This window comes from Streptomyces sp. NPDC085944, from assembly GCF_040686295.1.
GTDB lineage: Bacteria > Actinomycetota > Actinomycetes > Streptomycetales > Streptomycetaceae > Streptomyces > Streptomyces salinarius.
The window spans coordinates 1-56,756 of the sequence record NZ_JBFBJX010000025.1 but is presented as its reverse complement, the minus strand read 5'-3'; the positions used below and the strand labels follow the sequence as shown (position 1 = coordinate 56,756).

Sequence of the window (56,756 nt, the reverse complement as noted above, 5' to 3'; positions counted from 1 at the left end):
ACATCACCGACATGGCGATCGTCACCACGGTCGTCGCCTACGCCCTCTTCCGGGGCCTGGTGAAGGTCCTGCCGCGCACCCGGCGCTCGGTCACCGTCGCCTCCTTCGTCGCCGCGCTCGTCTCCGTCCCGGCCGCCGCCCTCGCCTTCACGGTCCTGTACTGGATCGGCGGCACCACGGACGTCTCCATCGGCAAGGTCGCCACCGCGATGATCGGCGTCCACGTGCTGATCGGCATCGGCGAGGCCGTGATCACCGCGCTGACCGTCGGCGCCGTCATCGCCGTACGCCCGGACCTGGTGTACGGGGCGCGCGGGCTGCAGCAGCGGCTCAAGCTGCGGGTGAACGGCGAACTGGTCGACGCCCCCGGCGCCCCGGGCCCGGCGCCCGCCCCCGTCGCCGCCCGCTCGCACCGCAAGATGTGGATCACCGGCCTCGTCGCCTCCCTGGTCCTGGCCGGCTTCGTCAGCTTCTACGCCTCCGCCGACCCGGACGGCCTGGAGAAGGTCGCCGCCGACAAGGGCATCGACGAGAAGGCCGAGGAGCACGCGGCCGCCGACTCCCCGCTCGCCGACTACGGCGTCCAGGACATTGCCGACGCCCGGATCTCCGGCGGCCTCGCCGGCGTGATCGGCGTCGGTGTCACCGTCGTCGCGGGCAGCGCCGTGTTCTGGTCGGTGCGCAGGCGCCGCAGCGACGACGCCTCCCCGGCCGGCACCGAGACGACCGTCTGACATGGGCGCCGGCCACGCTCATCGGCTCTACCGGCACGGCCATTCCCCCGTGCACGGGCTGCCGTCGCACACCAAGCTCGCCGCCGCCTTCGCCTTCGTGGTCGTCGTGGTGTCGACGCCGCGCGAGGCGATGTGGGCCTTCGGCGTCTACGCGCTGCTGCTCGCGGCCGTGGCGTACGCGGCGCGCGTGCCGTCCGGCTTCCTGTTCAAACGGCTGCTGATCGAGGTGCCGTTCGTCGCGTTCGCGGTGCTCATGCCGTTCGTGGCGGAGGGCGAGCGGGTCGACGTGCTCGGCCTGTCCCTGAGCGTCAGCGGCCTGTGGGGCGCCTGGAACGTCCTGGCCAAGGGCACCCTGGGCGTCGCCGCCTCGGTGATCCTCGCCGCCACGACCGAGCTGCGGGACCTCCTCCTCGGGCTGCAGCGGCTGAAGCTGCCCCCGCTGCTGGTGCAGATCGCGTCGTTCATGATCCGCTACGGCGACGTCATCACGGACGAGATGCGGCGGATGCGGATCGCCCGGGAATCCCGGGGCTTCGAGGCCAAGGGCGTACGGCACTGGGGCGTGCTCGCCAAGTCCGCGGGGGCGCTGTTCATCCGCTCCTACGAGCGCGGCGAACGCGTCCACCTGGCCATGGTCAGCCGCGGGTACGCCGGTTCGATGCCGGTCATCGACGAGGTGACCGCGGACCGGGCGCAGTGGTCGTACGCGCTGGCCCTCCCGTGTGCGGCGCTCGTCGTGTGTCTGCTGGGATGGGTGCTGTGACCGACCCAGTGACAGATTCCGTGACCGGCCCCGAAGCAGACGCCGTGACCGGCGCGCCCGCCTCCCTCGACGTCTCCGGCCTCGCCTTCGCCTACCCCGACGGCCATCAGGCCCTGTTCGGCGTGGACTTCTCCGTCGCGCGCGGCGAGCGGGTCGCGCTGCTCGGGCCCAACGGCGCGGGCAAGACCACCCTCGTCCTGCACCTCAACGGCATCCTGACCGGCGGCACGGGCACGGTCGCGGTGGCCGGGCTGCCGGTCGACAAGCGGAACATGGCTCAGATCCGGCGCCGGGTCGGGATCGTCTTCCAGGACCCGGACGACCAGCTCTTCATGCCGACCGTGCGCGAGGACGTGGCGTTCGGACCGGCGGCGGCCGGGGTGCAGGGCGCGGCGCTGGAGGCCTGCGTCGACCGGGCGCTCACGCTGGTCGGCATGGCGGAGTTCAAGGACCGGCCCCCGCACCACCTCTCCTTCGGCCAGCGGCGCCGGGTGGCGGTGGCGACCGTGCTCGCCATGGAGCCGGAGATCCTGGTCCTGGACGAACCCTCCTCCAACCTCGACCCGGCCTCCCGCCGCGAACTCGCCGACATCCTGCGCTCCCTGGACGTCACGGTCCTGATGGTCACCCACGACCTGCCCTACGCCCTGGAGCTGTGTCCCCGCGCCCTGATCCTCAGCGACGGGGTGATCGCCGCCGACGGTCCGACGGCACAGCTGCTGTCGGACGACGCGCTGATGCGCGCCCACCGCCTGGAGCTGCCCTTCGGTTTCGACCCGCGGTCGGTGGCGACCGGCGGGTGAGGAATGGTGGACGGTCCGGGGCGGTTGCATCCACCGTCACCAGCGGCCGGAAGGGACGTAGCGAAGTGGACACGGACGTGGACGTGCACGGCACGGTGGCCGAGGGCTTCGAGCCGGTGAGGGACGCGTTCGTACGGAACTTCGCCGCGCTCGGCGAGCGCGGCGCGGCCGTCGCCGTCTACCGGGACGGGCGCAAGGTCGTCGACCTGTGGGGCGGCACCAGGGACGTCGACGGCACGGCCGGCACCGAGCCGTGGCGCCGGGGCACCGCCCAGGTGGTCCGTTCGGCGACCAAGGGCGTCGCCGCCGCCGTACCGCTGCTGCTGCACCGGCGCGGGGAGCTGGACCTGGACGCGCCGGTGGGCGAGTACTGGCCGGAGTTCAAGGCGCACGGCAAGGAGCGGGTGCTGGTCCGGCACGTGCTGAACCACCGGGCCGGGCTGCCGGTCCTGGACCGTCCGCTCACCCCCGAGGAGGCCCTGGACCCGCTTCGGGGCCCCGCGGCCGTCGCCGCCCAGGCGCCCGTGTGGGAGCCGGGCACCGATCACGGTTACCACGCGCTGACCTACGGCTGGCTCCTCGACGAGCTGGTCCGCCGGGTGACGGGCGGGCGGGGCGCCGGGCAGTGGATCGCGGACGAGATCGCCCGGCCTCTCGGCCTGGACCTGTGGGTGGGGCTGCCCGAGGCGGAGGAGGCGGCGGGCCGGGCCGGACGGGTCGGGCGCCTCGACGAGCCCGGGCCGTCGGGGAACGGCCCGCGGCTGCGTCCCAAGCGCGCGGTCACCGAGGCCTACGGGAACCCGGACTCCCTCACCCGGCGCGCCTTCGCCGCGATCACCCCGTTCCCCGACCAGAACGACCCCGTGTACCGCGCCGCCTCGCTCCCGGCCGCCAACGGCATCGCCACGGCCGACGGTCTGGCCCGCTTCTACGCGGCGCTGATCGGCGAGGTCGACGGCGTGACGCGGAGCGTGCGGCTGTTCGACCGGGCGACGATGGAGCTGGCCCGGGCCGAGGAGTCCGCCGGGCCGGACCGGATCCTGGTCGTGGGCACCCGGTTCGGCCTCGGCTACATGCTGCACGGCAGCGCGTCCCCGTTCCTGTCGCCCGGCTCCTTCGGCCACCCGGGCCGCGGCGGCTCCCTCGGCTTCGCCGACCCGGAGGCCGGCATCGCGCTGGGCTACGTCACCAACGGCTTCCGCAAGACGGTGACGGCGGACCCGCGGGCGCAGGCGCTGGTACGGGCGGTACGCGCGTCGCTCGGCGGGAGCGGCTCAGACGTGGATCGGGTGTGAGGTCCGCCCCGACGCCGCGTCGATCTCGTCGTGCGCCTTGGTGAGCAGCTGCATCGCCAGCTCGTTCAACGCGCGTGCCCCCGCGACCTCTTCGCCGACCCGTGGCTGCTGGGAGTCGACCCGGTGGCGGCTGGCGTGGCCGTGCGCGCGGACCTCGGTACCGTCGGGGAGCCGCACCATCGCGACCGCCCGCGTGTGCTGGTCGTCCTCCATGAACTCCATGTCGACGTGCCATCCCACTGTGGTGTGCATCATGACGATCACCTCCGGAACATCTCCTTCCAGGGTGCGCCTCCCCACGGCGGTCCGCACCACTCCGGCCGCCCCGGCCGTTCCGGCTATCCGGTGCGCAGCATCAGCCCGATCCCGACGACGAGGAGGCCCGCCGCCGCGATCCGGGGCGCGCCGAACCGCTCCTTGAAGAAGACGGCCCCGATCGCGGCGCCGACCAGGATGGACGACTCGCGCAGCGCGGCGATGGGGGCGAGTTCGGCGCGGGTCTGCGCCCACAGGACCAGGGCGTAGGCGGTGACGGACAGGGCCGCGCCGAGCAGTCCGAGGCGGGCGTGCGGCCCAAGCAGCGCCCGGGCCCCGGCGCGGTGGCGGTACAGGAAGTACGCCGGCAGGACCGTCCCCTGCACCGCCATCAGCCAGGCGATGTACCCGAGGGAGGTCCCGGAGGCGCGTACGCCGAGGCCGTCGACGACCGTGTACGCCGCGATGGTCACGCCGGTCGCCAGGGCGGCGCCGATGGCCGCCCAGTCGGGCCGGCGTCCGCGCAGCCCCCACAGGGCGACGCCGGTCAGCCCCGCGCAGGAGACCAGGATGCCCGCGGCGGCCCAGCCGTCCGGCACCTCGTGGGCGAAGACGGCGGCGAGGACGGTGACCAGCAGCGGCGCGCTGCCGCGGGCGATCGGGTAGGCCTGGCCGAAGTCGCCCAGCCGGAAGGACCGCATCAGCAGGGCGTAGTAGGCGATGTGGACGGCGGCGGAGACCAGCAGGTACGGCCACGCGCCGGCCGCCGGGAAGGCCGTGAACGGCAGCAGCGCGAGCCCGATGAGCATCCCGCCGCCGGAGATCAGCGCGAAGCCGGTGAGCTTGTCGGTGATCCGGTGGGCGATGGCGTTCCAGCCGGCGTGGGTGACCGCCGCGAGCAGCACGGCGGCGGTGACCAGTGGGGTCACGCCGAGCGCTCGCGCACGTCCACGAGGGTGGCGCCGGCGGTGGCGACGAGCTCCTTGGGCTCCATCGGGAAGACGGCGTACGGGGTCCCGGCGGCGGCCCAGACGGTCTCGTGGTCGAGCAGGGACCGGTCGGCCAGCACCCGGGTCCTGGTCCGGTGCCCGAAGGGCGGCACCCCGCCGATCGCGTAGCCGGTGGTCTCCCGTACGACGTCGGCCTTGGCCCGCGTGACCTTCTCGGCGCCGAGTTCCTCGCGGACCCGGTCCAGGTCGACGCGGGAGGCGCCGTCCATGAGGACCAGGACGGGGGCCCCGTCCGCGGCGAAGATGAGCGACTTGCAGATCTGGCTCAGCTCGCACCCGATCGCGGCGGCGGCCTCGGTGGCGGTGCGGGTGGCCTCCGGGAAGCGCCTCGCCCGCTCGGCCAGGTCGCCGAGGCCGAGTTCGCGCAGGGCGGCGGCGAAGCGGGGATGGGCGGCGGAGCCGGAGGCGTCGTCGGTCGTCGTCATGGTGGGCACCGTAGCGGTACCCGCGGCCCACGGGCGACCCGGTTACGGAGCCGGTCGCGGGGCCCTTGAACAGGGGAAGCCGGTGAGGGCGGCCCCGTCCCCACGGAAGCCCTCACCGGCTGGTCTGTCGCCGTACCCCTTTCAGCGGCGGCGGGTCAGGCGCGCACCAGCTCCCGGTCCTCGTCGGGGTCGGAGCCCCGCTCGCCGGCCGTGCGCAGGCCTTCGCCCTCGACGTCCACGTTGGGCAGTGCGCGGTCCAGCCACTTCGGCAGCCACCAGGCCTTCTTGCCGAGCAGCGCGAGGACCGCCGGGACGATGGCCATCCGGACGACGAACGCGTCGAAGAACACGGCGATCGCGAGGCCGAAGCCGATCATCTTGACCATCGACTCGCTGGAGCCGATGAAGCCCGCGAAGACCGCCATCATGATCACCGCGGCGGCGGTGACGACCCGTGCGCCGTGCTTGAAGCCGGTGACGACCGCCTGGTGGGGCTTCTCGCCGTGGACGAACGCCTCCCGCATGCGGGTGACCAGGAAGACCTCGTAGTCCATGGCCAGGCCGAAGACCACGCCGACCATGAAGATCGGCATCATCGACATGACCGGGCCGGTCTCCTCGACGCCCATCAGGCCGGACAGCCAGCCCCACTGGAAGACCGCGACGACCGCGCCGAGCGCCGCCATGACGGAGAGCAGGAAGCCGAGGGCCGCCTTCAGCGGGACCAGGACCGAGCGGAAGACCACGATCAGCAGGAGGAAGGCCAGGCCGACGACCAGGACCAGGTACGGCACCAGCGCGTCGTTGAGCTTCTCGCTGACGTCGATGTTCATCGCCGTCGCGCCGGTGACCAGGGTCTCGGCACCGGTCTTCGCCTCGACGTCGCCGCCCGCGTCACGGATGGCGTGCACCAGGTCCTCGGTCTGCACGGAGGACGGCTTGGAGTCCGGGATCACGGTGATCGTCGCGGTGTCGCCGCCCTTGTTGGGCGCGGGCGGGGTCACCGCCACGACGCCGTCGAGGCCCTTGATCTCGCCCGCCACGTCGTCGAAGGCGTCCTTGGGCGTGTCGCTGCCCTTCGCGTCCACGACGACCATCAGCGGGCCGTTGAAGCCGGGGCCGAAGCCCTCGGAGAGCAGGTCGTAGGCGCGGCGCTGGGTCGTGGACGTCGGCTGGGAGCCGTCGTCGGGCAGGCCCAGCTCCAGGGAGGCCGCGGGGACCGCCGCGGCACCGAGGCCGATGACGCCCAGGAGCAGGACGGCGAGGGGCCGGCGGACGACGAAGCTCGCCCAGCGGGTGCCCAGGTTGGCCTTCGGCGGGCCGGCCGGCGCGTCCTGCTTCGGCTCGCCCTTGCGGGAGCGGCCGAGCAGCCTGCCCTTCGCGCCCGCCGGCTTGACCCGGCGGCCGGCGTAGCCGAGCAGCGCGGGGATCATCGTGAGCGCGATCAGGACCGCGATGGCGACGGTGCCGGCCGCCGCGACGCCCATCTTGGTGAGCATCGGGATGTTGACGACCGCGAGGCCCACCAGGGCGATGACGACCGTGAGGCCCGCGAAGACGACCGCGGAGCCCGCCGTGCCGACCGCCCGTCCGGCGGCCTCCTCGCGCTCGCGCCCCTCGGCGAGTTCGGCGCGGTAGCGGGAGACGATGAACAGGGCGTAGTCGATGCCGACCGCGAGGCCGATCATCATGGCCAGGATCGAGGTGGTCGAGCCCAGTTCGAGCGCGCCGGCGAGCGCGGTGATCGAGGAGACGCCGATGCCGACGCCGATCAGGGCGGTGAGCAGCGGCAGCCCGGCCGCGACCAGGGAGCCGAAGGTGATGACCAGGACGACGGCGGCGACCGCGATGCCGATGACCTCGGTGGCGCCGGTCTCCGGGACGGCCTGGAGCGCGTCACCGCCGACCTCGACGGTCAGCCCGGCGTCGCGCGCCTGCTGGGCGGCGTCCTCCAGGGCGTCCTTGGTGGACTCCTCCAGCTCCATGCCGGAGACGTCGTACTTCACCGAGGCGTAGGCGATGGTGCCGTCCTTGCTGACGGCGTTGCCCGTGTAGGGGTCGGCGACCGAGGCGACCTCGGAGCCGTCCGCGAGCTCGTCGACGGTCTTCTGCACGGTCGCCTTGTTGTCGGCGTCCGTCATCTTCTCGCCGGACGGCGCCTTGAAGACGACGCGTGCGGTCGCTCCGTCGGCACTCGCCCCGGGGAAGCGCTGTTCCAGCAGGTCGAAGGCCTTCTGGGCCTCCGTTCCGGGGATGGAGAAGGAGGAGTTGCCGGCGGGCGGGGCGCTGGCCGCGCCGACGCCGGCGAGCGTCAGCAGGGCCACCCAGATCAGGGCGACGAAGTGCCGTCGGCGGAAGGCGAGCCGGCCGAGTTTGTAGAGGAACGTGGCCACGGGGGCGTACTCCCGGTCAGGTCGTGGGTCTTCAGGGCAGGGGGGATCAGCCCGACGACGTGAGCGGTTACGTCAGGTGGGGCTCAGGAGTTGCGTGGGGATGTCAGTGGGTGGAGACGCCGAGGGCGGGGAGGATCACGGCGTCGATGTAGGAGGTGAGGAACTCCCGGGTCGGCGGCTGGTCGTCCAGCAGCGTGCGGGTGGCGAATCCGCCGACCATCATGTGCACGAGGAAGTCCAGCGCCGGACAGTCCGCTCTGATCTCTCCGCGGTCGACGGCGCGTTGCAGCACACGCTGGAACTCGACCATCTCCGGTTCGATGAGCTGTTCCCGGAAGGCCTGGCGAAGGTCCGGGTTCTGGTGCAGCGCCATGGCGACGCCCCGCATCAGCGCGGAGTTCTGTTCCATGGTGCAGTCGTCCTCGCGCGCCATGAGGGCGTGCAGGTCGCCGCGGAGCGAGCCGGTGTCGACGTCGCCGATCTCGCCCGGCTTGTTGTGTCGCATGGCCTTGACGACCAGCTCCGGCTTGCCGCCCCACTGGCGGTAGAGCGTCGCCTTGCTGGACCGGGTGCGGGCGGCCACGGCGTCCATGGTGAGGGCGTCGTACCCGACTTCCCGGAGCAGGTCGAGCACGGCCTCGTACAGCTCGGCCTCGCGCTCGGGAGTGATCCGACTGCGGCGCGCGGTGGCGACCTCGGTCATCTCGCTCACTCCTCTCCGTCACACTCGGCGTCCGTCAGAACGGCACCGTTTCGTACAGGACGAATGTACCCCAGCCACCTAGCGAAACGAAACGGTTTCGTTCGTGTTCTGGGTCACGGTTGTCGGCACCGCATAAGCGCACCGCACAAGTTGCCGGTACCCGTCACCCGGAAAAGCATGGGGTGGGTGAGTTATCTGCGCCTTCCGCACCTCAGTGGCGACCAGCTGTGTTTCGTGGCCGAGGACGACCTCTGGCTCGCGTCCCTCGACGGTCCGGGCCGGGCCTGGCGGCTCACCGTCGACCGCACCAAGGTCGGTCACCCCCGCTTCTCCCCCGACGGCCGGCACATCGCCTGCACCAGTTGGCGCACCCTCGTGCCCGAGGTCCACCTCGTGCCGGTGGACGGCGGCCCCGGACGGCAGCTCACCCACTGGGGCGGCCTCGACACCCGGGTCTGCGGCTGGTCGCCGCCCGATCCCGACGGCACCACCGCCGTCCTCGCCGTCGCCTCCCACGGCGAGCCCTTCTCGCACCTCACCTGGGCCTACAAGGTCACCCCCGACGGCGACCCCGGCCGCAAGCTGCCCTGGGGGCCCGTCTCCGACATCCAGGCCGCCGACCTCGACGGCGAACGCAGGACGCTGCTGCTGACCGGCACCCCGCCGCACGAGCCGGCCGCCTGGAAGCGCTACCGGGGCGGCGCCACGGGCCGGCTGTGGCTGCACGGCGAGCGGCTGCTGCCCGACCTCGGCGGGCACCTCGCCGCCCCCATGTTCGTCGGCGGCCGGATCGCCTTCCTCTCCGACCACGAGGGCGTCGGCAACCTGTACTCCTGCGCGCCGGACGGCACCGGCCTGCGCCGCCACACCGACCACGACGCGTTCTACGCCCGCAACGCCGCGAGCGACGGCACGCGGGTGGTGTACCAGTGCGCGGGCGACCTGTGGATCGTGGACGACCTCGCGCCCGGCTCGGCGCCGCGCAAGCTCGACGTGCGGCTGAGCGGTCCGCGCGCGGGACGGCGTACGTACCAGGTGCCCGCGGCCCAGCACGTGGGCGGCGTCTCCGTCGACGAGACGGGCCGGGCGAGCGCCGTCGTCGTACGCGGCAGCCTGTACTGGCTCACCCACCGCGACGGCCCGGCCCGCACCATCGCCGACACCCCGGGGGTACGGGTGCGGCTGCCGGAGATGCTCGGGGAGAGCGGCCGGATCGCGTACGTGACGGACGCGGAGGGCGAGGACGCCGTCGAGATCTCCTACCTGCCCCGGGCGACCGGCGGCCGCGCGGCCCGGCGACTGGCCTCCGGACGCCTGGGCCGGGTCCTGGAGCTGGTGTCGGACCCTGCGGGCGAGCGCCTCGCCGTCGCCTCGCACGACGGACGGCTGCTGATCCTCGACGTCACGGAACCGGACCCGGAGGTCGCGCTGACGCTGGACGCGGTGGACGCCGGGTATCCGGGAGATGCCGGGGATCCCGAGCTCCCGGCAGACGCGACGCAAGAGGACGCGGCAGGCAGGGCGCCCGGGACGGACACCGACCCGGCCGACGGCGGCGCGACCGAAGGAGGCGCGGCGGGAGGTGCCCGCACGGCCGGCGACACCCCGGCGGGCTCCCCCGCGGGCAGCGGCGCCGCGGCGGGCGCCACGCGCGACGACCGCGCCCCCGGCCCCGGACCGGCCACCGGGGTGACGGCAGACGGCACGTCGACCCGGCGGACGGCGGAAGGCGAGGCGACGGCCCACGGCGCGCCGGAAGGAGCGGCCTCCACGGCCGATGGCACGGCGTCCGACGGCACCGCGGACGGCGACACGGCGGGAGACGGCCCCGCGGCCGCCGCCCGCCGGGGAGGCGCTCCCACGGGCGACGACGCCGCCGACGACGCCCCCCGGCCGGGCGCCCCGCGCGACCATCCCGCCCCCGGCTCCGGGCCGGCCACCGGGGAGACCGGCACCCCGGGCGGCCCTGGCTTCCCCCCGGCCGCCGCAGGCACCGGCGCGGACGTTCCCGCCGAGGGCGCCGCCGCCGGGGGCACCGTGACGCCGGGCGGGCCCGGCACTCCCGCGACCGCCGGAGGCCGGGTCACCGAGCTGGTCCGTTCCGTCAACGGCCCCGTGCGCGACCTCGCCTTCTCCCCCGACGGGGCCTGGCTCACCTGGTCGCACCCGGGCATCGGACGCACCCTGCGGCAGATCAGGATGGCCCGGATCGACGGCCCGGAGGGCACGCTGGTCGTCGACGTCACCAACGGCCGCTTCGAGGACGAGAACCCGGTGTTCACCCGGGACGGCCGCTACCTCGCCTTCCTGTCCTGGCGCGGCTTCGACCCGGTGTACGACGTGCACACCGGCGACCTGTCCTTCCCGCTGGGCTGCCGCCCCTATCTGGTGCCGCTGTCCTCCGCGACACCCTCCCCCTTCGCCCTCAACCCCGAGGGCCGCCCGGCGGCCGGGGGCCTGGACCCCCTGGAGGACGAGCCCGGCGAGGGCGGCGCGGTGACCGTCGAGGTCGAGGGTCTGGAGAGCCGGGTGACGCCGTTCCCGGTCACCGCCTCCAAGTACTCGGCGCTGGAGCCGGTCGCGGGCGGCGGCCTGGTCTGGCTGCGCTGGCCGATCTCCGGCGCGCTCGGCGAGACCTTCGCCAACCCGGCCGACCCGAGCGAGCGGCCGACGCTGGAGCACTTCAACCTCGCCAAGGCGAAGAAGTCCGAGCTGGTCGACCACCTCGACTGGTTCCGGGTCAGCGGCGACGGCAGCCGCCTGGTCGTGCTCGACGAGGGCGACCTGCGCGCCGTACCGGCGACCGAGGTGGGCGACGGCGACTCGACCACCTGGATCGACCTGCGCCGCATCCTGCACGAGGTCGACCCGGCCGCCGAATGGCGCCAGGCGTACGACGAGGCGGGCCGCCTGATCCGCGCCTACTTCTGGGACCCCGGGATGTGCGGCATCGACTGGGACGCGGTCCTGGACCAGTACCGTCCGCTGCTCGAACGGGTCGCCTCCCCCGACGAGTTCGCCGACCTGCTGCGCGAGGTGCTCGGCGAGCTGGGCACCTCGCACGCGTACGTCGTCGCCGGCCGGCGCAACGAGGGCCCGGCGCACTACCAGCGCTGGCAGGGCCTGCTCGGTGCCAACTTCGTCTGCCGGGACGGCCGGTGGGTGGCGAAGCGCATCCTGCCGGGCGACTCCTCCGACTCCAGGGCCCGCTCGCCGCTGGCCGGCACGGGCATCCGCGACGGGGCCGTCCTGAGCCACGTCGACGGCCGCCCCGTCGACCCGGTCCTCGGCCCGTCCCCGCTGCTGGCGGGCGCGGGCGGTACGACGGTGGAGCTGACCTTCTCGCCCGCCGAGGGCTGCCGGGGCCCCTCCCGCCGGGTCGCCGTCGTGCCGCTCGTCGACGAACGTCCCCTGCGCTACCAGGACTGGGTGGCCAAACGGCGCCAGGTGGTACGGGAGTTGAGCGGTGGGCAGTGCGGCTACCTGCACATCCCCGACATGGGCGGCTCCGGCTGGGCGCAGTTCAACCGCGACCTTCGCATGGAAGTGTCCCGGCCCGCGCTCATCGTCGACGTGCGCGGCAACGCGGGCGGGCACATCAGCGAGCTGGTGATCGAGAAACTGACCCGGACCATCCTGGGCTGGGACCTGACGCGGGACGCCCAGCCGGTGTCGTACACCTCCAACGCGCCGCGCGGTCCGGTCGTCGCGGTCGCCGACGAGGCGACGTCGTCCGACGGCGACATGATCACGGCCGCGTTCAAGCTGCTGCGGCTCGGTCCGGTGGTCGGGCAGCGCACCTGGGGCGGCGTGGTCGGCATGACCGGCCGGCACCGCCTCGGCGACGGCTCGGTGATCACGGTGCCGATGAACGCGGCCTGGTTCGACGCCTACGGCTGGTCCGTGGAGAACTACGGCGTCGCCCCCGACGTCGAGGCGCTGCGCACCCCGCTGGACTGGGCCGAGGGCCGCTACACGGTCCTGGACGAGGCGGTCCGCCTCGCGTTGGAGCTGCTGGAGGCCAACCCGCCCGCGACGCCGCCCGGTTACGACGCCGTACCGGACCGCTCGCGTCCGCCGCTACCGCCGAGGGAGTAGGAGGGGCCGGTGACAGGGGAGAGGGCGCCCACCCGGAACGGCCGGGGGCGCCCTCTCACTTCAGCGGCGGCGCGTCAGGCGTCGAAACTGTCCTGGAGCCGCTCGTCCTCGTCGCGGCGGCGCGAGGACGGGTCCTGGTGTCCCGACTCCCGGCGGCGCTGGGACGACGGGTCCATCTCGTCCTCGTCGCGACGGCGGTCGCGGTTCTGGAACTGGTCCCGAGCCTGCTCGGCACGCTGCTTGCCCTGCTGCTGCATGCGGTCGGCCTTGTCCTGGAACTGGTCCTTCATACCCATGTGGGTTCACTCCTGTGATCGGGCCCGACCGGATCGGCCGGGTGCTCGATCAGATTCACACGGGCCGTGACCGTGCGCATGTCGATCACTTACGGACCGTAGTCGCCCTGGTGGGACGCTGTTCGTCGGCCGCTCCCCCGGCACCGACGAGCCCCACCCGCAGGCCGTCGAGCCGATCCCCGAAGCGCCGCATCTCGCGCTGTCCGACGGTGCCGATGAGGGCCGGCAAGTAGCCGCGCACGCCCTGCATGCCGCGCAGCCACCACTGCCCGTACACGTGCGCGGAGCGGCGCTCGACGCCCTCCACGAGCCGGTCGACCGCCGGGCCCAGCGGGTACGTCTTGTTCGACGGCCAGGGCAGCCGCTGCCGCAACTCCCGCATCACGTCGTCCTGGTCGGCGCCGCGCACCATGTCGGTGTCGGTCCATGAGAGGTAGCCGACGCCCACCTTCACACCCCGGTGCCCGACCTCGCCGCGCAGACTGTGCGCGTACGCCTCGACGCCGGACTTGGAGGCGCAGTAGGCGCTCATCATCGGGGCGGGGGTGAGGGCGGCCAGCGACGCGATCTGGAGCAGGTAGCCGCGGCTCTCCAGCAACGCGGGCAGGAAGGCGCGGGCGGTCACCGCCGAGCCGATCAGGTTGACCTCGATCACCCGCCGCCAGGACTCGGGGTCGGACTCGACGAAGGGACCGCCCGTGGCCACGCCCGCGTTGGCGACGACGATGTCGACCTTCCCGAACCGCTCCTTCACCTCCGCCGCGACCCGTGCCATCGCCTCGTGGTCGGTGACGTCGGCGTGCCAGTGGTCGCTGTCGCTGTGCAACCGGGCGGAGACCTGCTTGAGTTCGTCCGGCTCCAGGCCGACCAGCGCCACCTTCACGCCGCGCGCGGACAGCTTGCGGGCCATCAACTCCCCCACGCCCCGCGCCGCTCCGGTGACGACGGCGACCCGCCCTTCCAGGCTCACCCTGCTCATGCGCTCTCCTCGGCGTGTTCGGCACGCGCACCGCGTGCACTCGGTATGCGTGCGCTCGGTATGTAGGTGGCCGCCAGGGCCCGTATCTTGCCGGTGACCAGGTCCGGCGCCTCCACCGGCGTCATGTGGCCGAGCCCCGGGAGTTCGGTGAGGCCCACGCAGTCCGGCAGCGCGGCGGCCAGCTCACGGGCGTGCACGGGCGGCGTCAGCCGGTCCGCCGTGCCGACCACGACCTCCACCGGCATGCGCAACTCCCTCAGGCCGTGGTCGAGGTCGAGCAGGTCGAGCACCTGTGACCAGCCGTGCCGCACCCGGCTCGGGCAGGCGTGCACGATCCGGGCGCAGGCCTCGACCATGAGAGGGTTCGAACCCGGGCCCATCGTCCCGTACTTGAGGATCCGGCGGGCGAGCGGTGTGACCGGCCCGAGCGGCGCCCGGGAGCCGAGGATGCGCCGGGTCAGCCAGGTACGCACCCGGCCCGCCCGCATCGGCACCACGGTGGCGGACGCCACCAGCCGCGCGCTGCCGGTGCTGCACAGCAGGGCGGCCGCCGCGTGCTCGCGCACCGCGGGCCGCCTCGCCGCCGCCATCAGCGTCATCCCGCCCATGGAGTGCCCGGCGATCACGGCCCGCTCGCCCGGCGCGAGGGTGGCCTCCAGTACGGCTTCGAGGTCGTCGGCGAGCGGCTCGGTGCCGTACGCCGGGTTGGCCGGGCTGCGGCCGTGCCCGCGCTGGTCGTAGGCGATGACCCGGTGGTCGGCGGCCAGTGCCCGGATCTGCGCCGCCCAGAAGGCGGTGGAGCAGCACCAGCCGTGGGCGAGGACGACGGCGGGCGCGTGCTCGGGGCCGTGCACCTCGACGTGTATCCGGGCGCCGTCGGCGGCGGTGACGGTCAGCTCGTGGGCGGGCACGGGCGGGGCGTACGGCCCGTCGGCGACGTGCAGCAGGCGGCTCACGCGCTCACCTCGGCGTCCGCGTCGGCGGCCTCGACCGGTCGTGGGGCCGGGCGCAGCACCTGGTACTCCGCGAGGTCCACGCGCCGCGTCTCGCGCCGGAACTCGGCGGTCGTGCCGGGCCAGACGGTGGTGTTGCGGCCGCCGGCGTCCAGGTACCAGCTGGTGCAGCCGCCGGTGTTCCACACCGTGCGCTTCATGCGCTCCTGCACGCGGTGGTTCCAGTTGCGCACGGCGGCGGGGCGGGGATCGAAGGCGGTGCGGCCGCCGAGGACGTTGAGCTGGCGCAGGTAGTCCGCCATGTAGTTCAGCTGGGACTCGATCATCAGGATCATGGACGAGTTGCCGAGGCCGGTGTTGGGCCCGATGACCGTCATGAAGTTGGGGAAGCCGGCCGCCGTGCCGCCGCGCAGCGCCTCCATGCCGCCCTTCCAGGCCTCGGCCAGCGTCCGCCCGTCCGCGCCCACGACCCGCTCGGCGATCGGCATGTCGGTGACGTGGAACCCGGTGCCGAAGATGATCGCGTCCGCCTCGGCCTCGGAGCCGTCGGCGGCGACGAGCGTCGACCCGCGCACCTCGCTGAGACCGCTCGCGACCACGTCGACGTTGGGCTTGGCGAGCGCCGGGTAGTAGGTGCTCGACAGCAGGATCCGCTTGCAGCCGATGCGGTAGTCGGGGGTGAGTTTGGCGCGCAAGGCCGGGTCCTTGATGGCGGCGCCCATGTTGCGCTTGGCGATCCGCTCGACGAAGCCCAGCTCGTCGGGGTGCTTGGTGAAGGCCTGCACCTGGAGCTCGCGGATGCCCCACAGCAGCCCGCGGCGGAGCTTGGTGGTGGCGGGCACCGCCCGGTGCAGGGCGCGTTCGGCACCGCTGATGGCCCGGTCCACGCGGGGCATCACCCAGGCCGGGGTGCGCTGGAAGAGGGTGAGCCGGCCCACCTTCGGCTGGATGGACGGCACGATCTGGATGGCGGAGGCGCCGGTGCCGATCACGGCGACGCGCTTGCCCGCGAGGTCGTAGTCGTGGTCCCAGCGTGCGGAGTGGAAGACCTTGCCGGGGAAGGTGTCGAGTCCCGGGATGTCGGGGACCTTGGGGTCGGACAGCGGCCCGGTCGCGGAGACGACGACGTCGGCGGTGAGGGTGCCGCGCACGGTCTCGATCTCCCACCGCAGCTGCTCGGTGTCCCACGCCATCCGCTTCACCTCCGAGTCGAAGCGGAGGTGGGGACGGAGCCCGAAGGTGTCGGCGACGTGTTCGAGGTAGGCGCGGATGTGCTCCTGCCCGGAGAAGGTGCGCGGCCACTCGGGGTTGGGCGCGAAGGAGAAGGAGTACAGGTGGGACGGCACGTCGCAGGCGCAGCCGGGATAGCTGTTGTCGCGCCAGGTCCCGCCGACGCTCCCCGCCCGCTCCAGTACGACGAAGTCGGTGATCCCTTCGCGCCGCAGCCGCACGGCGGCCCCCAGCCCGCCGAAGCCGGACCCGATCACCGCCACCCGTACGTGTTCGTGAGCCTGCTCGTGCTCGGCCATTTGGGAGCCTCCACGCTTGCCTGGACCGTCTGGAACCGTTCGGAACCACTTGGAACCGTGCCAGTGAACACTGGCGCAATGGGAGCGTAGAACAGCTCCGTACTCATGGGTAGGGGTCGGACGGAGGAAAGTTACCCGCGGTACGCCATAGGGTCGTGACGTGACCGAGAAGCACGAATACCGCATGGAGGAACTGGCCGGACTGGCCGGCATCACGGTGCGCACCCTGCGCTTCTACCGCGAACGCAAACTGATCCCGCCGCCCCGCCGCGAGGGCCGCATCGCCTGGTACGACGACCACCACCTGGCCCGGCTGCGCACCATCGCCGCGCTGCTGGAACGCGGCCACACCCTCAACGGCATCGCGGAACTGGCCGACGCCTTCGACCACGGCCGCGACGTCGGCGACCTGCTCGGCCTCGGCGAACCCACCGAGGAGACCCCGGTCCGCCTCACCCCCGAGGAACTCGCCGCCCGCTTCGAGGGCGAGGTCACCCCGGAGAACCTGGCCGCCGCGATGGAGCTGGGCTACCTCGGCACCGACGGCGATGAACTGGTCCACATCAGCCACCGCCTGCTGGAGGTCTCCTCCGCCCTGGTCCGCGAGGGCATCCCGCTCGGCGAGGTCCTCCAGGCCGGCGCCCGCGTCCGTGAGCACGCCGACGCCCTCGCCGAACTCTTCGCCGACCTGATACTGCGCCACGCCCCCGAACCGGAACTCCACCGCCTGCGCCCGCTGGCCCGCAGCGTGGTGGAGGCGGAGCTGTCCCTGGCACTGGACCGGCGGATGCGCAAGCAGACGGACTAGAGCGGACGGACGGGACGGGCTCTCAGCGGTCGTAGACCACCGTGACCGGCGCGTGGTCGGACCACCGCTCGGCGTGCGCGGCGGCACGCTCGACGTATCCCTTGACGGCCTTGGCGGCCAGCCCGGGAGTGGAGACGTGGTAGTCGATCCGCCATCCGCTGTCGTTGTCGAAGGCCCGCCCCCGGTACGACCACCACGAGTACGGCCCCTCGACGTCCGGGTGCAGGGCGCGCACGACGTCCACGTAGCCGCCCTCCGCCGGGTCGAGGACGCGGCTCAGCCACTCCCGCTCCTCGGGGAGGAACCCGGAGTTCTTCTTGTTGGCGCGCCAGTTCTTCAGGTCGGCCTCGCGGTGGGCGATGTTCCAGTCGCCGCAGACGACGACCTCGCGCCCCTCGGCGGCGGCCCGCTCGCGCAGTTCCTTCAGGTGGGCGAGGAACTCGCCCATGAAGCGGACCTTCTCGTCCTGGCGCTCGGTGCCGACCTCGCCGGAGGGGAGGTAGAGGGAGGCGACCGTCACACCGGGCAGGTCGGCCTCGACGTAGCGGCCACTGGTGTCGAACTCCGCCGAGCCGAAACCGACGCGAACGGCGTCGGGCTCACGGCGCGTGTAGAGGGAGACGCCGGCCCGGCCCTTGGCGGCGGCGGGGGCGTGCGTCACGTGCCAGCCGTCGGGCGTACGGACGTGCTCGGGCAGCTGCTGGGGTTCGGCCCGCACCTCCTGGAGGCACAGCACGTCGGCGGAGGTGTCGGCGAGCCACTCCACGAAGCCCTTCTTCGCGGCGGCGCGCAGGCCATTGACGTTGACGGAGGTCACGGTGAGCACCAGGGCACGATACCGGCACACTGGACGACGTCCCGCTCCGGACTCCGCATCGATATACGGTAGGCAGCATGAACATACGCAGGGTCCCCTTCGACCACCCCGACGCCGTGAAGCTCAACGACGAGGTCCAGGCCGAGTACGACCTCCGCTACGGCGACGGCGGCGACGCCACGCACCTGGACCCGTCGGACTTCGCGCCGCCGAACGGCCTGTACCTGGTCGCGTACGACGAGAACGACGTCCCGGTCGCCTCCGGCGGCTGGCGCCGCCAGGACGCCAACGACGAGGGCAATCTCGACGGGGACGCCGAGCTCAAGCGGATGTTCGTGACCGAGCAGGTGCGCGGGCGCGGGCTGGCCCGGCGGATCCTGGCCGCCCTGGAGGAGGACGCCCGCGCGGCGGGCCGGACCCGGATGGTATTGGAGACCGGCACCAAGCAGCCGGAGGCCGTGGCCCTGTACACGTCCAGCGGCTACGAACCGTGCGTGAAGTTCGGCTACTACCGCTTCCACGAGGAGAGCCTCTGCTACGCGAAGGCTCTCCAGGCCCCGTAGACGGAAGGGGCCGGCCCCGGCACCGCGGGACGATCCGGGAGCCGGGGCCCCGGGGCCGGAACTGGGGCTGGGAAACGACGAAGGTCCCGGCCGATCGTGATGATCGGCCGGGACCTTCGTCAATGTGCGTGGACCTGAGGGGATTTGAACCCCTGGCCCCCTCGATGCGAACGAGGTGCGCTACCGGACTGCGCCACAGGCCCTTGCAACGAGTGAAACTCTAGCACCCCGCCCGGCCTGCTCAAAAATCGCTTCCGGCTACTCGTTGGCCGCGCGGGGGCGGTCGCCGTCCTCGTACTGGTCGAACAGCGGCGTACGGCCCCGCTCCCTGGCCCGGCGGGCGGACGCGGCACGGCGGGCGTCGCTGCGACCCGGGGTCTCCGGACGCTCGTCGGCACGGGCGGCCGGGCGCTCCTCGGCGGCACGGTCCGCCGAGCGGTCCGGCACGGGTGCCGCCTCCTCCTGGTCGGGCGCGACGGGACTGGAACGCGCCGAGCTCCAGGCGTCCGGGGCCGCGAGGTCCACGTCGGGCGTGGCGCGGGGGGCGACCGGCGCGGTCACGTAGGTGGGCAGGGGGACCGGAACCGGGTCCCAGCTGTCGCCCTGCGGGCGTCCCCGGCGTTCCCGCTGCTGGTCGACCCACTCGGCGTGGTCGGTCTGCTCCACCAGGGCCCGCCGGTCCGCGGCGAGCGCCGACATTCCGGCGCCGGGTTCCACGTCGGGTCCGTCGTCCGGTTCCTCGGTGTCGAGGTCGCCCACGGGTCCGCCGGGGTCGGCGGGGCCGCGCCGGCGCGGACGCGGGTCACGGTCGCGCAGGCGCTGTGCGGCGGCCTCGGCCTGGCGGCGGTCCATCTGGAAGGCGAAGCGGCGGCGCTCCTGGGCGCGCAGATGGACGATGTAGGCGCTGAGCAGCACCGCGGGCACGCCCGGCGCCCACAGGAACGCGAGCCCGCCGACCGCCGCGACGACCGAGCCGAGCGTGAAGGCCAGGAAGAGCATCACGGTCGTACGCCGACGGCGGGCGAGGACCTTGGTGCGCCGGGCCCGTGCCGCGGCCGCCCCCGGTGACAGGGGTGCGCGCCGGGCCTGCGGCACCCGCCCCCGCGCCGGTGCCGTGCCCGACCGCGCCGGGTCGCCGGGTTCCGGGGACTGCCCGGATCTCGGGCCGTGGTCGGGTCCGCCCGTACGGGGGCGTGCCGTTTCGGGCCGCTCCGCCGGCTGCCGGGGCGGGGCCGGCCGGGTGTGCCGTCGGGTTCTGGACACGGCGAAGGCCCGGACGTCCACCGAGTCGGTGGCGGCGTCCGGGGCGTCGGCGTCGGGCTCCGCCTCGTCGGCGGAGCGCGACCGCAGGTCCTTGGCGTACCGGCGCTCCATGCCCGCCCGTCCGGACAGGAGCCGGATGGCGGTGCTGAAGCGTTCGGTCGGACGGGCCTCGTTCAGCTCGTCCTGCCTACGGAGCCACATCGGCACCAAGTAGGCGGCCCAGGCCCCGACGATGACTGCGTAGATGAGGCCGCTGCTGCTCACGCCTCACACGGTAGAGGGGTTTGCGTGAGGCCATCCGCCAATTGAGCCGGTGTGTCGCACGATCTGGCTGATATTTCGAAATTTTCTTGTGACCGATCCGATCAACCGACTGTCAGGACCAGGAAATTATCCGCTTCGGGATGGTCGCAGCCCGATCAAATTCGAACGTTTATTCAATTACCGGCGTTCCCGGTCCTCCCGGGGTTCCCTCCGTTTCCGGTGTTGCCCGCGTTCGGGGCGCTGCGCTGCCGTGACCGGTGCCAGCGCCGCAGCAGACCCTCGGGAACCTCTTCCGCGGTGAGCGCGAAGACGAGATGGTCCCGCCAGGCTCCGTCGATGTGCAGATAACGCGGCCTGAGGCCCTCCTCGCGGAATCCGAGTTTCTCCACGACCCGGCGGCTGGGCGCGTTCTCGGGGCGAATGCAGACCTCGACGCGGTGCAGTCCGACGGTGCGGAAACAGTGGTCCACCGCCATCGCCACGGCCGTCGGCATCACCCCGCGGCCGGCCACCGCCTCGTCCACCCAGTAGCCGACGTGCCCGGAGCACATCGAGCCCCAGGTGATGCCCGCCACCGTCAACTGGCCGACCAGCCGCCCCCGGTACTCGATGACGAAGGGCAGCATCCGGCCCGCGTGGGCCTCGGAGCGCAGGTGCCGCACCATCTGGCGGTAGGTGGGCCGGTGCGCGATCGGGCCACCGGGTCCGGGCGGCGGGATGGTGGCCTCCCACGGGCGCAGCCAGTCCCGGTTGCGCCGGTTGACCTCGCGCCAGGTCCGTTGGTCGCGCAGCCTTATCGGCCTCAGGACGATGTCGCCGTCCGTCAGCTCCGCGGGCCAGGACGGGCCGTTCAGCTCGCACCCCCACCGCTGGCGGGTCTCGGGTGGTCACCGCCGCGCAGTTGGTCCACGGCGTGCTTCAGCAGCGGCTCCAGCACGGCGAGGCCGTCCTTCACTCCGCCGGAGGATCCCGGCAGGTTGACGATCAGCGTGCCGCCCGCCACTCCGGCCAGTCCCCTGGAGAGCGCCGCGGTCGGCACCTTGTCCCGGCCGTACGCCCGGATCGCCTCGGCGATGCCCGGGACCTCGTGGTCGATCACGGCGCGGGTCGCCTCGGGGGTGCGGTCGGTGGGCGAGATGCCGGTGCCGCCGGTGGTGACGATCACGTCGTAGCCCGCTTCGGCGCCCGCGCGCAGGGCGGCCTCCACGGGGGCGCCGTCGGGCACGACCTGGGGGCCGTCGACGGCGAAGCCGAAGCGGCGCAGGCCCTCGGCGATCAGCGGACCGCCCTTGTCCTCGTAGACACCGGCGGCGGCCCGGTTGGAGGCTGTGACGACCAGGGCGGCGTACGGCCCGGGGAGGGCGCCCGGCGCGGCGGCGTCCGGCGTCATGACCGGTTCCAGTCGCCGGACTTGCCGCCCGTCTTCTGTTCCACCCGCACGTCCGTGATGACCGCTCCCTTGTCGACCGCCTTGACCATGTCGACCACGGTGAGCGCTGCGACGGAGACCGCGGTGAGCGCCTCCATCTCGACGCCCGTGCGATCCGTCGTCTTCACCGTGGCGGTGATCTCCACGGCGTCGTCCGCGACCGACAGGTCCAGTTTCACACCGGAGACCGACAACGGGTGGCACAAGGGGATCAGCTCGGGGGTGCGCTTGGCGCCCATGATGCCCGCGATCCGGGCGGTGGCCAGGGCATCGCCCTTCGGCACGCCCTCGCCGCGCAGCAGCTCGACCACGCGGGGCGCCACGAGGACGCGTCCACTGGCTCGGGCGGTGCGGGCGGTCACGTCCTTGCCGGACACGTCGACCATCCGGGCGGCGCCCGCCTCGTCGATGTGGGTCAGCCGGTCCTGCGGGTCCTGTCCGCTGCCGGACGGTCGGTCCTGCGTACTCATGCTCGTGTGGCGCTCCCGGTCCTGGCCCGGCGCGGTGCGGCGCGTGGGCCTGCTGTGCGCGACACGGTACCGCCATCGGGGACCGCTCAGCCGAGCAGGACCACCTCGACCTCGGCGCCGGGCTCGACGGACTCGGTGTCCTCGGGGACGACGATGAGCGCGTTCGCCTGCGCGAGGGCGGCCACCAGGTGGGAGCCGGAGCCGCCGACCGGGGTGACCGATCCGTCGGTGTGGCTGCCCCGCAGGAACTGCCGGCGGCCCTTCGGCGAGGTCAGGGCCTTGTCCGCGGCCAGGGAGGCGGTGACCGTCGGGCGGTGCACGTCGGGCAGGCCCATGAGGGTGCGGATCGCGGGGCGCACGAACAGCTCGAAGGAGACGTACGACGACACCGGGTTGCCGGGCAGCGCGAGCAGCGGGGTGTGGTCGGGGCCGATCGAGCCGAAGCCCTGGGGCTTGCCGGGCTGCATGGCCAGCTTGCGGAAGTCCACGCCGCCGCCCGGCTCGTCCTCGTCGCCGACGTGCGCCAGCGCCTCCTTGACCACGTCGTACGCCCCGACGCTGACGCCGCCGGTGGTGACCATCAGGTCGGCGCGCACCAGTTGGTCCTCGATGGTGGACCGCAGGGTGTCGGCGTCGTCGGTGACGGCGCCCACCCGGTAGGCGATGGCGCCGGCGTCGCGGGCGGCCGCGGTGAGGGCGAAGCTGTTGGAGTCGTAGATCTGACCGGACGCCAGCTGCTCGTCGGGCTGGACGAGTTCGCTGCCGGTGGAGAGCACCACCACGCGCGGGCGCGGACGCACCCGTACCGTGCCCCGGCCGATGGCGGCGAGCAGGCCGATCTGGGGCGGGCCCAGCACGGTGCCGGCCACCAGGGCGCGGTCTCCGGAGCGGACGTCGCTGCCCTTGGCGCGGACGTGCGCGCGCTCCTCGGCCGGCCGGTACACGTGGACGTGTCCCTGTGCGCCCTCGGGGGCCAGGCTGCGGGCGCGCATGCCGGCCACCGGGCCCTCGCCGAGCCCGCCGTCGGTCCACTCCACGGGGACGACGGCCTCGGCGCCGGGCGGAAGCGGAGCGCCGGTCATGATGCGGGCGGCCTGGCCGGGTCCCACCGTGACCGGGTCGGCCTGGCCGGCGGCGACGTCCCCGACGACCTCCAGGACGGCGGGGAACTCCTCGCTGGCGCCCGCGACGTCGGTGACCCGCACCGCGTACCCGTCCATGGAGCTGTTGTCGAACGGCGGCAGGGACAGCGGCACCGTGATGTCGTCGACCAGGACGCAGCCCTGGGCGTCGAGCAGGTTCAGCTCGATGGGGTCCAGGGGGCGGACGGTGGCGAGGACGTCGTCCAGGTGCTCCTGGACCGACCACAGCCGGTCCTGACCGGGGCCCGCGGTGGCGTGGTCGTGGCCGGTGCCACGGTGCGCGCTGCTGCTCAACGTCCTTGCATCTCCTCGGCTACGTAACTGCGGAGCCAGGTCCGGAAGTCCGGGCCCAGGTCTTCACGTTCGCATGCGAGTCGGACAATGGCACGCAGGTAGTCGCCGCGGTCGCCGGTGTCATAGCGGCGGCCCTTGAAGACGACGCCGTGCACGGGGCCGCCCACCTTCTCGTCCGCAGCGAGCTGCTGGAGGGCGTCGGTGATCTGGATCTCGCCGCCGCGGCCGGGCTCGGTCTTGCGGAGTATGTCGAAGATGCGCGGGTCGAGGACGTAGCGGCCGATGATGGCGTAGTTGGAGGGCGCGTCGGCCGCGTCGGGCTTCTCGACCAGCCCGGTGACCTTGACGACGTCGCCCTCGCCGGTCGGGGCGACGGAGGCGCAGCCGTAGAGGTGGATCTGCTCCGGCGCGACCTCCATGAGGGCGATCACACTGCCGCCGTACTGCTCCTGGACGTCGATCATGCGCTGGAGCAGCGGGTCGCGCGGGTCGATCAGGTCGTCGCCGAGCAGGACCGCGAAGGGCTCGTGGCCGACGTGCGGGGCGGCGCACAGAACGGCGTGGCCGAGGCCCTTGGGGTCGCCCTGACGGACGTAGTGGATCATCGCGAGGTCGCTGGATTCCTGGACCTTGGCCAGGCGGCCCGCGTCGCCCTTCTTCTGCAGGGCGGACTCCAGTTCGTAGTTGCGGTCGAAGTGGTCTTCCAGCGGGCGCTTGTTGCGGCCCGTGACCATGAGGACGTCGCCGAGGCCCGCGGCCACGGCCTCTTCGACCACGTACTGGATCGCCGGCTTGTCGACGACCGGCAGCATCTCCTTGGGAGTGGCCTTGGTGGCCGGCAGGAACCGGGTGCCGAGGCCGGCTGCTGGGATGACAGCCTTGCTGATCCTGGGGTGGGACTGAGTCATGCGCGCCACCCTATCCGGTGCCTTTAGGGAGAATCTGTGACTCGGGACCACTGCTGCTCATATGAGCGCATTAGCGCGGTACAGGAGTCATTCATGCCTCACGTCGGCCCTGCGGACGAACCTGACAAGCGGACGTTGCGGCGGCACTTCCTCGCGGCGCGGAGCCGGTTGACGCCGGATGACGTGCGGGAAGCCGCGGACGCGCTGGCCGGGCGGGCGCTCGGACTGCCGGAGGTCGCGGGGGCGCGCGCCGTGGCGGCGTACGTCTCCGTGGGCGCCGAGCCGGGCACCCTCGCGCTCCTGGACGCGCTGCGCGCGCGGGGGGTGCGCGTCCTGCTGCCCGCACTGCTGCCGGACAACGACCTGGACTGGGGCGAGTACACCGGGGAGGACTCCCTCGCGCGCGTGCGGCACGGCGGGCGGATGGAGCTGTTCGAGCCCGCCGGGGAGCGGCTGGGGCCGGACGCGGTGACGGGGGCGGACGTCGTGCTGCTGCCGGGGGTGGCGGTGGACGGACGCGGCCTGCGCCTCGGGCGCGGCGGAGGGTCGTACGACCGGGTGCTGGCCCGCCTGGCGGCCGCGGGCGCCCGGCCCGCGCTGCTGGTGCTGCTCTACGACGGGGAGGTCGTCGCGCGCGTGCCCGCGGAACCGCACGACCGGCCGGTGGACGCGGTGGTGACGCCGTCGGGGGTGCGCAGGTTCCGCTGACGCCGTTCCGGCACGCGAATCCGCCTCCACCGGCGCCGTTCCGGCACGAGAACGGCCTCCACACGCGTGTGGAGGCCGTTCTCGTGCGACAGGCTCGGGGCGCTACGGCTTGAGCACCAGGGTGTCGCTCGTGCTCTCGTCGACCGCCTTCTTCGAGAAGGACCACGGCAGCAGTTCGCCGTCGGCCCACTTGTCGGTCTGGTCGGTGTAGTGCGCGCTGTAGGCGTGTCCGGAGGCGCCGGTGAGGTTGATCCAGCGGGACTTGTCGAGGTCGCCGAGGTTGACCACCATGCGCATGGACGGCACCCAGATCACCCCGTAGCCGCCGGCCGCGTTCCAGCCGGAGGCGTTGACCGCCGCCTCACCACCGCTGAGCTTCCAGGGACCACGGTTGAGCGCGTACTTCAGGAAGCCGGGGCCCTCGGTGCCCAGGGTCTGGTTCTTCAGGAACAGGCGGTGCAGCCGGCCCCAGTTCCAGGTGTCGATGTCCTTGCCGAGCTTGGCGGTCAGCTCCCAGCGGGCGTCGATCATGGCGCGCTTGAACAGGTCGTCGCGGTTGTGGTCGGCGCCCTTGCGGGTGCCGCTCGCGGGCGTCGTCCACCAGTCGCTCTTCGGCTTGTCCATCAGGTTGCGCACGACCTCGAACCAGCGGTCGCCGCCGTCGGGCTGGGCCTGGCCGGGATCACGCTGCCCGCACTCGCGGACCTTGTTGGTCTCGTCCGCGGGACCGGTGGTGTTGACCGGGTCGACCCACAGGCACTGGCCCTCGACCCGCAGCTCCTTGGGCAGCTTGTTGCCGAAGGCGAGCTTGAGGATGTTGCGCCAGACCGCGTTGAAGTAGGCGGCGGCGGCCGAGTCGGCGTCCTGGGTGTAGTCCCAGCCCTCCAGCAGCTTCTGCGCCTCGCGGACGTCCTTGTCGTCGACGTCGATCTTCAGCAGCTGGGGCACGAGCAGCTTGGCCATCTCGCTGCTGTTGTCCAGCTGCATCTGGCGCATGTCGTCGGTGGAGATCTTGCCGCCGTCCTTGATCTTCTGCTCGATCAGGGAGGTGATGCGCTGGCTGCGGGCGCCGTAGCCCCAGTCCGTGGTGAGCGTGTACGGGTACTCGTCCTCGTCGACGACGGCCTGGTTGGCGGTCACGATGTAGCCGCGCTCCGGGTCGTACTCGTAGGGCAGCTCGTCCTGGTCGATGTACTCGCCGGTCCAGCGGTACTTGGAGCTCCAGCCCGGCGCCGGGACCGAGCCGTCGTGGCCCTCGGCGCGCACCGGGATCCGGCCGGGCAGCGTGTAGCCGATGTGCTCGCTGTCGGCGTAGACCAGGTTCTGCGAGGGCACGTCGAACAGCGTGGCGGCCTCGCGGAAGTCGTCCCAGTTCTGCGCCCGGTCGATCGCGAAGACGGCGTCCATGCTGGTGCCCGCCTCCAGCGCGGTCCAGCGCAGGGCCACGCCGTAGCCGTCGCCGCGGTCGGGGGCGGAGCTGTCGACGGTGGCCTTCTTGCCGGTCTTCACCAGTTCGTCGTCGCGGTCGGAGAGCAGCGGGCCGTTGTTGGTCTCGCGGACGACGATCTTCTTGGCGTCGCCGCCGGCGACCTTGATGGTCTCCTCGCGCGTCTCGAAGGGGACCACCTTGCCGTCGTACTGGTAGCCCTCGCCGGTGATCTTCTCCAGGTACAGGTCGGTGACGTCGGCGCCGGAGTTGGTCAGGCCCCAGGCGATCTCCTGGTTGTGGCCGACGACCACGCCGGGCATGCCCGCGAAGGTGTAGCCGGCCACGTCGTACTGGCACTTGGCGGAGACGGTGCGGCAGTGCAGACCCATCTGGTACCAGACGGACGGCAGGGACGGCGACAGGTGCGGGTCGTTGGCCAGCAGCGGCTTGCCGGTGATGGTGTGCTTGCCGGAGACGACCCAGGAGTTGGAGCCGATGCCGTTGCCGTTCACGCCGACGGCGGTGGGGACGTCGTCCAGGACCTCCTGGAGGCCCGCCAGTTGGCCCTGGAGCGCATTGCCGGCACCGGTTCCGGTGCCTGTGCCGCCGGCTCCCGCGCCCGTGCCGGTACCGGTACCGGTCCCGGTGCCCGTGCCGTCGCCGCTGCCCGACGAGCCGCCGTCGCCGCCGTCGAAGGTCTGGGTGAGCTCGTCGTACTGGCCCTCCTGGACGATCGCCTTGTTGCGGTCGTACGGGTAGGCCGGGTAGAGGTCGGCGATCTGCTTGGGGCCCAGGCGGCTGGTCATCAGGGCGCGGTCGACCTCGTCCTGCATGTTGCCGCGCAGGTCCCAGGCCATCGCCTTGAGCCAGGCCACCGAGTCGACCGGGGTCCACTCCTGGGGCTTGTAGTCGTTGGTGAAGCCGAGGGCCGCGTACTCCAGGGAGATGTCCGCGCCCTCCTTGCCCTTCAGGTAGGCGTTGACGCCCTTGGAGTACGCCTGGAGGTACTTCTTGGTGGAGTCCGACAGCTTCTCGTCGTACTCCTTCTTCGCCACCCGGTGCCAGCCCAGGGTGCGCAGGAACTCGTCGTTGTCGATCTGGCTCTTGCCGAACATCTCCGACAGGCGACCGGCGGTCATGTGCCGGCGGACGTCCATCTCGTAGAACCGGTCCTGCGCCTGGACGTAGCCCTGCGCCATGAACAGGTCCTCGTCGGTGGAGGCGTAGATCTGCGGGATGCCGTACCCGTCGCGCTTGACGTCGACCGGACCCGACAGGCCGTCGAGCGTGATCGAGCCCTTGGTCTGCGGGAAGGACGCGCGCACGGTGCTGATCGACCAGTACGCCCCGTAGGCGAGGCCGCCGATGAGGGCCAGGACCAGCACGAGGACGAGCAGGCGGCCCTTGCGCCCCTTCCCCTTCTTCCTGCCGGACGTGCCGGACTGCTGACCCGGGGTGGCGGTGGTGGTGGGGGGCATCGCTGTCCTTGCTGTCCTAACACGAGCGGCAGGGGCGGGCTGTGCTTCGTACGGAGGCTGAGCGCTGAGCGCCGAGCGCTGGAGCAACTGTAGGCGCAGGCCCGGCTCCGCCTTGACGCGGAGTCGGGTACAGGGGCGCACGAGCGTTCGATCTTGCCAAGCCGAGCGTCAAGAAAGCGTCAAGAGTTAGGTAAGGTAACGAAGTAGTTGCCCGCGCAGTACGGCGGATTCGTGTGCCATGGGGGTGCGCCTCGCACACAACGCGGGCGCGTTCGCCCACGCTGTGATCCGTGCTGTGCGCCAAGGAAGGGAACGGCCGCTGACTGTCCACCACCTCAACCAGCTCCTGCTCGTCTGCTCGCTCGTCCTGCTCATCGCCGTGGCGGCGGTCCGGATCTCCTCGCGCAGCGGGCTCCCCAGCCTGCTCGTCTACCTGGCCATCGGCATCGCCATGGGCCAGGACGGCATTGGCGACATCAAGTTCGACGACGCCGAACTGGTCCAGGTCATCGGCTACGGGGCCCTCGTCGTGATCCTGGCCGAGGGCGGCCTCGGCACGAAGTGGAAAGAGGCGAAACCGGCCCTCCCGGCCGCCTCCGCGCTGGCCCTCGCCGGAGTCGCGGTGAGCGTCGGGGTGACCGCGACGGGCGCGCACTACCTGACGGGGCTGGAGTGGCGACAGGCCCTCATCATCGGGGCCGTGGTCTCCTCCACGGACGCCGCCGCCGTCTTCTCCGTGCTGCGCCGGATCCCGCTGCCCAGGCGGATAGTGGGCACGCTGGAGGCCGAGTCCGGCTTCAACGACGCCCCGGTGGTCATCCTCGTGGTCGCCTTCTCCGCGGCGGGACCGATCGAGCACTGGTACGTGCTGATCGGTGAGATCGCCCTGGAGCTGGCCATCGGCGCGGCCATCGGACTCGCGGTGGGCTGGCTGGGGTCCTGGGGGCTGAAGCGCGTGGCGCTGCCCGCCTCCGGCCTCTACCCCATCGCCGTCATGTCGATCGCCATCGCCGCCTACGCGGCCGGCGCCATGGCCCACGGCAGCGGCTTCCTGGCCGTCTACCTCGCCTCCATGGTCATGGGCAACGCGCGACTGCCGCACTGGCCCGCCACCCGGGGGTTCGCCGACGGACTCGGCTGGCTCGCCCAGATCGGCATGTTCGTCCTGCTCGGACTGCTGGTCACCCCGCACGAACTGGGCGACGACATCCTGCCCGCCCTGGTGATCGGCCTGGTGCTCACCATGGTCGCGCGGCCACTGAGCGTCGTGCTGTGCCTGGTGCCCTTCCGGGTGCCGTGGCAGGAGCAGGCCCTGATGTCGTGGGCGGGGCTGCGCGGTGCGGTGCCCATCATCCTGGCGACGATCCCCATGGTGGAGGGCGTCGCGGGCAGTCAGCGGATCTTCAACATCGTCTTCGTGCTGGTCGTCGTCTACACCCTGGTCCAGGGGCCGACGCTGCCGTGGCTGGCCCGCATGCTGCGCCTGGGCACGGACGACGAGGCGGCCGACCTCGGCATCGAGTCGGCGCCCCTGGAGCGGCTGCGCGGGCACCTGCTGTCGGTGACGATCCCCGAGGGTTCGAAGATGCACGGCGTCGAGGTCAACGAGCTGCGGCTGCCCACCGGGTCGGCCGTCACGCTGATCGTCCGCGACGGCACCTCCTTCGTGCCGCTGCCCACCACGGGACTGCGTCGCGGGGACGAACTCCTGGTGGTCGCCACCGACCCCGTCCGGGACGCCGCCGAGGCACGGCTGCGCGCGGTCGGCCACGGCGGCAAGCTGGCCGGCTGGCTGGGCACCGGCGGGGCCGAGGACACCCGCCGCAATCGCAGGTGAGCATGTGAGGGGTGCGCCCTTTCACAGGCCGCACCCCGCCCAGCCCCTGTACGATGAAGGCCGCACCTGATCGAACCACCTCTGCCTGAAGCAGAGCTGGCGCGACCGTATGGCGGTCGGATCGCCCCCTCATCCACGCGGGCTCCGGCATCTACCGCAGTCCGCGCGAGTGGACAGCTCTCGGCGCTCCCGCACGACGACCACCACGAGGCGGCGGGACCGCGCTACCAGGCGGCAGAAAGGCACGGGCCGTGGCATCCACGGTCACCCGCCCGGGATACGGGCAGCTGCTGCGCACCCGCGGCGCCTGGACGTTCCTGCTCCCCGGCTTCGCGGCACGCCAGCCGTTCGCGATGCTGACCCTCTCCCTCGTGCTGCTGGTGCAGCACACCACCGGCTCCTACGGCGTCGCCGGCGCCGTCGCGGCCGTCACCGGCGTCTCCATGGCCCTGTTCGCCCCCTACAGCGGACGGCTCGCCGACCGCTACGGACAGCGCACCGTCCTGCTGCCCGGCGTGCTCGTGCACGCGGCGTCCGGGCTGACCCTGACCTTCCTCGCGCTGGCGGACGCTCCCCTGTGGGCGCTGTTCCTGGCGGCCGTGCCGACCGGCGCCTCGGTGCCGCAGGTCGGGCCGATGGTGCGGGCCCGCTGGGCCGCGAAGCTCAAGGACTCACCCCTGATGAGCACGGCGGCCGCCTTCGAGTCCGTCACCGACGAGCTGACCTTCGTCCTCGGCCCCCTGCTGGCGACCGCCCTGTGCACGTCCGTCGACCCCGCCGCGGGCCTGGTCACGGAGGCCGCGCTCACCCTGGTGGGCGGTCTGCTGTTCGCCGCGCAGAAGAGCACTCAACCCGTTGTCGGTGGCGTCGGCGGCGCCGGCGATTCCGCCGGCGGGCACGCGCGCGTGGAGCACGTTTCCGCGCTGCGGGTCCCCGGCGTGCGGGTCCTGATCGTGGTCTTCCTCGGCATCGGTTCCGTCTTCGGCGGCATGCAGGTTTCGCTGGCCGCGTTCACGGAGTCGATCGGCGAGCCGGGCCTGAACGGCGTCCTGTACGGCGTGTTCGCCGCGGGCAACATGATCTCCGGCCTGGCCTGCGGCGCCATCGCCTGGAAGGTGGCCCCGCAGCAGCGCCTCCTGGTCGGCTACACCGCCCTCGCGCTGACCGCGTCCGGCCTGTGGGCCGCGCACTCGGTGCTCGTGCTGGCCGGTCTCGGCCTGCTGGTCGGCATGTGCATCGCGCCCGCCATCGTCACCGGCTACACCCTGGTCGAGGGGCTGGTCCCGGCGGGCGCCCGCACCGAGGCCTTCACCTGGCTGACCGGCGCGGTCGCGCTGGGCCAGGCGGCGGCCGTGACCGTCGCCGGACAGCTGGAGGACCGCTTCCGGGAGGGTGCCGGGTTCCTGGTGCCGATGGGCGGCACGGTCCTCGCGCTGGCGGTCCTGGTGACGCTGCGCTCGCGGCTGGCGACGCGGCCCCACGGTCGTACGGTCGCACGTGGTGTCGGTCACCGCGCGCCCGCCACAGTGGACTGATCCCGCGGAATACGTCACTATGGATCGTCGTTAGCACTCATCGAGTGAGAGTGCCAGGAGGAAGACAGTGCCGACGTACCAGTACCAGTGCACCGAGTGCGGCGAGGGCCTCGAGGCGGTGCAGAAGTTCACCGACGACGCCCTCACCGAGTGCCCGAACTGCCAGGGACGCCTGAAGAAGGTGTTCTCCGCGGTCGGCATCGTCTTCAAGGGCTCCGGCTTCTACCGCAACGACAGCCGCGGCAGCTCGTCGAGCAGCTCGCCCGCGGCGTCGTCGAAGGCGTCGTCCTCGGCCTCTTCCTCGTCCTCCTCGGACTCGGGCTCGTCGTCCTCGGGCTCCGGCTCGTCCTCGGGCTCCGGCTCGTCGTCGGGCTCGGGCAGCAGCTCCTCCGCGGGCAGCACCGCCGCCTGACACCCCGGCTTCACCGCCGCGCGGGGCCAGTTCTTACGGGACCCTGTCGTCGTCCGACGACGGGGTCCTCGGCGTTGCGCCCGGCGGTTAGGGTGCGGGCATGGCGAACAAGGCGAAGGCCGAGAACGTGCGGACCGCGAACGGGCAGGCCGGGAACGCGCCGGCCGAGAACGTGCGGGCCGAGATCGGCGTGATCGGCGGCTCCGGGTTCTACTCGTTCCTCGACGACGTGACCGAGGTCCGGGTGGACACCCCCTACGGGCCGCCCAGCGACTCCCTCTTCCTCGGCGAGGTCGCCGGCCGGCGGGTCGCCTTCCTCCCCCGGCACGGGCGCGGCCACCATCTGCCGCCCCACCGGATCAACTACCGCGCCAACCTGTGGGCGCTGCGCTCGGTGGGCGCTCGCCAGGTCTTCGGCCCGTGTGCGGTCGGCGGCCTGCGCCCCGAGTACGGGCCGGGCACGCTGCTGGTGCCGGACCAGTTCGTCGACCGTACGCAGTCCCGCCCGTCGACCTACTTCGACGGGCTGCCGACGCCCGACGGGACCGTCCCCAACGTGGTGCACGTGTCGCTGGCCGACCCGTACTGCCCCACCGGACGCGCTGCCGCGCTGAAGGCGGCCCGGGGACGGGACTGGGAACCGGTGGAGGGCGGCACCCTGGTCGTGGTCGAGGGGCCGCGCTTCGGTACCCGCGCGGAATCCCTGTGGCACCGGGCGCAGGGCTGGTCGGTGGTGGGCATGACCGGCCACCCCGAGGCGGCACTCGCCCGTGAGCTGGAGCTCTGCTACACGTCGCTGACCCTGGTGACCGACCTCGACGCCGGTGCGGAGAGCGGCGAGGGCGTCTCGCACGAGGAGGTGCTGCGGGTGTTCGCGGCCAACGTGGACCGGCTGCGGGGCGTCCTGTTCGACGCGGTGGCCGCGCTGCCGGCGACCGGGGAACGGGACTGCCCGTGCGGGGCGGCGCTGGGCGGGATGGACCCGGGGATCGCGCTGCCGTAGGGGTGTGCGGACGGGCTTCGAAGTACTGGAACAACTCGTTCCGGTGAGGGAGTTGTCCACAGCCGACCGGTGGTCCACGGGCGTCGGCGGGACTCGGTGAAAAGCCTCATCGTGGGAGCGCAAGCCGGTCCCTCGTCACTGGTGGTGGTCACCGTGTCCCGTCCCTCCCTGCCCTTTCCCTCCGGGCCCTCGGCCTCCGGGCCTTCCCCCTCCCTGTCGTCAGCCTCCCTGGCCTCGCCACCCCTGCCGTCTTCGCCTCCGCCGCCTCCCTCCGCCGACTCGTACGCCTCGCCGCTCCCGGCCGGGGCCGACGCGCCGCCCACCTGTGAGGTGCCGCACTTCGCCCCGGTGCGGGTGCGCGGCGGGCGCCATCGGCTGCACCGGCTCGTGCGTCACCGGCGACGCGCCCTCGCCGTCGGGCTCGCCGTCACCGCGGCGGCACTGGTGGCGGCGGGTCCGCATCCCGGAACCGACGGGCACGGGACCGACGGGCAGGGGACCGACGGGCAGGGGACGCGGGGGGCACGCGGGCATCCGACGGCCGAGCGGCAGCACACCCGGCTCGTGGCGGCGCCGGTGCGGATCGCCGACGCGGCCACGGTGCGGCTGTTGAGGCCGGGCGACCGCGTCGACGTCGTCGCGACCGGGGACGGCGGGGCCGGCGACGCCTCGGTACTCGCCCGTGGTGTGCGGGTGGCCGAGGTGCCCGAACCCGTGCAGGATCCGGCGGCGGGTGGGGCGCTGGTGGTGGTCTCGGTGCCGCGCGCGACGGCACACCGGCTGGTCGGCGCCGGTACCACGGCACGATTGGCGGTGACCCTGTGCTGAGCCCGTCAAGTACCTCGTTCGAGGGTACGGATTGGACAGGATGGCCCAACGCTGCCGTAGGTTTCGGAACGTTTGGTTCCTGCACCTGTTCAAGCGAGGAGTGCTCCCACCGTGAGCGACAAGAAGGAGCCGAGCGTCTGGCAGGGCTTCAAGGCCTTCCTGATGCGCGGCAACGTCATCGACCTGGCGGTGGCGGTCGTCATCGGCGCCGCTTTCACCAAGATCGTCAACTCGGTGGTGGAGGGGGTCATCAACCCCCTGGTCGGGGCGTTCGGCACACAGAGCCTGGACAGTTACAGCTCCTGTCTGAAGGGTCCGTGCACCGGGACCGGCGACAGCGCGACGGGCGTGCGGATCCTGTGGGGCCACGTGCTGGGCGCGACCCTCACCTTCCTGATCACTGCGGCCGTCGTCTACTTCCTGATGGTGCTGCCCATGTCGAAGTACCTGGCCCGGCAGGAAGCCCGCCGCAAGGCGAAGGAGAGCACCGAGGAGGTCATCGAGGTCTCCGAGCTGGAGGTGCTCAAGGAGATCCGCGACGCGCTGCTCGCCCAGCGCGGCGGTTCGGGGCAGGACCGCTCCTAGCCTGCGGGCTCGCGGTCCGGCCGGCGCCGGGAATTCCGCTCCCTCCGGTGAGGGGGGACTCAGATGTGGTGGGGCGGCTTCTCGTCGAGGAAGCGCTTCAGGTCGGCCGCGCTGTCGCCCTCGGGCCGCTCTCCCCAGCCGCGGTCGGTGTCGTCCGAGGTCTGCTGGTCCAGCGGGTCGTCGAAGACCAGCGCGGGCCTGGGCGCGCGGGGCTCGGGGCCGGGGGTGGTACTCATGGCTCCAGGGTACGGGGCGCGCCGCGGACGCCGTCCCCCGCGCCCGCTCACCCCGGCGGACGGGTGGTCCGCAAGCACGTCCGCGTCGTCTCTGCTGTGCTGGGAGCCATGATGTCCAGTCCCCGTCCCTCCTCCGCGACCGCGCCCTTGGGCCCACCGCCCGACGACCACCCCCCGGTGCGCCGTCTGAAGGCACGCCACCGGCACGAGGTGCACCGCGTCGCCACGCCGCTCGAGCTCCTCTTCGACCTGTGCTTCGTCGTCGCCATCGCCCAGGCCGGCGTCCAGCTGGTGCACTCCGTCGCCGGAGGGCATGCCGGCGAGGGTGTCCTCAACTACACGATGGTCTTCTTCGCCATCTGGTGGGCGTGGATGAACTTCACGTGGTTCGCCTCCGCGTACGACAACGACGACGTCCTCTACCGGGTCGTCACGCTCGTCCAGATCGCCGGTGTGCTGGTCCTGGCGGCCGGGGTCTCCCGGGCGTTCGAGGACCACGACTGGGTGGCCGTCGTCATCGGTTACGTGATCATGCGGATGGCCATGGTGGCGCAGTGGCTCAGGGCGGGCCGGTCGGCGGCACCGCCGGAGAGCACCATGGCCCGGAGATACGCGGCCGGCGTGCTGCTCTGTCAGATCGGCTGGCTGGGGCTGCTGATCGTGCCGGAGAGCGGCCGGGGCTGGCTGTTCCTGGTGATGGTGGTGCTGGAGCTGTGCGTGCCGGCGTTCGCCGAGCGCAAGCATCCCTCGTCCTGGCATCCGCACCACATCTCCGAGCGGTACGGGCTGTTCACGATCATCGTGCTCGGCGAGACCGTCGCGGCGGCCACGGTCGCGGTGAAGTCGGGCATCGAGGAGAACGACGCGCTGGGCGAGGTCCTCCCGATCGCGGCCGGCGGACTGCTGATCGTCTTCGCGGCCTGGTGGATCTACTTCGTTGTGCCCGTCCACAGCCATCTGCGCTCCAACCGACAGTCCTTCCTCTGGGGCTACGGCCACTACCTGGTGTTCGCCTCGGCGGCGGCGATCGGGGCGGGACTGGAGGTGGCGGTGGAGCAGGCCGTGGGCAAGGCGCATGTCTCGACGCTCGCGGCATCCTTCGCGGTGACCCTGCCGACGGCGGTCTTCCTGCTGGCGGTGTGGGCCCTGCACGCACGGTACTTCAAGGTGGGCGTCGCCGAGCAGCTCGTGCTGCCGGTGGCCGCGCTGCTGGTGCTCGCCTGCACCTTCCTGGGGGGCGAGGCGGTACTGGCGGCGGGGATCGTGCTGGCGCTGGCCGTGGCGGCCGGGGTGACGCTGACCGCGCGGCGCACCGAGCGGGAGCGGAGGGCACCGGCACCGGCCGCCTGAGCCACTGCTCCCCGCCGTGCCGGTCACCGGTCCCGCACCGCGCCGACCGCGGCTGCGGTCCCGTCGCCGGCGGCGGGACGAGACTGGCCCCATGACAGTTGACGCATTGACGGATGTCGCCGGTCTTCGGGTGGGGCATGCGACGCGCACCGGGAACGGGTGGCTGACGGGGACGACGGTGGTGCTGGCGCCGGAGGGCGGTGCGGTCGCCGGTGTGGACGTGCGCGGCGGCGGCCCCGGCACCAAGGAGACCGACGCCCTCGATCCGCGCAACCTGGTCCAGCGGGTGCAGGCGGTGGTGCTGACCGGTGGCAGTGCCTACGGGCTCGACGCGGCCTCGGGGGTGATGGCCTGGCTGGAGGAGCGGGGGCGCGGAGTGCGGGTCGGTCCGGACCCGGCGCACGTGGTGCCGGTGGTGCCCGCGGCCTGCGTCTTCGACCTGGGGCGCGGAGGCGACTTCCGGGCCAGGCCGGACGCGGCCACCGGTTACGCGGCCGCGGCGGCGGCCCACGCGAGCGCGCCGGGCGCCGGGGTGGCCGAGGGGTGTGTCGGGGCGGGCACCGGTGCCGTGGTCGGCACCCTGAAGGGCGGGGTGGGCACCGCGAGCACTCTGCTCGACTCGGGGATCACGGTGGCGGCGCTGGTGGTGGCCAACGCGGCGGGGTCGGTGACGGACCCGCAAACGGGGGCGCTGTACGGGGAGTTGTTCCGGGGCGGACGGGTGGAGTACCCGGCACCGGACGTGCACGAGGCCGCGCGGCGGCGCCTGGCCGAGGTCGCGGCGAGGAACGCACCGCCCCCGCTGAACACCACGCTCGCCGTCGTCGCCACCGACGCCGACCTGTCCAAGGCGCAGGCGCAGAAGCTGGCCGGCACCGCGCACGACGGCATCGCGCGGGCCGTACGGCCGGTGCATCTGCTCAGCGACGGCGACACGGTGTTCGCCCTGGCCACCGGGGAGCGCCCGCTCGAGTCCGGGCAGCCGCTCGCGCTGAACGAGCTGCTGGCGGCGGGCGCCGACGTGGTGACCCGCGCGATCGTGCGCGCGGTCCGGGCCGCCGAGCCGGTGGACGGCCCGGGCGGATCCTGGCCGGCCTACGGGGAGCTGTACGGGCGGGTTTCCAGGGCCGGTTGACCCGGCCGCGTTGCGATTGTCCGGGTTTTGTCACGCGTCGGCGCTCCCGGCGGCCCTCGGGAACCCCGCGGGCCGCCGGGCCCCTCTAGACGGCTGAAGCGAGCAGCGCACAACACCCGAACCTGGAGCAGCCCGTGACAACGCCGGACATAGCCACGCGGCGCGTACTGGGGGCCTGTGCCGCCCTGGTGGTCGGCGCCCTCACCCTCACCGCCTGCGGCGGAAGCGCCAGCGCCGACGACAAGAAGGACGGCAAGGACGGCGCCGGGGCCGCCGACACCTCGGTCGCCAAGCTGGTGATCTCGGCCAAGGACGGGTCGACCGGCGCCTCGGTCAACTCCACCGGTGTGAAGGTCAGCGACGGCACGCTGACCGACGTGACGATGACCGTCGCGGAGACGGGTGCCGCCGTACCGGGCACGGTGTCCGGCGACGGCGGCAGCTGGAAGCCGAAGGAGCGGCTGGAGCGGGGCACGAAGTACCGGATCACGGCGCGGGCGAAGGACGCGAACGGCCGCACGGCCGCAGCCGACTCGGTGTTCACGACCGTCTCCTCGGACCACAGCTTCGTCGGCACGTACACCCCGGACGGCGGCAGCACGGTCGGGGTGGGGATGCCGGTGTCGTTCACGTTCGACAAGGCGATCACCGACCGGAAGAGCGTGCAGGCGCACATCACGGTCACCTCCAGCAGCGGGCAGAAGGTGGTCGGGCACTGGTTCGGCGGGCAACGGCTCGACTTCCGGCCCGAGGAGTACTGGAAGGCCGGCTCCAAGGTCACGCTGAAGATCGACCTGGACGGGGTGGAGGGCGCGAACGGCCTCTACGGCGTGCAGAAGAAGACCGTGACCTTCACCGTGGGCCGCGCGCAGGTCTCCACGGTGGACGTCGACACGCAGACCATGACGGTGGTGCGGGACGGCACGACGCTCAAGTCGATCCCGATCTCGGCGGGCAGCGCCGCGAACCCGACGTACAACGGGCAGATGGTGATCTCGGAGAAGTCCGAGCAGACGCGCATGAACGGGTCGACGGTCGGGTTCGGCGGCGAGTACGACATCCCGGACGTGCCCCACGCGATGCGGCTGAGCCGGTCCGGCACCTTCATCCACGGCAACTACTGGTACAACCTCGGCAACCCACCCTTCGGCGCCCAGGGCACCAGCCACGGCTGTGTCGGGCTGGCGGACGTGCAGGGCGCGCAGGGCGACACCCCGGGCAAGTGGTTCTACGACCACTCGCTCGTCGGGGACGTCGTGGTCGTCAAGAACTCCCCGGACGACACGATCGCGCCGGACAACGGCCTCAACGGCTGGAACATGCCGTGGAGCGAGTGGATCACCCAAAGCACCGGCTGATCGGGCGGTGAGCAGGAAGTTTTGACGGTTCGTCGGGCCGCGCGGGAACTTTTCGCGCGGCCCTCGCGTAATTCGTGCGTACGTTTTCTCGGTTCCCGGACATGATGTCCGACCGAGGGGCTACGGTATGCACCCACAAGGTGACATGCAGCAACGCCGGGAGAAACCTTGAGCGTTCCGTACGAGACGGCAGCGTACGAACCACCCGAGTCGCCCGAGTCTCCGGAGGAGCACCTCTTGCGGCTGCTCGGACGCGCCCTGAACTCTTTCGAGCTGCCCGACGAGGTCCTGCGGCGGCTGGACTGCGCGCTGGCGCACGACGGTTCACTGCACTCCGCGCACCACAGCGCGGGGCTGCACCGGGAGACGTACCGCCACACCTGGCTGCTCGCCGACGGCTCGGCCCTCACCCTCTGGGAGCTGGTCCACAACACCGCCCCGGGCAGCGAGCCGCAGCACGAGGTCTACGTCGACGAGGAGGAGTTGCGCACCGCCGGATCCCGGCTGGCGCTGCCGCCCGACGCCCCGGATTTCGAGCTGCCGGCGCAGGTGCAGCTGTCGCCCGTCCCCACCCCGCGCCACGTGTATGTCCCCGACGCCTCGGCGGACCACGCCCGTCGGCTGCTGCGCCGCGCGGAGAACGCGGACCGTCCCGGTGCCGACCTCGCCGAGCGGCTGTCGACGGCGTGCGGGCACCAGATCACCCAGGCCTTCGGCGGGCCCGGCCGGGCGGGCCGCGCCCGGATCGGCTTCTCGCTCTACGAGCACGCGTTCCTGCTGCGCGACGGCGTGGAGGTCTCCCTGTGGGAGGTCGAGCACACGGCCACGCCGGACGGCCGGCACATGTGCGAGGTGTACGACAGCGAGGAGACGGCCCGCCGGGAGATGGAGCGGCGCGCGGCACAGGTGTCCCCGTAGCGCGCCCCGCTCCCCTCCGGGCCCTTACGCGGCCACCGGCTGCTTCTCCCCCGGCGTCGGGGCCGACGGGTCCGCGCCGTCGGGTCCCTGGGCCGCGGCTCCGGGCACCGGCTTGCGCAGGCCCTTGAGGACTGTCACCAGCGCCGCGCTGACACAGACACCGGCCGCGATGGCGACCAGGTAGAGCAGCGGGTTGCCGATCAGCGGGACCACGAAGATGCCGCCGTGGGGGGCGCGCAGCGTCGCCCCGAAGGCCATCGACAGGGCGCCGGTGACCGCACCGCCCGCCATCGAGGCGGGGATGACGCGCAGCGGGTCGGCCGCGGCGAACGGGATGGCGCCCTCGGAGATGAAGGAGGCGCCCAGGACCCAGGCGGCCTTGCCGTTCTCGCGCTCGGCGGCGTTGAAGAGCCGGCCGCGCACCGTGGTGGCCAGGGCCATCGCCAGCGGCGGGACCATGCCGGCCGCCATGACCGCCGCCATGATCTTCATCGCCGAGTCGCTGGGGCTGGCGACCGCGATGCCCGCGGTGGCGAAGGTGTAGGCGACCTTGTTGACCGGGCCGCCGAGGTCGAAGCACATCATGAGGCCGAGCAGCGCGCCGAGCAGGATCGCGTTGGCGCCGGACAGGCCGTTCAGCCAGTCGGTCATGCCCGACTGCGCGGAGGCGATGGGCTTGCCGATCACGACGAACATCAGGAACCCGACGACCGCCGCCGAGACGAGCGGGATCACCACCACCGGCATGATGCCGCGCAACGCCTTCGGTATCGCTACCCGCTGGATCGCCAGCACCACGGCGCCGGAGATCAGACCGGCCGCCAGACCGCCGAGGAAGCCGGCGTTGATGGTGAGCGCGATCGAGCCGCCGACGAAGCCGGGGACCAGGCCCGGCCGGTCGGCCATGCCGTAGGCGATGTAGCCGGCCAGCACCGGGACGAGGAAGGCGAAGGCCACGCCGCCGATCTGGAACAGCAGCGCGCCCCAGCTGTCCGCCTGGGTCCACACGAAGTGGTCCATCACGGAGGGCGCCTTGTTGATCTCGTAGCCGCCGACGGCGAAGCCCAGGGCGATCAGCAGGCCGCCCGCGGCGACGAACGGCACCATGTAACTGACGCCGGACATCAGCCACTTGCGGAGCTTGGTGCCGTATCCCTCACCGGACTCCCCACCGCGCTCGACGGGCGTCACACCCGGGGAGGCGGAGGTGACCTCGCCGCGGGCCGCCTTGTCGCGGACCTCGCCGATCAGCTCGCCGGGCCGGTTGATGGCCGCCTTGACGCCGGTGTCGACGGTGGGCTTCCCGGCGAAGCGGTCCTTCTCGCGTACGGCGACGTCGTGGGCGAAGATCACGCCGTCCGCCGCCGCGATCACCGCCGGGTCGAGCCGGGTGAAGCCCGCCGACCCCTGGGTCTCGACGACGACGTCGACGCCCGCCTCGCGGCCCGCGTTCTCCAGGGACTCGGCCGCCATGTAGGTGTGCGCGATGCCGGTGGGGCAGGAGGTGACGGCGACGATCCGGAAGGGGCGCTCGGGTGCGCCGGATTCGCGGCCGGTGCTGCCCGGGGTGGTCTCGGCGGAGGCCGCCGCCGAGACCGCCCCGGTGTCCGGGCTCTCCTCCGTGGTGCCCTCGGGGGTGTCCTCGGCGGGCGCCGGTTCCTCCCCGCGGATCAGCGCGGCGGCGCCGGCCGCGTCGCCCACCGAGCGCAGCGCGGCGGTGAACTCGGCGCTCATCAGCTGCCGGGCCAGCGACGAGAGGATCGTCAGGTGGGCGTCGTCGGCGCCCGCCGGAGCGGCGATCAGGAAGATCAGGTCGGCCGGACCGTCCGCCGCCCCGAAGTCGACGCCGGCCGCGCTGCGCCCGAAGGCGAGCGTCGGCTCGGTGACGTGTGCGCTGCGGCAGTGCGGGATGCCGATGCCGCCGTCGAGGCCGGTCGGCATCTGCGCCTCGCGGGCGGTCACGTCGGCGAGGAAGCCCTCCAGGTCGGTCACCCGGCCCAGGGCCACCATCCGCTGCGCGAGGGCGCGCGCCGCCGCTTCCTTGGTGTCGGCGGACAGGTCGAGGTCGACCAGGTCCGCGGTGATCATGTCGCTCATCGCGGGCTCCTTAGCTCGCGTATCGCCCGGAACGTGGGGTGAGGGGCGGGGGCGGGGAGGGGGACGGGGGCACAGCGGTGGGGGCTGGGGACGGCCCCGCGGAGGGGGCCGTGAGCGGGGCGGACGACCTCGCGGAGGCAGCCGCGAGTGGGGCGGACGACCCTGGGGAGGCGGGTGGGGCGGACGACCCCGCGAAGGCAGCCGCGAACGGGGCGGACGACCCCGCGAAGGCAGCCGCGAACGGGGCGGACGGGCCTGGGGTGGTTCACGTGGGGAGTCACGGCACCGGCTCCCCCAGTACGCGGTCCACCGGCACCTCGGTCGTGACGGTCACCGCGGCCGGGTCCAGGTCGTGCGGCGTCGGCATCACGCTGCCGGGCAGCTGGACGGCGGCGGCGCCGTGCGCGACGGCGGAGGCGAGGGCGCCGGGGCCCGTCCCGCCGGACACGAGGAACCCGGCGAGCGAGGAGTCCCCGGCGCCGACGTTGCTGCGTACGGCGTCCACGCGGGCGGTGCCGTACCAGGTGCCCGCGTCGTCCACGAGCAGCTGCCCGTCGGCGCCGAGGCTGGCGAGCACGGACCGGGCGCCCAGCTCGCGCAGTTCCTCGGCGGCCTTCACGGCGTCACCGACCGTGGCGAGGGGACGGCCGACGGCCTCGGCCAGTTCCTCGGCGTTCGGCTTGACCACGTCGGGCCGCTCGCGCAGCGCCCGCAGCAGGGCCGGACCGGAGGTGTCCAGGGCGATCCGGACCCCGGCGGCGTGCGCGCGGGCGACCAGGTCGGCGTACCAGGACGGGGCCAGTCCGCGGGGCAGACTGCCGCAGCAGGCGATCCAGTCCGCGCCGGACGACTGGCGCCGTACGGTCTCCAGGAGCAGTTCCGTCTCCGCCGGGGAGAGTTCGGGGCCCGGCGCGTTGATCTTCGTCAGGACGCCGTCGGCCTCGGCGAGCGCGATGTTGGACCGGGTGGGCCCGGTGATCGGGACCGCCGCGACCTCGATGCCCTGCGCGTCGAGCAGGTCGGCGACGAGGGCGCCCGGCGCCCCGCCCAGCGGCAGCACCGCTACGGTGCGCTGCCCGGCGGCGGTCACCGCGCGCGAGACGTTCACGCCCTTGCCGCCGGGGTCGACGCGCTCGCCGGTGGCGCGGACGACCTCGCCGCGGTCGAGGGACGGCACCTCGTAGGTGCGGTCCAGCGACGGGTTGGGGGTGACGGTCAGGATCATGCGCGCACTACTTCCGTGCCGGCGCGCTCGATGTCGCCGGCGTCCTCGGGGGTCAGTCCGTTGTCGGTGATGAGCAGGTCCACGTCGCTCAGGGCGCCGAAGCGGGCGAAGTGCTCCTGGGCGTACTTGGAGGAGTCGGCGAGCAGCACCACACGCCGGGCGGCGGTCAGGGCGGCCCGCTTGACGGCCGCCTCGGCGAGGTCGGGGGTGGTCAGGCCGTGCTCCACGGAGAACCCGTTGGCCGCCACCACGGCCACGTCGGCGCGGATCTCGCCGTACGCGCGCAGCGCCCAGGCGTCCACGGCGGCGCGCGTGCGGTGCCGGACGCGTCCGCCGACGAGGTGGAGCTGGATGCCGGGGTGGTCGGCGAGGCGGGCCGCGGTGGGCAGGCTGTGGGTGACCACCGTCAGCGAGGTCTCCGGCGGGATCGCCGCGGCCATGCGGGCCACCGTGGAACCGGCGTCGAGGATCATCGTGCCCTCGACCGGTAGTTCCGCCAGGGCCGCCTTGGCGATGCGGTCCTTCTCGTCGGCGGCCGTGGACTCGCGCTCGGCGAGGTCCGGTTCGAAGTCGAGCCGTCCGGCGGGGATGGCGCCGCCGTGCACCCGGCGGAGCAGACCGGCGCGGTCGAGGGCCTTGAGGTCCCGGCGGATGGTCTCCGCCGTCACCTGGAACTCCTCGGCCAGCGACACCACGTCCACCCGGCCGCCGTCCCGGGCCAGCCGGAGGATCTCCTGCTGCCGCTCCGGTGCGTACATGACCGTTCACCTCCGACCGTGCCCGAACCTGTGGTTTCTCCCGGGAGGCTACGCCCGGTTGTCCGAGATGTAAACAGCAAACGGAAACAGTCAGACGCAAGCAGACATGAACGGTCATCGACATGGCGAGAGGCTGGTCCGGCACGGAGGTGCCGGACCAGCCTCTCGCCGGCGCCTGTCTCAGACCAGTGCGGGTTCCTTCCCCTCCTCCCGGTCCTCCGCCCGGCCCCCTTCCACGTGCTGGGCCGGCCGTCCGGGCAGAGCGAACATCAGCAGGAAGATCCCGGCCAGCACCGCGGCCACCCAGCCCAGCGCGTTCTGGAAGGCGTCCACGTAGGCCGGGCCGAGGCGGGCAGGGGCGAGGTGGTCGCTCATCGTGCCGAAGAAGACCACCGACACCAGCCCGAGACCGAGCGCGTTGCCCATCTGCTGCACGGTGTTGATGAGCCCCGACGCCGCCCCGGCGTGTTCGCGCGGCACCTGGGAGAGCACCGCGTCGGTCAGCGGCGCGACGATCAGGCCCATGCCGACGCCCATCACGACCAGCGGCGGCGCCATCTGCCAGGACGTGATCGCGAGCCCGTAGTGTCCGGACTCCCAGATGTGGAGGAGCACTCCGGCCGCCATCACCAGCGCTCCCGCCTGCAGCACCTTCCGCCCGAAGCGCGGGACCAGCTTCTGCACCGAGATCCCGGCGGCGGTGGACACGGCGATCGAGAACGGTACGCCGGTCAGGCCGGCCCGCAGCGGGCTCCAGCCGAGCCCGTACTGCAGGTACAGCGTCCACACCAGGAAGAAGATGCCGAGGGCGACCCCGAAGACGGTCTGCACGGCGATCCCGGCCGCGAAGCTCTTCACCCTGAACAGCGACAGCTCCACCAGCGGCGAGCCGTCCCGCGCGCTCTTGCGCCGCTCGTAGGCGACCAGGACCGCGAGGACCACGACCGACCCGGCCATCGAGAGGTGTCCCCACAGCGGCCAGCCCAGCTCCTCGCCCCGGGTGAGCGGGTAGATCAGCATCAGCAGTCCGAGGGTGACCAGCGCGACCCCGACCAGGTCCAGCCGCAGGGCGCGCGGCGCCTTCGACTCCGTGATGAAGCGACTGCCGAGGACCAGGCCCGCGATGCCGACCGGCAGGTTGATGAGGAAGATGGGCCGCCACTCGAGACCGAAGAGGTTCCACTCGGTGAGCAGGGCGCCCAGGAGCGGCCCGGAGACGGCACCGAGTCCGACGATCGCGCCGAACAGCCCGAAGACCTTGCCGCGTTCGTGCGCCGGGAAGGTGGCGTGCACGATCGACAGCACCTGCGGCACCATCAGGGCCGCCATACCGCCCTGGAGGATGCGGGAGGCGACCAGCACCTCCGGATTCGCGGCGAGGCCGCACAGCGCCGAGGCGAGGGTGAAGCCGCCGATACCGACGAGGAAGACCCGCTTGCGGCCGTGGATGTCACCGAGCCGGCCGCCGGTGATCAGTCCGGCCGCGAAGGCGAGGGCGTACCCGGCGGTGATCCACTGGACCTGGCTGAAGGAGGCGCCCTCGTCCTTCTGGATCGAGGGGATGGCGATGTTGACGATGGTGACGTCCACCAGGTCCATGAACGCCGCGGTCATCACGATCGCGAGCGCGAACCAGCGGCGCCGGTCGCCCGCGCCGGGCTCGGTGGAACCGGCGGGTTCCGTGGGTCCACCAGGTCCGACGGACTCGGCGGACTCGGCGGGCTGGGCTGACTCGGCGGGCGAGGGAGTCGCGTCGGCTGCGGCGGGTGGGACCGGCGCCGGATCCGGGGTGTGCGTGGTGGTCATGGGGAAGAACGTATGTACCCAGTAGGACTGATCACGTCCTAGATCCACGGCATCCTCGAACACATGACGACGGACACTCCGGCCCGGCTGCTGACCCTCCTCTCCCTCCTCCAGACGCCCCGCGAATGGCCCGGCGGCGAGCTGGCCGACCGGCTCGGGGTTTCCCGGCGCACCGTCCGGCGGGACATCGACCGCCTGCGGGAGCTGGGCTACCCGGTGCAGGCGACGATGGGCGCCGACGGCGGCTACCGGCTGGTGGCGGGCAAGGCGATGCCGCCGCTCGTCCTCGACGACGAGGAGGCGGTGGCCATCGCGGTCGGGCTGCGGGCGGGCGCCGGGCACGCGGTCGCGGGCCTGGACGAGGCGTCGGTGCGGGCCCTGGCCAAGCTGGAGCAGGTGCTGCCGTCCCGGCTGCGGCACCGGGTCACCACGCTCCAGTCCGCGACCACGCCGCTGACCAGCGGGGACGGGCCGAGCATCGCGCCCGAGACGCTGACCGTGATGGCCTCGACGGTGGCCGGGCACGAGCGGCTGCGGTTCGCCTACCGCGCGGCCGACGGCACCGGGACGCGACGCCTGACGGAGCCGTACCGGCTGGTGTCGACGGGGCGGCGCTGGTACCTGGTCGCCTACGACGTGGACCGGGACGACTGGCGGACCTTCCGGGTGGACCGGGTGAGCGAGCCCTTCGCCACGGGGGCGCGGTTCGCGCCGCGGGAACTGCCGACCGGGGACGCGGCCGAATACCTGCGGCGCTCGATGCAGCAGCGCACCGACTCCTACGAGATCGCGGTCGTCTTCCACGCCCCGGCGGAGGCCGTCGCGCCGCTGTTGCCCCCGTGGATGGGTGCGCCCGAGCCGGTGGAGGGGTGCGCCTCGTGCGTGGTGCGGGCGACCGTGTCCGGCCCGGTGGAGTGGACCGCGGCCCGGCTGGCGACCACCGGCCTGGAGTTCCGGGTCCGGGAACCGGCGGAACTGGTGGACTGCGTACGGGAGCTGGGGGCGCGGCTGGCACGGGCGGCGGGGGCCGACTGAGAGGTGGCTGCCGTGGCCCGCCCCGCGTTACGTGCGCCACCCGCGTTCCGCGGGACCGTCCTCCCAGGCGAAGTCCCGCAGCACCTCCAGGTTCAGCAGCGCCTGCTCCAAGGGGCCGCGCGTGTCGCGGGAGGACGACGACGCCCAGTGCTCCGTCGCCACCCGCACGGCGGCGCCCGCCACGGCGGCGGCGAAGTGCAGCCGGGGAGCGGCGGCCCGTCGCGCGGCAACGTTGTCGTCACCGCCGGACATGCGTGCGGCCAGCGCCTCCACCAGTCCCCGCTCCGTGGCGTGGCAGACCTCCGCCCACACCTTGCGCAGCGCCGGACTGCTCCCGGCCAGGCGGACGAGGGCGCGGGCCCACTCCCAGGAAGGCGCCGAGACACCCGCGCCCGGGGTCAGCGTGTGCCGCACGGCGTGTTCGAGTGCCTCGGGCGGGGACAGTTCGGCCGGGGCGTCGCGCACCGCCCGTACCCAGCGCTCGGCGCCGAGGGCGTAGAGGGGGGTGATGGCCTCCTCCTTGGCCGCGAAGTAGCGGTAGAAGGTGCGCGGGGCGACGCCCGCGGCCTTGGCGATGTCCTCGGCCCGGGTGGCCCGCAGGCCCTGGTCCGCGAAGAGGCGGGCCGCCGCCCGGGCGATCTCCATCCGGGTCTCGGCCTTGCGCCGCTCGGTCAGGGAGACCTTCCCGGACAACGGCCCGGTGGAGTCGGGCGGCCCCGGTGCCGGGTCGGGACATGACGAAGGAACGGTGGTGCTCACTTCGGCAGGCTATGCCGCTGTGGCAGAATCTGCCATTCGGCGGGCCACCCCGGGGTTCAGGTTCGGGGTGCCCCGCCTCTCTCGCGTCTCTCGATCGAGAACCGACGCCGAACCGCCGACCGACGCACCGGACGCACCGACGTCCGGGTCCGGCTCGCTGTCGGCCGGTCTCCCGCTGCGGAAGAAGCCGGGCTGCGGCGCCCCGGGGGGAGAGGCGCCGAGCCCGGCTCGGGAAGTCCCGGCGCCGGGGGGAGTGCGTCGGGACGTGGTCCAGTGGTGCCGCGCCGGGGGCGCGGCGCGGGCCGTCGTCGGAGGCGGGACGAACGAGCCGGACGAGGACGAAGGGGTGGGACGGACCGGACGAACCGGGCCGGGTGAAGCGCCCGACGAGTGGGCCGATCCGACGGGCTTGAACGTCTCTTTCCCGGCCCCGGCGGGTTGAAGCAGCGTTGTACGGCCATGTTTGCGCCGGGTTCAGCACCCGGCGTACGCCCCACCCGCCACGTCACGCCCCCGCGTCACGCCGGCAGCCGGGCCGCACGGCCCGGCCGTCGTCTCCGGCGGCGTTACGCGGCTGCCTCGAAGCCGGTGTCGCGGGCCAGCTTCTTCAGCTCCAGCAGCGCGTGCTTCTCGATCTGGCGGATGCGCTCACGGGTGAGGCCGTGCTCCTTGCCGACCTCGGTCAGCGTGCGCTCGCGGCCGTCGTCGATGCCGTACCGCATCTTGATGATGGAGGCCGTGCGCGGGTCGAGGCGGCCGATGAGGTCGTCCAGCTCCTCGCTGCGCAGCAGGGTCAGCACCGACTGCTCGGGCGACACGGCGGAGGTGTCCTCCAGCAGGTCGCCGAACTGGGTCTCGCCCTCGTCGTCCACCGACATGTTCAGCGAGACCGGGTCGCGGGCCCAGTCGAGCACGTCGGTGACGCGCTCCGGCGTGGAGCCCAGCTCGGCCGCGATCTCGGCGGGCTCCGGCTCGCGGCCGTGCTCGCGGTTGAACTCGCGCTGCACACGCCGGATCCGGCCCAGCTCCTCCACCAGGTGGACGGGCAGCCGGATGGTGCGCGACTGGTCGGCGATGGACCGGGTGATGGCCTGACGGATCCACCAGGTCGCGTACGTCGAGAACTTGAAGCCCTTGCGGTAGTCGAACTTCTCGACGGCGCGGACCAGGCCGGCGTTGCCCTCCTGGATCAGGTCGAGGAGCGGCAGACCGCTGCGCGGGTAGCGACGGGCCACCGCGACGACCAGGCGGAGGTTGGAGCGGATGAAGACGTCCTTCGCCCGCTCGCCCTCGTCGATCAGGGCCTGGAGTTCCTCACGGGTGGCGTCCGCCCCGGTCTCCTCGTACCCTTCGAGGACCTGCCGCGCGAACACACCCGCCTCGATGGTCTGGGACAGCTCGACCTCCTTGGCAGCGTCGAGCAGCGGTGTCCGGGCGATCTCGTCGAGGTACATGCCGACCAGATCGCGGTCGGCGAGCTCGCCGCCGTTCGCGCGGACGCTGGTTGCCGAGCCGGAGGTCTCGCCGGTGGCGGACTTACGACGGGCGACGGCACGGGTTGCCATGCGTGCTCCCTTGCGATGGTGGTTCAGCGGGTGGTCCTGTGGACGCTCGGGCGCCTTGCGGTGTTGTCTCCGTTGCCTTCAGCCCCTCTCGGGACTCTCCTCGGGTGCCCTGCATCCGATGGAAACAACGACTGGAATCCGGACAGAATTCCCAACCTGCCCCTCGATCTTTCTGATCATGCAGTACCCTGTCCCGCCACACGAGGAGGGGCGATGCCGTCGGGAACCGCTGAGGTCCAGGTCAGGCCGGGCGTCGAGGAGGATCTCAAGGCACTCACCGACCTCTACAACCACTACGTACGTGAGACGCCCATCACGTTCGACACCGAGCCGTTCACCCCGGAAGAACGCCGCCCTTGGCTGCTCTCCCACCCAGAAGACGGCCCCCACCGCCTGCGGGTTGCCACGGACGCGGACTCACAGGAGATTCTGGGGTACGCCACCTCCGGCCCCTACCGCGCGAAGCCCGCCTACGCGACCTCGGTGGAGACCACCGTCTACGTCGCCCCGGGCGCGGGCGGCCGGGGCATCGGCTCGCTCCTCTACGCCGCCCTCTTCGACGCCCTGGCCGGCGAGGACCTGCACCGGGCCTACGCGGGCATCGCCCAGCCCAACGAGGCGTCGCAGCGACTGCACGCCCGCTTCGGCTTCCGGCACGTCGGCACGTACCGGGAGGCGGGCCGCAAGTTCGGCCGGTACTGGGACGTGGCCTGGTACGAGAAGCCGCTGTAGCGCCGGCGGCGGCATCCGGGGGCGCCTCTCGCACCCCGTCGGCCGACCGTCAGCCGAACTGCACCGACCGCTTCGCCAGCCCCATCCAGAACCCGTCGATCACCGACTGCCGCGTGTCCAGCTCACCGGTGGCGTCCGCCGCGCCCATGGTCACGAACAGGGGCGCGAAGTGCTCGGTGCGCGGGTGGGCGAGCCGCCCCGCCGGGGACTTGTGGAGGAAGTCGAGCAGCCCGTCCACGTCCCCGCCCTCCAGTGCGCGCCGCCCCCAGTCGTCGAACTCCGCGGACCAGGACGGGATGCCGCCCTGGCGGAGCGCGGCCAGGTTGTGGGTGAAGAAACCGGACCCGACGATCAGCACGCCCTCGTCGCGCAGCGGCGCGAGCCGGCGGCCGATCTCCATGAGCCGCGCCGGGTCGAGGGTCGGCATGGAGACCTGGAGGACCGGGATGTCCGCGCCGGGGTACATCTCGACCAGGGGCACGTAGGCGCCGTGGTCGAGGCCGCGGTCGGGGACGTCCTGCACGGGCGTACCGGGAGCGCGCAGCAGCCTGCGCACGGACTCGGCGAGCGCGGGGGCGCCGGGGGCCTCGTAGCGCACCTGGTAGTAGTGCTCCGGGAAGCCCCAGAAGTCGTAGACCAGGGGGACGGTCCGGGTGGCGCCGAGAGCGAGCGGGGCCTCCTCCCAGTGGGCGGAGACGACGAGGATCGCCCTGGGGCGGGGCAGGGCGGCGGACCAGGCGGCGAGCTCGCCGGGCCAGACGGGGTCGTCGGCCAGCGGCGGGGCGCCGTGACTGAGGTAGAGGGCGGGCATGCGTTCCTGCGGGGCGGCGGTCACGGCGGCTACTCCAATACTTGAACTCTCAATCTCTGTTCGTCCTCAACCTACCCCCAATTTGTTTAACATTCAAGGAAACGTCTCGTACAGTGGACGCATGAACGACGAACCCCGATGGCTCACCGCCGAGGAGCAGCTCGTCTGGCGCTCCTACATCGAGGCCGCCACCCTCCTCGAGGACCACCTCGACCGTCAGCTCCAGCGCGACGCCGGCATGCCGCACGTCTACTACGGCCTGCTGGTCAAGCTGGCCGAGTCACCGCGCCGGCGGCTGCGGATGACGGAGCTGGCCAGGTACGCCAAGATCACCCGCTCCCGGCTCTCGCACGCCATCGCCCGCCTGGAGAAGAACGGCTGGGTCCGCCGCGAGGACTGCCCCTCCGACAAGCGCGGCCAGTTCGCCATCCTCACGGACGAGGGGTACGAGGTGCTGCGCCGGACCGCACCGGGCCACGTGAACGCCGTGCGTCAGGCGGTCTTCGACCGGCTCACGCCCGAACAGCAGAAGTCCCTCGGCGAGATCATGCGGATCGTCGCCGAGGGACTTCAGCCGAGCGAAGCGGGTGCGGACCTGCCCTGGCTGCGCTGAGCGCGCGGCCGGGGCAGGTCCGGGGGAACCGTGCGTACGGGGCGTCCCCTCCCCGTACGCACGGGTGGAACAGGAGCCCGAGCGGGTACGGCTGCCGGGTCGGGCGCCGTCAGTGGGCGACGACCGGCACCCGCAGCTCGTCCTCGGCCCCGTCGCCCGCACCGGACCCGGCGACGGCGTTGCCGCTGCCCGGTCGCCCGGCGTTGACGAGGGTCAGGGCGATGGCGGCCGCCACGACCAGGATGCCGACGGCGAACCAGATCGCGCTGGTGTAGCCCTGCACCTGGCCCTGCAGCTGGACCAGCTGCTGCTGGGACCGGGAGGACGCGCCGCCGATGTGATCGGCGATGTACGACGTGGTCGCGGAGGCGGCGATCGTGTTCAGCAACGCCGTACCGATGGCGCCGCCCACCTGCTGCGAGGTGTTGACCATCGCGGAGGCGACACCGGCGTCCCGCGGCTCCACGCCGGTGGTGGCCAGGGACATGGCGGGCATGAACGCCGTACCCATGCCGAGGCCGAGCAGGAGCATGCCGGGCAGCAGCACACCGGCGTAGGAGGTCTCGACCTCCAGCTGGGTGAGGAACAGCATGCCGACCGCGGCGACCAGGAAGCCGGGACCCATCAGCAGCCGGGGCGCGACCCGGGTCATCAGCCGGGTGCCGATCTGGGTGGAGCCCGTGATCATGCCCGCGATCATCGGCAGGAAGGCGAAGCCGGTCTTCACCGGCGTGTAGCCCTTCACGACCTGCAGGTAGTAGGTCAGGAAGAGGAACAGGCCGAACATCGCGATGATGGCCAGCCCCAGCGAGAGGTAGACCCCGCCCCGGTTGCGCTCGGTGACCACGCGCAGCGGCAGCAGCGGAGCCTTGACCCTGGACTCGACGACCACGAAGGCCAGCAGCAGCACCGCCGAGGCGACGAACATGCCGACCGTCACGGCGTCGCTCCAGCCGTTGGACTCGGCGCGGGTGAAGCCGTAGACGAGCGCGACCAGACCGAGGGTGGACAGGATCACGCCGGGGATGTCGAGCGGCGAGCGGTTGCGGCCGCCCTCGGGCTCACGGATGACCAGGTACGCGCCGGCCGCGGCGACGATGGCGAACGGGATGTTGACGAAGAACGTCCAGCGCCAGTTCAGGTACTCGGTGAGGAACCCGCCGAGGATCAGACCCACGGCGCCACCGCCACCGGCGATCGCACCGTAGATGCCGAAGGCCTTGGCGCGCTCCTTGGCGTCCGTGAACATCACGGCGAGCAGCGAGAGCGCGGCGGGCGCGAGCAGGGCGCCGAAGACACCCTGGAGGGCGCGCGAGCCGAACATCATCGCCTCGTTGGTGGCCGCACCGCCCAGCGCGGAGGCGACGGCGAAGCCGCCCAGCCCGAGGACGAAGGTGCGCTTGCGGCCCCACAGGTCGGCTATCCGGCCGCCGAACAGCAGCAGACCGCCGAAGGCGAGGGCGTAGGCCGTGACGACCCACTGCCGGTTGCCGTCGGAGATGCCGAGGTCCTGCTGCGCGGAGGGCAGGGCGATGTTCACGATGGTGGCGTCGAGGACCACCATCAGCTGGGCGAGCGCGATGAAGACCAGCGCTTTCCAGCGACCGGCGTCCGGGGCGTCGGCGACGCCGGAAGCCTTGACGGCTGATGGAGACATGGAGATACCCACTTCGGACTTCGTGACGGAAAAACGAGAAAAGGGACGACGGGACCCGCGCCGATCACCCTCCGTCAGCGGGACGGCTGACGGCTCGGCGCCGGTGTCGAAATCGGTGGAGGTGGAGGTGGAGGTGTCGCTGTCGGTGTCGGCGTAGGTGCCGCTGTCGGTGTCGGCTTCGCTGTCGGTGTCGAAGCTGGCTGAACTACTGGTCGCAGGGCCGGCGCAGGTCCTCCACGGTGACGGCCGCACCCGGCAGGGCGGAGCGGGCGGGAGCCCGCAGCCCGTCCAGGAACAGCTGCAGATGGCGATGGACGAACCGGTCGACGCTCATGCACCCCGTACCGGCCGGGGGCCGGCTGAGCTGGGCGGCTGCGATCATCACATCGCCCACGTCCACGTCGTCGCGGAGCTGACCGGCCGCCTTCGCCCGGTCCATGACCTCGGCGACGAGCCGTTCGACCCGCTCGCGCGCCGCTTCCAGGTCGGGGTGGTGCTCGTCGAACGTGCTGGCCACCATGGGACACAGCGCGCTGATGCGCTCGTCGGCGGAGGCGTGCACGAAGCGCTCCAGCGCCTCGAACGCGTCCCCGGTCTCGTCGAGTGCCAACTCGGCCGCCTGTGCCGTGCGGTCCATGACCGAGCAGACGACCTCGCGGACGAGGGCGTCGCGGTCGGGGAAGTTGCGGTACACCGTGGCGTTGCCGACGCCGGCCCGGCGGGCGACGTCGTCGAACGGCACGTCCGGGCCGTGCTCGACGAACATCTCCCGGGCGGCGAGGACGATCCGCTCCCGATTGCGCAGAGCGTCGGCGCGGGGCCTGGTCACCTTGCGCTGGTCGGGGACAGCGGTCTGCACGGCGCACTCCTTGGTCTGTGGGGTGTGACTTCACTGAGGTCAATGAGGTCAGTGAAATCAGTGAGGTCAGTGGTTTCACGATCCGGGGAGCAAGTCCCCGTTTCGCTCGGACACAGGTCTAAACGGGGAAACGATCCCCGGTTATTTCCCACCCCCGAAGAACTTTCAGGTGACCTGAGTCACACCCGCACCCGCCCCTCCCCCCGGTCGGCGGCTACCGGTGAGAAACCCACGATCGGCCTCTCCAGCGCGCGCCCGCCCACCCGGCGGCCCAGGGTGAGCCCAAGGGCGCAGCCGGTGTCGGGCGGCTGCCGTGGCACGGGGAGGTCCGCATGCAGCCGCACGGGCAGGCGCAGCCGCCGAGCCGCCGCATACGCCCGCGCCGACTGGCCGCGGGCGGGACCGTCGCCGTCCTGACCCTCGCCCTCAGCACCTCCGCCGGCACCGGCCGGCTCGCGCCCGGCACCTCGACCTCGGGCCCCGGCCCCGCCGCCCTCTCCCACTCCTCCGCGCACGGCCCCTGCATGATCAGCGGCGGCCCCGAGACCCAGATGTCCGAGGGCGTCCCGACCTCCACCGGCTACGCCCGCTCGACCGGCACCGTCCGCGCGCTCACTCTGATGATCGACTTCTCCGACGCGCCCGGCGAGGGCAAGGCGCTCGACCGGTACGCCGAGTTCTTCCCGCAGACCGAGGAATGGTTCCGCACCAGCAGCTACGGCCGCCTCGACTACCGCCCCGAAACCCCGATCCGGGACTGGCTCCGGATGCCCAAGTCCTTCGCCGAGTACGGCATAGAGCGCGGCGCCCCCTTCGAACCCGGCTACCGCAAACTGGTCCAGGACCTGGTCGCGGCGGCCGACCCCAAGGTCGACTTCCGCGCCTACGACCTCGTGAACGTCCTGGTCACCCCGAACGCCGGCCCCTCCGCCCTGGACACGGTCCTGTCCGTCACCTTCGCCGGGAACCAGGAGGCTCCGGTCGCCGACGGCGTCCCGGTGGCCAACGCCTCCTTCGTCTACTCCCGCCAGGACGACGGCTCCGGCTCCTACGACGAGACCGGCTACCGGGTCCTCCCGCACGAGAACGGCCACGTCTTCGGCCTCCCGGACCTCTACACCCAGGAGGGCGGCGGCGCCGTCGGCCACTGGGACATCATGAGCGAGGACTGGGGCGCCAACAACGACCTCCTCGGCTGGCACAAGTGGAAACTGGGCTGGCTCGACCGCACCCAGGTGCACTGCGCCTCCGCGCCCGGGACGACCGAGTACACACTGACCCCGCTGGCGCGCAAGGGCGGCGACAAACTGGTGGTCCTGCCGCTGAGCGGCACGTCCGGCTACGCGGTCGAACTGCGCACCCGCGAGGGCAACGACGAGACGGTGTGCCGACCCGGCGTACTGATCTACAAGATCGACGCGGACGTGGACACCGGCATGGGCCCGGTACGGGTCTACGACTCCCGGCGCGACAGCGGCGGCTGCACCCGCAGCCCCAACGTCCACGCCGAACTCTCCGACGCCGCCTTCACCGAGGGCGAGACCTTCAAGGACCCGCGCAAGGGCGTCACGATCAAGGTGACGGGCAAGGACGGGACGGGAGACGTACGGGTCCGGGTCACCCGGAAGTGACGGCCGGGGACGGGCCACCCGGGTGTGACGGCCATGTCCGGACCACCCGGACGTGACGACCGGGGGCTGTCAAGCGGAGCCGACGGGCGGGGGCTGTCAAGCAGAGGCGACGGGCGGGGACGGTCAAGCGGAGGCGGTGGGCGGGTCGGGCTACCGTAGGCGCCCTGCGACACCCTGCGGCGCCCTGCCGTGATCGCCGTACCGGAGAGCCGATGCCCGCCCACACCCCTGACGTCACGCCGACCGAGGCGGTCACGCCTCTCCTCCGCGGCATCGCCGTACTCCGCCGGCTGACCGAGGCGGACGGCGGCACCCTCAGCCTCAGCGCCCTGGAGAAGACCACCGGCCTGGCCCGCTCCACGGTCGACCGCCTCACGGCGACCCTCGCCCGCATGGGATACGTCCGCCTGGACGGCCGCGACGTGACCCTGGCCCCCCGCCTGATGGAACTGGGCAACGCCTACCTCGCCGCCCTCCGCCTCCCCGCCCTGCTCTCGGCTCGCGCCGACGCCCTGGCCGACGAACTGGACGAGTCGGTGTCGCTGGCGGTCGGCGACCGGGACGGCATCCGCTTCATCCACCAGGCCACCCGCCGCCGCGCCATGTCCCTGAGCTTCCGCATCGGCGACCTGCTCCCGGCGGAACGCACGGCCCCCGGCCCCCTGTTCGCCACGGAATGGACGGACGCGGACTGGCGCCACTGGCGAGAACGCCGAGCCGGGGACCCGGCGGACCACACCTTCCCCGCCGTACCAACCCGCGAACACCCGACGGCGGACGAGGACTTCACCCTCCGCACCTCCACGGCGGCGCGCGACGACTACGCCTTGGACGACCAACTCGTCGAACCGGGCCTGGTGGCACTGTCGGTCCCCGTACGACACCCCGGCACCGGCCGCGTGGCCTGCGTGGCGAGCGTCGTGAGCCACACCAGCCGCCACACGGCCCCGGACCTGCGCACAACCCTGCTCCCCCGCCTGCGCGCGGCGGTGGCGGCGATGGAGAACGACCTGCGCACGGCCCCTCCCCCGGCCCCGGGTCCACCCCGCGCGGGCCTGGCCACTTGGACAGGGGCATCAAAACAAGAACTGGGCCGGGACTTCGTGGAATCCCTCGCCCGCGGCCTGACGGTCCTCACCGCCTTCGGCGAGGGCCGCTCCGCGCTCACCCTGACCCAGGTCGCAAAGGCAACGGGCCTGTCCCGCGCGACCGCACGCAGAGCCCTGATCACCTTCACCCACGCCGGCCTGGTGACCCCGGCCCCCGAGGCCACCTTCACCCTCACCCCCCGGGTCCTGTCCCTCGGCTTCCCGCCCCTGTCCCACACCTCCCTCCCCGAGATCGCCCAGCCCCACCTGACCGCCCTCGCCGACCGCGTCCACGAATCGACGTCCCTCGCCGTCCTCGCGGACTCCCGCACGGAGATCCAGTACACGGCCCGGGCGTCCACGGCCCGCGTCCTGAGCGCCCGCGTCACGGTCGGCACCCGCCTCCCGGCCCACGCGACGGCCCTGGGCCGCGTCCTGCTGGCCCTCCCCGAGGTCCGGGCCCGGGGCTACGCCCTGGTCGACGAGGAACTGGAAGCCGGCCTGCGCGCCATCGCCGTCCCGGTACGCGACCGCACGGGCACGGTGGTGGCGGCACTCAACGTGGCCACGCACGCGGCCCGCCGCACGACCAAGGCCTGCGAAACGGAGCTCCTCCCCGAGCTGACCCGAACGGCATCCGACATCGAGTCCGACCTCCGCGTGGCAGGCCACTTCGTCCACGTCCCCCCGACGTGACCCACCCCCCGGCCTCCCCCTCCACCCCGGCCCCCGATCCGCTAACCTGTTGGCACCGCCGCCCACAGCGGCAGGCCCCGCCTTCGTAGCTCAGGGGATAGAGCACCGCTCTCCTAAAGCGGGTGTCGCAGGTTCGAATCCTGCCGGGGGCACAGAGAAACACCTGGTCAGAGGCCCTTCCGTCCACCGGACGGGAGGGCCTTCGTACTCGCGGCACACATATGGCACACATGCGGCTGCGGGCAGAGGTGGGGAGCTGTGCGAGATGCCCTCGAAGGATGAGCTGGCCCGGCGACGGTACGAGAAGCTGGTCGACCGGCTTGAGAAGCTGTTGTCTTTTCGATCTTGAGAGATGCGCGTCGAACGGGAGTCCCGATCGAGTGGTCGCGGGGCTCTGGGCGCATACGAACAGGGCCTC

50 protein-coding genes and 2 tRNA genes (1 of these 52 running past the window's edge) are annotated in these 56,756 nt (G+C 72.6%); 24 read left to right on the top strand and 28 right to left on the bottom strand.

Annotated elements, in window-relative coordinates:
- From AB0P07_RS33495 to AB0P07_RS33480, 4 genes are all read left to right on the top strand, one after another.
- Positions 1 to 734, top strand: the 3' portion of a protein-coding gene (locus AB0P07_RS33495; RefSeq protein WP_365557370.1) for an energy-coupling factor ABC transporter permease. The gene continues 361 nt to the left of window position 1, outside the view; the window shows 734 of its 1,095 coding nt (coding positions 362–1,095); its start codon lies off the left edge, out of view; its stop codon occupies positions 732 to 734.
- A gap of 1 nt (position 735) precedes the next feature.
- Positions 736 to 1,497, top strand: a complete 762-nt coding sequence (gene cbiQ, locus AB0P07_RS33490) for a cobalt ECF transporter T component CbiQ (RefSeq protein ID WP_365557368.1) — start codon at positions 736 to 738, stop codon at positions 1,495 to 1,497.
- A gap of 44 nt (positions 1,498 to 1,541) precedes the next feature.
- Positions 1,542 to 2,300 carry an ABC transporter ATP-binding protein gene (locus AB0P07_RS33485; protein ID WP_365557365.1) on the top strand — a complete coding sequence of 253 codons (759 nt, stop codon included), beginning with the start codon at positions 1,542 to 1,544 and terminating at the stop codon, positions 2,298 to 2,300.
- A 77-nt stretch (positions 2,301 to 2,377) separates the two neighbouring features.
- Positions 2,378 to 3,595: a serine hydrolase domain-containing protein gene (locus AB0P07_RS33480; RefSeq protein WP_365557417.1), complete on the top strand. Its 1,218-nt coding sequence runs from the start codon at positions 2,378 to 2,380 to the stop codon at positions 3,593 to 3,595.
- Here the strand turns inward: AB0P07_RS33480 and AB0P07_RS33475 are convergent.
- From AB0P07_RS33475 to AB0P07_RS33455, 5 genes are all read right to left on the bottom strand, one after another.
- Complete coding sequence (locus tag AB0P07_RS33475) at positions 3,575 to 3,850, bottom strand: DUF1876 domain-containing protein (RefSeq protein WP_365557363.1); 276 nt, start codon at positions 3,848 to 3,850, stop codon at positions 3,575 to 3,577. The two genes, AB0P07_RS33480 and AB0P07_RS33475, sit on opposite strands and share 21 nt — an antisense overlap.
- 83 nt (positions 3,851 to 3,933) lie before the next feature.
- Positions 3,934 to 4,779 (bottom strand): EamA family transporter, encoded by an 846-nt coding sequence (locus tag AB0P07_RS33470; protein ID WP_365557360.1) that lies wholly within the window; start codon positions 4,777 to 4,779, stop codon positions 3,934 to 3,936.
- Positions 4,776 to 5,285: a YbaK/EbsC family protein gene (locus AB0P07_RS33465; protein WP_365557357.1), complete on the bottom strand. Its 510-nt coding sequence runs from the start codon at positions 5,283 to 5,285 to the stop codon at positions 4,776 to 4,778. Before AB0P07_RS33465 ends, AB0P07_RS33470 begins: the two co-directional genes overlap by 4 nt.
- A 155-nt stretch (positions 5,286 to 5,440) precedes the next feature.
- Positions 5,441 to 7,678 (bottom strand): MMPL family transporter, encoded by a 2,238-nt coding sequence (locus AB0P07_RS33460; protein ID WP_365557354.1) that lies wholly within the window; start codon positions 7,676 to 7,678, stop codon positions 5,441 to 5,443.
- Positions 7,679 to 7,781: 103 nt separating this feature from the next.
- On the bottom strand, positions 7,782 to 8,381 hold the full coding sequence (locus AB0P07_RS33455) for a TetR/AcrR family transcriptional regulator (protein ID WP_365557351.1): 600 nt from the start codon (positions 8,379 to 8,381) through the stop codon (positions 7,782 to 7,784).
- A 177-nt stretch (positions 8,382 to 8,558) separates the two neighbouring features.
- Between AB0P07_RS33455 and AB0P07_RS33450 the strand changes: the two genes are divergently transcribed.
- Entirely contained in the window at positions 8,559 to 12,479 is a 3,921-nt protein-coding gene (locus AB0P07_RS33450) for a S41 family peptidase (RefSeq protein ID WP_365557349.1), read from the top strand.
- A 74-nt stretch (positions 12,480 to 12,553) separates the two neighbouring features.
- Here the strand turns inward: AB0P07_RS33450 and AB0P07_RS33445 are convergent, their stop codons facing one another.
- From AB0P07_RS33445 to AB0P07_RS33430, 4 genes are all read right to left on the bottom strand, one after another.
- The gene (locus tag AB0P07_RS33445) at positions 12,554 to 12,775 is read right to left on the bottom strand and encodes a hypothetical protein (RefSeq protein WP_125630927.1); all 222 of its coding nucleotides are present in this window, start codon (positions 12,773 to 12,775) and stop codon (positions 12,554 to 12,556) included.
- 85 nt (positions 12,776 to 12,860) lie between these two features.
- Positions 12,861 to 13,754 (bottom strand): SDR family oxidoreductase, encoded by an 894-nt coding sequence (locus AB0P07_RS33440; protein WP_365557346.1) that lies wholly within the window; start codon positions 13,752 to 13,754, stop codon positions 12,861 to 12,863.
- Positions 13,751 to 14,710, bottom strand: a complete 960-nt coding sequence (locus AB0P07_RS33435; RefSeq protein ID WP_365557344.1) for an alpha/beta hydrolase — start codon at positions 14,708 to 14,710, stop codon at positions 13,751 to 13,753. Before AB0P07_RS33435 ends, AB0P07_RS33440 begins: the two co-directional genes overlap by 4 nt.
- The gene (locus AB0P07_RS33430) at positions 14,707 to 16,236 is read right to left on the bottom strand and encodes an NAD(P)/FAD-dependent oxidoreductase (RefSeq protein ID WP_365557342.1); all 1,530 of its coding nucleotides are present in this window, start codon (positions 16,234 to 16,236) and stop codon (positions 14,707 to 14,709) included. The genes AB0P07_RS33435 and AB0P07_RS33430 overlap by 4 nt, the downstream gene beginning before the upstream one ends.
- A gap of 160 nt (positions 16,237 to 16,396) precedes the next feature.
- On the opposite strand from AB0P07_RS33430, the gene AB0P07_RS33425 reads away from it, so the two are divergent.
- Positions 16,397 to 17,044, top strand: coding sequence for a MerR family transcriptional regulator (locus AB0P07_RS33425; protein WP_256110372.1), 648 nt, complete (start codon positions 16,397 to 16,399; stop codon positions 17,042 to 17,044).
- A gap of 22 nt (positions 17,045 to 17,066) precedes the next feature.
- On the opposite strand, the gene AB0P07_RS33420 is transcribed toward AB0P07_RS33425, so the two are convergent.
- On the bottom strand, positions 17,067 to 17,870 hold the full coding sequence (locus AB0P07_RS33420; RefSeq protein ID WP_365557338.1) for an exodeoxyribonuclease III: 804 nt from the start codon (positions 17,868 to 17,870) through the stop codon (positions 17,067 to 17,069).
- Between the two features lie 68 nt (positions 17,871 to 17,938).
- On the opposite strand from AB0P07_RS33420, the gene AB0P07_RS33415 reads away from it, so the two are divergent.
- Positions 17,939 to 18,424, top strand: coding sequence for a GNAT family N-acetyltransferase (locus AB0P07_RS33415; RefSeq protein ID WP_263547161.1), 486 nt, complete (start codon positions 17,939 to 17,941; stop codon positions 18,422 to 18,424).
- A 129-nt stretch (positions 18,425 to 18,553) separates the two neighbouring features.
- Here AB0P07_RS33415 and AB0P07_RS33410 read toward each other — a convergent pair.
- The 7 genes from AB0P07_RS33410 to galU form a co-directional block, all read right to left on the bottom strand.
- Positions 18,554 to 18,627: transfer RNA gene (locus tag AB0P07_RS33410), tRNA-Ala, on the bottom strand.
- A gap of 55 nt (positions 18,628 to 18,682) precedes the next feature.
- Positions 18,683 to 19,951 carry a gephyrin-like molybdotransferase receptor GlpR gene (gene glpR, locus AB0P07_RS33405; protein ID WP_365557336.1) on the bottom strand — a complete coding sequence of 423 codons (1,269 nt, stop codon included), beginning with the start codon at positions 19,949 to 19,951 and terminating at the stop codon, positions 18,683 to 18,685.
- Between the two features lie 173 nt (positions 19,952 to 20,124).
- On the bottom strand, positions 20,125 to 20,805 hold the full coding sequence (locus tag AB0P07_RS33400; protein WP_309317671.1) for a GNAT family protein: 681 nt from the start codon (positions 20,803 to 20,805) through the stop codon (positions 20,125 to 20,127).
- Positions 20,802 to 21,341, bottom strand: a complete 540-nt coding sequence (locus AB0P07_RS33395) for a MogA/MoaB family molybdenum cofactor biosynthesis protein (RefSeq protein ID WP_365557332.1) — start codon at positions 21,339 to 21,341, stop codon at positions 20,802 to 20,804. Before AB0P07_RS33395 ends, AB0P07_RS33400 begins: the two co-directional genes overlap by 4 nt.
- A complete protein-coding gene (gene moaC, locus AB0P07_RS33390) occupies positions 21,338 to 21,850 on the bottom strand; it encodes a cyclic pyranopterin monophosphate synthase MoaC (protein ID WP_365557330.1) in 513 nt (170 codons plus the stop codon). Before moaC ends, AB0P07_RS33395 begins: the two co-directional genes overlap by 4 nt.
- An 86-nt stretch (positions 21,851 to 21,936) precedes the next feature.
- Entirely contained in the window at positions 21,937 to 23,220 is a 1,284-nt protein-coding gene (glp, locus tag AB0P07_RS33385; protein WP_365557414.1) for a gephyrin-like molybdotransferase Glp, read from the bottom strand.
- Between the two features lie 62 nt (positions 23,221 to 23,282).
- Positions 23,283 to 24,194, bottom strand: a complete 912-nt coding sequence (galU, locus tag AB0P07_RS33380) for a UTP--glucose-1-phosphate uridylyltransferase GalU (protein WP_365557327.1) — start codon at positions 24,192 to 24,194, stop codon at positions 23,283 to 23,285.
- Positions 24,195 to 24,287: 93 nt separating this feature from the next.
- On the opposite strand from galU, the gene AB0P07_RS33375 reads away from it, so the two are divergent.
- Complete coding sequence (locus tag AB0P07_RS33375) at positions 24,288 to 24,902, top strand: 5-formyltetrahydrofolate cyclo-ligase (RefSeq protein ID WP_365557324.1); 615 nt, start codon at positions 24,288 to 24,290, stop codon at positions 24,900 to 24,902.
- Positions 24,903 to 25,004: 102 nt separating this feature from the next.
- Here AB0P07_RS33375 and AB0P07_RS33370 read toward each other — a convergent pair whose 3' ends face one another.
- Entirely contained in the window at positions 25,005 to 27,809 is a 2,805-nt protein-coding gene (locus AB0P07_RS33370; RefSeq protein ID WP_365557322.1) for a penicillin acylase family protein, read from the bottom strand.
- A gap of 286 nt (positions 27,810 to 28,095) precedes the next feature.
- Here AB0P07_RS33370 and AB0P07_RS33365 point away from each other — a divergent pair, with 286 nt between their 5' ends.
- The 6 genes from AB0P07_RS33365 to mscL all read left to right on the top strand — a co-directional run bounded on the left by AB0P07_RS33365 (position 28,096) and on the right by mscL (position 34,009).
- Complete coding sequence (locus AB0P07_RS33365) at positions 28,096 to 29,646, top strand: potassium/proton antiporter (protein WP_365557412.1); 1,551 nt, start codon at positions 28,096 to 28,098, stop codon at positions 29,644 to 29,646.
- A 251-nt stretch (positions 29,647 to 29,897) separates the two neighbouring features.
- Complete coding sequence (locus tag AB0P07_RS33360) at positions 29,898 to 31,181, top strand: MFS transporter (RefSeq protein WP_365557319.1); 1,284 nt, start codon at positions 29,898 to 29,900, stop codon at positions 31,179 to 31,181.
- A gap of 67 nt (positions 31,182 to 31,248) precedes the next feature.
- The gene (locus tag AB0P07_RS33355) at positions 31,249 to 31,593 is read left to right on the top strand and encodes an FmdB family zinc ribbon protein (protein ID WP_365557316.1); all 345 of its coding nucleotides are present in this window, start codon (positions 31,249 to 31,251) and stop codon (positions 31,591 to 31,593) included.
- Between the two features lie 100 nt (positions 31,594 to 31,693).
- Positions 31,694 to 32,596: an S-methyl-5'-thioadenosine phosphorylase gene (locus AB0P07_RS33350; protein ID WP_365557313.1), complete on the top strand. Its 903-nt coding sequence runs from the start codon at positions 31,694 to 31,696 to the stop codon at positions 32,594 to 32,596.
- 330 nt (positions 32,597 to 32,926) lie between these two features.
- Positions 32,927 to 33,424, top strand: a complete 498-nt coding sequence (locus tag AB0P07_RS33345; protein ID WP_365557310.1) for a hypothetical protein — start codon at positions 32,927 to 32,929, stop codon at positions 33,422 to 33,424.
- A gap of 111 nt (positions 33,425 to 33,535) precedes the next feature.
- Complete coding sequence (gene mscL / locus AB0P07_RS33340) at positions 33,536 to 34,009, top strand: large conductance mechanosensitive channel protein MscL (RefSeq protein ID WP_365557308.1); 474 nt, start codon at positions 33,536 to 33,538, stop codon at positions 34,007 to 34,009.
- 59 nt (positions 34,010 to 34,068) lie between these two features.
- Here the strand turns inward: mscL and AB0P07_RS33335 are convergent, their stop codons facing one another.
- The gene (locus AB0P07_RS33335; RefSeq protein ID WP_365557305.1) at positions 34,069 to 34,245 is read right to left on the bottom strand and encodes a hypothetical protein; all 177 of its coding nucleotides are present in this window, start codon (positions 34,243 to 34,245) and stop codon (positions 34,069 to 34,071) included.
- 111 nt (positions 34,246 to 34,356) lie between these two features.
- Between AB0P07_RS33335 and AB0P07_RS33330 the strand changes: the two genes are divergently transcribed.
- From AB0P07_RS33330 to AB0P07_RS33315, 4 genes are all read left to right on the top strand, one after another.
- On the top strand, positions 34,357 to 35,595 hold the full coding sequence (locus AB0P07_RS33330; protein ID WP_365557409.1) for a low temperature requirement protein A: 1,239 nt from the start codon (positions 34,357 to 34,359) through the stop codon (positions 35,593 to 35,595).
- Between the two features lie 91 nt (positions 35,596 to 35,686).
- The gene (locus tag AB0P07_RS33325) at positions 35,687 to 36,730 is read left to right on the top strand and encodes a P1 family peptidase (RefSeq protein ID WP_365557303.1); all 1,044 of its coding nucleotides are present in this window, start codon (positions 35,687 to 35,689) and stop codon (positions 36,728 to 36,730) included.
- A 134-nt stretch (positions 36,731 to 36,864) separates the two neighbouring features.
- Positions 36,865 to 38,088: an Ig-like domain-containing protein gene (locus tag AB0P07_RS33320; protein ID WP_365557300.1), complete on the top strand. Its 1,224-nt coding sequence runs from the start codon at positions 36,865 to 36,867 to the stop codon at positions 38,086 to 38,088.
- Positions 38,089 to 38,256: 168 nt separating this feature from the next.
- Complete coding sequence (locus tag AB0P07_RS33315) at positions 38,257 to 39,006, top strand: DUF6227 family protein (RefSeq protein WP_365557298.1); 750 nt, start codon at positions 38,257 to 38,259, stop codon at positions 39,004 to 39,006.
- Positions 39,007 to 39,030: 24 nt separating this feature from the next.
- Here the strand turns inward: AB0P07_RS33315 and AB0P07_RS33310 are convergent, their stop codons facing one another.
- The 4 genes from AB0P07_RS33310 to AB0P07_RS33295 all read right to left on the bottom strand — a co-directional run bounded on the left by AB0P07_RS33310 (position 39,031) and on the right by AB0P07_RS33295 (position 44,892).
- Positions 39,031 to 41,103, bottom strand: coding sequence for a fructose-specific PTS transporter subunit EIIC (locus AB0P07_RS33310; protein WP_365557296.1), 2,073 nt, complete (start codon positions 41,101 to 41,103; stop codon positions 39,031 to 39,033).
- 277 nt (positions 41,104 to 41,380) lie between these two features.
- Positions 41,381 to 42,328, bottom strand: coding sequence for a 1-phosphofructokinase (gene pfkB, locus AB0P07_RS33305; protein WP_365557293.1), 948 nt, complete (start codon positions 42,326 to 42,328; stop codon positions 41,381 to 41,383).
- Positions 42,325 to 43,086: a DeoR/GlpR family DNA-binding transcription regulator gene (locus AB0P07_RS33300; protein WP_365557291.1), complete on the bottom strand. Its 762-nt coding sequence runs from the start codon at positions 43,084 to 43,086 to the stop codon at positions 42,325 to 42,327. Before AB0P07_RS33300 ends, pfkB begins: the two co-directional genes overlap by 4 nt.
- Positions 43,087 to 43,266: 180 nt before the next feature.
- Complete coding sequence (locus AB0P07_RS33295; protein ID WP_365557288.1) at positions 43,267 to 44,892, bottom strand: MFS transporter; 1,626 nt, start codon at positions 44,890 to 44,892, stop codon at positions 43,267 to 43,269.
- Between the two features lie 63 nt (positions 44,893 to 44,955).
- On the opposite strand from AB0P07_RS33295, the gene AB0P07_RS33290 reads away from it, so the two are divergent.
- Positions 44,956 to 45,927: a YafY family protein gene (locus AB0P07_RS33290; RefSeq protein ID WP_365557285.1), complete on the top strand. Its 972-nt coding sequence runs from the start codon at positions 44,956 to 44,958 to the stop codon at positions 45,925 to 45,927.
- A 27-nt stretch (positions 45,928 to 45,954) separates the two neighbouring features.
- On the opposite strand, the gene AB0P07_RS33285 is transcribed toward AB0P07_RS33290, so the two are convergent.
- Entirely contained in the window at positions 45,955 to 46,686 is a 732-nt protein-coding gene (locus AB0P07_RS33285; RefSeq protein ID WP_365557283.1) for a TetR family transcriptional regulator, read from the bottom strand.
- A gap of 566 nt (positions 46,687 to 47,252) precedes the next feature.
- The gene (locus AB0P07_RS33280) at positions 47,253 to 48,251 is read right to left on the bottom strand and encodes a sigma-70 family RNA polymerase sigma factor (RefSeq protein WP_030190975.1); all 999 of its coding nucleotides are present in this window, start codon (positions 48,249 to 48,251) and stop codon (positions 47,253 to 47,255) included.
- 213 nt (positions 48,252 to 48,464) lie between these two features.
- Between AB0P07_RS33280 and AB0P07_RS33275 the strand changes: the two genes are divergently transcribed.
- Positions 48,465 to 48,983 (top strand): N-acetyltransferase family protein, encoded by a 519-nt coding sequence (locus AB0P07_RS33275; protein WP_365557280.1) that lies wholly within the window; start codon positions 48,465 to 48,467, stop codon positions 48,981 to 48,983.
- Positions 48,984 to 49,032: 49 nt separating this feature from the next.
- Here AB0P07_RS33275 and AB0P07_RS33270 read toward each other — a convergent pair whose 3' ends face one another.
- A complete protein-coding gene (locus AB0P07_RS33270) occupies positions 49,033 to 49,818 on the bottom strand; it encodes a class III extradiol ring-cleavage dioxygenase (RefSeq protein ID WP_365557277.1) in 786 nt (261 codons plus the stop codon).
- 97 nt (positions 49,819 to 49,915) lie between these two features.
- On the opposite strand from AB0P07_RS33270, the gene AB0P07_RS33265 reads away from it, so the two are divergent.
- Entirely contained in the window at positions 49,916 to 50,407 is a 492-nt protein-coding gene (locus tag AB0P07_RS33265) for a MarR family transcriptional regulator (RefSeq protein ID WP_365557275.1), read from the top strand.
- A gap of 109 nt (positions 50,408 to 50,516) precedes the next feature.
- On the opposite strand, the gene AB0P07_RS33260 is transcribed toward AB0P07_RS33265, so the two are convergent.
- Both AB0P07_RS33260 and AB0P07_RS33255 read right to left on the bottom strand, forming a co-directional pair.
- A complete protein-coding gene (locus tag AB0P07_RS33260; RefSeq protein WP_365557273.1) occupies positions 50,517 to 52,064 on the bottom strand; it encodes an MFS transporter in 1,548 nt (515 codons plus the stop codon).
- Between the two features lie 205 nt (positions 52,065 to 52,269).
- Positions 52,270 to 52,923 carry a TetR/AcrR family transcriptional regulator gene (locus AB0P07_RS33255; RefSeq protein WP_365557271.1) on the bottom strand — a complete coding sequence of 218 codons (654 nt, stop codon included), beginning with the start codon at positions 52,921 to 52,923 and terminating at the stop codon, positions 52,270 to 52,272.
- A gap of 332 nt (positions 52,924 to 53,255) precedes the next feature.
- On the opposite strand from AB0P07_RS33255, the gene AB0P07_RS33250 reads away from it, so the two are divergent.
- From AB0P07_RS33250 to AB0P07_RS33240, 3 genes are all read left to right on the top strand, one after another.
- A complete protein-coding gene (locus AB0P07_RS33250; RefSeq protein ID WP_365557268.1) occupies positions 53,256 to 54,554 on the top strand; it encodes a M6 family metalloprotease domain-containing protein in 1,299 nt (432 codons plus the stop codon).
- A gap of 212 nt (positions 54,555 to 54,766) precedes the next feature.
- On the top strand, positions 54,767 to 56,338 hold the full coding sequence (locus AB0P07_RS33245) for an IclR family transcriptional regulator C-terminal domain-containing protein (RefSeq protein WP_365557265.1): 1,572 nt from the start codon (positions 54,767 to 54,769) through the stop codon (positions 56,336 to 56,338).
- A 79-nt stretch (positions 56,339 to 56,417) separates the two neighbouring features.
- Positions 56,418 to 56,490: transfer RNA gene (locus tag AB0P07_RS33240), tRNA-Arg, on the top strand.
- The last annotated feature ends 266 nt before the right edge of the window (positions 56,491 to 56,756 follow it).

Excerpts from the sequence above, each read along its gene's own strand:
- cbiQ (WP_365557368.1), top strand. The coding sequence starts at position 736 with ATGGGCGCCGGCCACGCTCATCGGCTCTACCGGCACGGCCATTCCCCC.
- AB0P07_RS33475 (WP_365557363.1), bottom strand. The coding sequence starts at position 3,850 with ATGATGCACACCACAGTGGGATGGCACGTCGACATGGAGTTCATGGAG.
- AB0P07_RS33465 (WP_365557357.1), bottom strand. The coding sequence starts at position 5,285 with ATGACGACGACCGACGACGCCTCCGGCTCCGCCGCCCATCCCCGCTTC.
- AB0P07_RS33455 (WP_365557351.1), bottom strand. The coding sequence starts at position 8,381 with ATGACCGAGGTCGCCACCGCGCGCCGCAGTCGGATCACTCCCGAGCGC.
- AB0P07_RS33450 (WP_365557349.1), top strand. The coding sequence starts at position 8,559 with ATGGGGTGGGTGAGTTATCTGCGCCTTCCGCACCTCAGTGGCGACCAG.
- AB0P07_RS33445 (WP_125630927.1), bottom strand. The coding sequence starts at position 12,775 with ATGGGTATGAAGGACCAGTTCCAGGACAAGGCCGACCGCATGCAGCAG.
- AB0P07_RS33440 (WP_365557346.1), bottom strand. The coding sequence starts at position 13,754 with ATGAGCAGGGTGAGCCTGGAAGGGCGGGTCGCCGTCGTCACCGGAGCG.
- AB0P07_RS33430 (WP_365557342.1), bottom strand. The coding sequence starts at position 16,236 with ATGGCCGAGCACGAGCAGGCTCACGAACACGTACGGGTGGCGGTGATC.
- AB0P07_RS33415 (WP_263547161.1), top strand. The coding sequence starts at position 17,939 with ATGAACATACGCAGGGTCCCCTTCGACCACCCCGACGCCGTGAAGCTC.
- AB0P07_RS33395 (WP_365557332.1), bottom strand. The coding sequence starts at position 21,341 with ATGACGCCGGACGCCGCCGCGCCGGGCGCCCTCCCCGGGCCGTACGCC.
- moaC (WP_365557330.1), bottom strand. The coding sequence starts at position 21,850 with ATGAGTACGCAGGACCGACCGTCCGGCAGCGGACAGGACCCGCAGGAC.
- galU (WP_365557327.1), bottom strand. The coding sequence starts at position 24,194 with ATGACTCAGTCCCACCCCAGGATCAGCAAGGCTGTCATCCCAGCAGCC.
- AB0P07_RS33375 (WP_365557324.1), top strand. The coding sequence starts at position 24,288 with ATGCCTCACGTCGGCCCTGCGGACGAACCTGACAAGCGGACGTTGCGG.
- AB0P07_RS33370 (WP_365557322.1), bottom strand. The coding sequence starts at position 27,809 with ATGCCCCCCACCACCACCGCCACCCCGGGTCAGCAGTCCGGCACGTCC.
- AB0P07_RS33350 (WP_365557313.1), top strand. The coding sequence starts at position 31,694 with ATGGCGAACAAGGCGAAGGCCGAGAACGTGCGGACCGCGAACGGGCAG.
- AB0P07_RS33335 (WP_365557305.1), bottom strand. The coding sequence starts at position 34,245 with ATGAGTACCACCCCCGGCCCCGAGCCCCGCGCGCCCAGGCCCGCGCTG.
- AB0P07_RS33330 (WP_365557409.1), top strand. The coding sequence starts at position 34,357 with ATGTCCAGTCCCCGTCCCTCCTCCGCGACCGCGCCCTTGGGCCCACCG.
- AB0P07_RS33325 (WP_365557303.1), top strand. The coding sequence starts at position 35,687 with ATGACAGTTGACGCATTGACGGATGTCGCCGGTCTTCGGGTGGGGCAT.
- AB0P07_RS33310 (WP_365557296.1), bottom strand. The coding sequence starts at position 41,103 with ATGAGCGACATGATCACCGCGGACCTGGTCGACCTCGACCTGTCCGCC.
- pfkB (WP_365557293.1), bottom strand. The coding sequence starts at position 42,328 with ATGATCCTGACCGTCACCCCCAACCCGTCGCTGGACCGCACCTACGAG.
- AB0P07_RS33300 (WP_365557291.1), bottom strand. The coding sequence starts at position 43,086 with ATGTACGCACCGGAGCGGCAGCAGGAGATCCTCCGGCTGGCCCGGGAC.
- AB0P07_RS33295 (WP_365557288.1), bottom strand. The coding sequence starts at position 44,892 with ATGACCACCACGCACACCCCGGATCCGGCGCCGGTCCCACCCGCCGCA.
- AB0P07_RS33290 (WP_365557285.1), top strand. The coding sequence starts at position 44,956 with ATGACGACGGACACTCCGGCCCGGCTGCTGACCCTCCTCTCCCTCCTC.
- AB0P07_RS33280 (WP_030190975.1), bottom strand. The coding sequence starts at position 48,251 with ATGGCAACCCGTGCCGTCGCCCGTCGTAAGTCCGCCACCGGCGAGACC.
- AB0P07_RS33275 (WP_365557280.1), top strand. The coding sequence starts at position 48,465 with ATGCCGTCGGGAACCGCTGAGGTCCAGGTCAGGCCGGGCGTCGAGGAG.
- AB0P07_RS33265 (WP_365557275.1), top strand. The coding sequence starts at position 49,916 with ATGAACGACGAACCCCGATGGCTCACCGCCGAGGAGCAGCTCGTCTGG.
- AB0P07_RS33260 (WP_365557273.1), bottom strand. The coding sequence starts at position 52,064 with ATGTCTCCATCAGCCGTCAAGGCTTCCGGCGTCGCCGACGCCCCGGAC.
- AB0P07_RS33250 (WP_365557268.1), top strand. The coding sequence starts at position 53,256 with ATGCAGCCGCACGGGCAGGCGCAGCCGCCGAGCCGCCGCATACGCCCG.
- AB0P07_RS33245 (WP_365557265.1), top strand. The coding sequence starts at position 54,767 with ATGCCCGCCCACACCCCTGACGTCACGCCGACCGAGGCGGTCACGCCT.